General features: G+C 41.9%; 45 protein-coding genes and 1 pseudogene (2 of these 46 cut by a window edge). 21 read left to right on the forward strand and 25 right to left on the reverse strand.

Translation table 11 applies throughout. The features are described from left to right. The 6 genes from H0262_RS08135 to H0262_RS08160 form a co-directional block, all read right to left on the reverse strand. A protein-coding gene (locus tag H0262_RS08135; protein WP_181210391.1) for a BCCT family transporter crosses the window boundary here: on the reverse strand, nt 1-685 show its 5' portion. It extends 914 nt beyond the left edge of the window; only the first 685 of its 1,599 coding nucleotides appear in the window; it begins with the start codon at nt 683-685; the stop codon falls past the left edge of the window. 50 nt (nt 686-735) lie between these two features. Continuing rightward, nucleotides 736-1,851, reverse strand: coding sequence for a mandelate racemase/muconate lactonizing enzyme family protein (locus H0262_RS08140; RefSeq protein WP_181210392.1), 1,116 nt, complete (start codon nt 1,849-1,851; stop codon nt 736-738). Between the two features lie 70 nt (nt 1,852-1,921). Next, complete coding sequence (locus H0262_RS08145) at nt 1,922-3,070, reverse strand: mandelate racemase/muconate lactonizing enzyme family protein (RefSeq protein ID WP_181210393.1); 1,149 nt, start codon at nt 3,068-3,070, stop codon at nt 1,922-1,924. A gap of 65 nt (nt 3,071-3,135) precedes the next feature. Further along, on the reverse strand, nt 3,136-3,792 hold the full coding sequence (locus H0262_RS08150; RefSeq protein WP_181210394.1) for a GntR family transcriptional regulator: 657 nt from the start codon (nt 3,790-3,792) through the stop codon (nt 3,136-3,138). 288 nt (nt 3,793-4,080) lie between these two features. Then, entirely contained in the window at nt 4,081-5,133 is a 1,053-nt protein-coding gene (locus H0262_RS08155) for an enoyl-CoA hydratase/isomerase family protein (protein ID WP_181210395.1), read from the reverse strand. Nucleotides 5,134-5,319: 186 nt separating this feature from the next. Beyond that, nucleotides 5,320-6,111 (reverse strand): enoyl-CoA hydratase-related protein, encoded by a 792-nt coding sequence (locus H0262_RS08160; protein ID WP_181210396.1) that lies wholly within the window; start codon nt 6,109-6,111, stop codon nt 5,320-5,322. 631 nt (nt 6,112-6,742) lie between these two features. Between H0262_RS08160 and H0262_RS13240 the strand changes: the two genes are divergently transcribed. After that, nucleotides 6,743-7,360: a TetR/AcrR family transcriptional regulator gene (locus H0262_RS13240; protein ID WP_181210397.1), complete on the forward strand. Its 618-nt coding sequence runs from the start codon at nt 6,743-6,745 to the stop codon at nt 7,358-7,360. A gap of 113 nt (nt 7,361-7,473) precedes the next feature. Here the strand turns inward: H0262_RS13240 and H0262_RS08170 are convergent, their stop codons facing one another. The 5 genes from H0262_RS08170 to H0262_RS08190 form a co-directional block, all read right to left on the reverse strand. Further along, nucleotides 7,474-8,283 (reverse strand): enoyl-CoA hydratase/isomerase family protein, encoded by an 810-nt coding sequence (locus H0262_RS08170; protein ID WP_181210398.1) that lies wholly within the window; start codon nt 8,281-8,283, stop codon nt 7,474-7,476. A gap of 80 nt (nt 8,284-8,363) precedes the next feature. Further along, entirely contained in the window at nt 8,364-9,947 is a 1,584-nt protein-coding gene (locus H0262_RS08175) for a BCCT family transporter (RefSeq protein ID WP_181210399.1), read from the reverse strand. Between the two features lie 235 nt (nt 9,948-10,182). After that, on the reverse strand, nt 10,183-12,324 hold the full coding sequence (locus H0262_RS08180; protein ID WP_181210400.1) for an acetate--CoA ligase family protein: 2,142 nt from the start codon (nt 12,322-12,324) through the stop codon (nt 10,183-10,185). A gap of 330 nt (nt 12,325-12,654) precedes the next feature. After that, nucleotides 12,655-14,145, reverse strand: a complete 1,491-nt coding sequence (locus H0262_RS08185) for a CoA-acylating methylmalonate-semialdehyde dehydrogenase (protein ID WP_181210401.1) — start codon at nt 14,143-14,145, stop codon at nt 12,655-12,657. Nucleotides 14,146-14,204: 59 nt separating this feature from the next. Continuing rightward, complete coding sequence (locus H0262_RS08190; protein ID WP_181210402.1) at nt 14,205-15,392, reverse strand: iron-containing alcohol dehydrogenase; 1,188 nt, start codon at nt 15,390-15,392, stop codon at nt 14,205-14,207. 241 nt (nt 15,393-15,633) lie between these two features. On the opposite strand from H0262_RS08190, the gene H0262_RS08195 reads away from it, so the two are divergent. Both H0262_RS08195 and H0262_RS08200 read left to right on the forward strand, forming a co-directional pair. Continuing rightward, nucleotides 15,634-16,404, forward strand: a complete 771-nt coding sequence (locus H0262_RS08195) for an IclR family transcriptional regulator (RefSeq protein WP_181210403.1) — start codon at nt 15,634-15,636, stop codon at nt 16,402-16,404. A gap of 974 nt (nt 16,405-17,378) precedes the next feature. Next, nucleotides 17,379-17,525, forward strand: a complete 147-nt coding sequence (locus H0262_RS08200) for a hypothetical protein (RefSeq protein ID WP_181210404.1) — start codon at nt 17,379-17,381, stop codon at nt 17,523-17,525. A gap of 125 nt (nt 17,526-17,650) precedes the next feature. On the opposite strand, the gene H0262_RS08205 is transcribed toward H0262_RS08200, so the two are convergent. Next, nucleotides 17,651-18,820 (reverse strand): MFS transporter, encoded by a 1,170-nt coding sequence (locus H0262_RS08205; RefSeq protein ID WP_181210405.1) that lies wholly within the window; start codon nt 18,818-18,820, stop codon nt 17,651-17,653. A 226-nt stretch (nt 18,821-19,046) separates the two neighbouring features. Here H0262_RS08205 and H0262_RS08210 point away from each other — a divergent pair, with 226 nt between their 5' ends. Next, nucleotides 19,047-20,426, forward strand: a complete 1,380-nt coding sequence (locus H0262_RS08210) for a PLP-dependent aminotransferase family protein (protein WP_181210406.1) — start codon at nt 19,047-19,049, stop codon at nt 20,424-20,426. Between the two features lie 282 nt (nt 20,427-20,708). Here the strand turns inward: H0262_RS08210 and H0262_RS08215 are convergent, their stop codons facing one another. Further along, complete coding sequence (locus H0262_RS08215) at nt 20,709-21,308, reverse strand: DJ-1/PfpI family protein (RefSeq protein WP_133104372.1); 600 nt, start codon at nt 21,306-21,308, stop codon at nt 20,709-20,711. A gap of 578 nt (nt 21,309-21,886) precedes the next feature. Between H0262_RS08215 and H0262_RS08220 the strand changes: the two genes are divergently transcribed. Continuing rightward, nucleotides 21,887-22,579 (forward strand): thiopurine S-methyltransferase, encoded by a 693-nt coding sequence (locus H0262_RS08220; protein WP_181210407.1) that lies wholly within the window; start codon nt 21,887-21,889, stop codon nt 22,577-22,579. An 11-nt stretch (nt 22,580-22,590) separates the two neighbouring features. Here H0262_RS08220 and H0262_RS08225 read toward each other — a convergent pair whose 3' ends face one another. Then, nucleotides 22,591-23,919 (reverse strand): ATP-binding protein, encoded by a 1,329-nt coding sequence (locus tag H0262_RS08225; protein WP_181210408.1) that lies wholly within the window; start codon nt 23,917-23,919, stop codon nt 22,591-22,593. Between the two features lie 460 nt (nt 23,920-24,379). Between H0262_RS08225 and H0262_RS08230 the strand changes: the two genes are divergently transcribed. Continuing rightward, nucleotides 24,380-25,300 carry a glutaminase gene (locus H0262_RS08230; RefSeq protein WP_181210409.1) on the forward strand — a complete coding sequence of 307 codons (921 nt, stop codon included), beginning with the start codon at nt 24,380-24,382 and terminating at the stop codon, nt 25,298-25,300. Nucleotides 25,301-25,310: 10 nt separating this feature from the next. Here H0262_RS08230 and H0262_RS13160 read toward each other — a convergent pair whose 3' ends face one another. From H0262_RS13160 to H0262_RS08240, 3 genes are all read right to left on the reverse strand, one after another. Beyond that, a complete protein-coding gene (locus H0262_RS13160; RefSeq protein ID WP_259275435.1) occupies nt 25,311-25,439 on the reverse strand; it encodes a hypothetical protein in 129 nt (42 codons plus the stop codon). Nucleotides 25,440-25,879: 440 nt separating this feature from the next. After that, nucleotides 25,880-26,341 carry a DMT family transporter gene (locus H0262_RS08235; RefSeq protein ID WP_181210490.1) on the reverse strand — a complete coding sequence of 154 codons (462 nt, stop codon included), beginning with the start codon at nt 26,339-26,341 and terminating at the stop codon, nt 25,880-25,882. Nucleotides 26,342-26,349: 8 nt separating this feature from the next. Next, nucleotides 26,350-26,784 (reverse strand): DMT family transporter, encoded by a 435-nt coding sequence (locus H0262_RS08240; RefSeq protein ID WP_181210410.1) that lies wholly within the window; start codon nt 26,782-26,784, stop codon nt 26,350-26,352. Nucleotides 26,785-26,882: 98 nt separating this feature from the next. On the opposite strand from H0262_RS08240, the gene H0262_RS08245 reads away from it, so the two are divergent. Then, entirely contained in the window at nt 26,883-27,818 is a 936-nt protein-coding gene (locus tag H0262_RS08245) for a LysR family transcriptional regulator (protein ID WP_181210411.1), read from the forward strand. Nucleotides 27,819-28,165: 347 nt separating this feature from the next. On the opposite strand, the gene H0262_RS08250 is transcribed toward H0262_RS08245, so the two are convergent. Together H0262_RS08250 and H0262_RS08255 are read right to left on the reverse strand one after the other, a co-directional pair. Further along, entirely contained in the window at nt 28,166-28,381 is a 216-nt protein-coding gene (locus H0262_RS08250; protein WP_181210412.1) for a hypothetical protein, read from the reverse strand. 176 nt (nt 28,382-28,557) lie between these two features. Continuing rightward, nucleotides 28,558-29,697, reverse strand: a complete 1,140-nt coding sequence (locus tag H0262_RS08255; protein WP_181210413.1) for an alkene reductase — start codon at nt 29,695-29,697, stop codon at nt 28,558-28,560. A 173-nt stretch (nt 29,698-29,870) separates the two neighbouring features. Between H0262_RS08255 and H0262_RS08260 the strand changes: the two genes are divergently transcribed. Further along, nucleotides 29,871-30,755 (forward strand): LysR family transcriptional regulator, encoded by an 885-nt coding sequence (locus H0262_RS08260; protein ID WP_181210414.1) that lies wholly within the window; start codon nt 29,871-29,873, stop codon nt 30,753-30,755. Nucleotides 30,756-30,813: 58 nt separating this feature from the next. On the opposite strand, the gene cobA is transcribed toward H0262_RS08260, so the two are convergent. The 5 genes from cobA to H0262_RS08285 all read right to left on the reverse strand — a co-directional run bounded on the left by cobA (nt 30,814) and on the right by H0262_RS08285 (nt 40,288). Then, entirely contained in the window at nt 30,814-31,743 is a 930-nt protein-coding gene (gene cobA, locus H0262_RS08265; RefSeq protein ID WP_181210415.1) for a uroporphyrinogen-III C-methyltransferase, read from the reverse strand. A gap of 109 nt (nt 31,744-31,852) precedes the next feature. Further along, nucleotides 31,853-35,164 (reverse strand): nitrate reductase, encoded by a 3,312-nt coding sequence (locus tag H0262_RS08270; RefSeq protein ID WP_181210416.1) that lies wholly within the window; start codon nt 35,162-35,164, stop codon nt 31,853-31,855. Beyond that, nucleotides 35,161-36,591: an NAD(P)/FAD-dependent oxidoreductase gene (locus H0262_RS08275; protein ID WP_181210417.1), complete on the reverse strand. Its 1,431-nt coding sequence runs from the start codon at nt 36,589-36,591 to the stop codon at nt 35,161-35,163. The genes H0262_RS08270 and H0262_RS08275 overlap by 4 nt, the downstream gene beginning before the upstream one ends. A gap of 80 nt (nt 36,592-36,671) precedes the next feature. Further along, nucleotides 36,672-38,774, reverse strand: a complete 2,103-nt coding sequence (locus H0262_RS08280) for a bifunctional protein-serine/threonine kinase/phosphatase (RefSeq protein WP_181210418.1) — start codon at nt 38,772-38,774, stop codon at nt 36,672-36,674. Between the two features lie 2 nt (nt 38,775-38,776). Beyond that, nucleotides 38,777-40,288, reverse strand: a complete 1,512-nt coding sequence (locus H0262_RS08285; protein ID WP_181210419.1) for a NarK family nitrate/nitrite MFS transporter — start codon at nt 40,286-40,288, stop codon at nt 38,777-38,779. A 559-nt stretch (nt 40,289-40,847) separates the two neighbouring features. Between H0262_RS08285 and nirB the strand changes: the two genes are divergently transcribed. The 5 genes from nirB to H0262_RS08310 all read left to right on the forward strand — a co-directional run bounded on the left by nirB (nt 40,848) and on the right by H0262_RS08310 (nt 46,501). Beyond that, nucleotides 40,848-43,457 (forward strand): nitrite reductase large subunit NirB, encoded by a 2,610-nt coding sequence (nirB, locus tag H0262_RS08290; RefSeq protein ID WP_181210420.1) that lies wholly within the window; start codon nt 40,848-40,850, stop codon nt 43,455-43,457. Between the two features lie 45 nt (nt 43,458-43,502). Next, nucleotides 43,503-43,910 (forward strand): nitrite reductase small subunit NirD, encoded by a 408-nt coding sequence (gene nirD, locus H0262_RS08295; RefSeq protein WP_020443516.1) that lies wholly within the window; start codon nt 43,503-43,505, stop codon nt 43,908-43,910. 126 nt (nt 43,911-44,036) lie between these two features. Further along, the gene (locus tag H0262_RS08300) at nt 44,037-44,699 is read left to right on the forward strand and encodes a hypothetical protein (RefSeq protein WP_181210421.1); all 663 of its coding nucleotides are present in this window, start codon (nt 44,037-44,039) and stop codon (nt 44,697-44,699) included. A gap of 335 nt (nt 44,700-45,034) precedes the next feature. Then, complete coding sequence (locus H0262_RS08305; RefSeq protein WP_181210422.1) at nt 45,035-45,997, forward strand: acyltransferase; 963 nt, start codon at nt 45,035-45,037, stop codon at nt 45,995-45,997. 162 nt (nt 45,998-46,159) lie between these two features. After that, nucleotides 46,160-46,501, forward strand: coding sequence for a DUF3817 domain-containing protein (locus H0262_RS08310; RefSeq protein ID WP_181210423.1), 342 nt, complete (start codon nt 46,160-46,162; stop codon nt 46,499-46,501). 19 nt (nt 46,502-46,520) lie between these two features. Here the strand turns inward: H0262_RS08310 and H0262_RS08315 are convergent, their stop codons facing one another. Further along, the gene (locus tag H0262_RS08315) at nt 46,521-47,564 is read right to left on the reverse strand and encodes a hypothetical protein (protein WP_181210424.1); all 1,044 of its coding nucleotides are present in this window, start codon (nt 47,562-47,564) and stop codon (nt 46,521-46,523) included. Between the two features lie 225 nt (nt 47,565-47,789). On the opposite strand from H0262_RS08315, the gene H0262_RS08320 reads away from it, so the two are divergent. From H0262_RS08320 to prpF, 8 genes and pseudogenes are all read left to right on the forward strand, one after another. Then, nucleotides 47,790-48,815, forward strand: coding sequence for a LysR family transcriptional regulator (locus H0262_RS08320; protein ID WP_181210425.1), 1,026 nt, complete (start codon nt 47,790-47,792; stop codon nt 48,813-48,815). A gap of 346 nt (nt 48,816-49,161) precedes the next feature. Further along, on the forward strand, nt 49,162-50,448 hold the full coding sequence (locus H0262_RS08325) for an NRAMP family divalent metal transporter (RefSeq protein ID WP_181210426.1): 1,287 nt from the start codon (nt 49,162-49,164) through the stop codon (nt 50,446-50,448). A gap of 371 nt (nt 50,449-50,819) precedes the next feature. Further along, entirely contained in the window at nt 50,820-51,710 is an 891-nt protein-coding gene (prpB, locus tag H0262_RS08330) for a methylisocitrate lyase (protein ID WP_181210427.1), read from the forward strand. 115 nt (nt 51,711-51,825) lie between these two features. Continuing rightward, entirely contained in the window at nt 51,826-52,953 is a 1,128-nt protein-coding gene (gene prpC / locus H0262_RS08335) for a 2-methylcitrate synthase (protein WP_011513643.1), read from the forward strand. A gap of 249 nt (nt 52,954-53,202) precedes the next feature. Further along, on the forward strand, nt 53,203-55,836 hold the full coding sequence (gene acnD / locus H0262_RS08340; RefSeq protein WP_220432408.1) for a Fe/S-dependent 2-methylisocitrate dehydratase AcnD: 2,634 nt from the start codon (nt 53,203-53,205) through the stop codon (nt 55,834-55,836). 192 nt (nt 55,837-56,028) lie between these two features. Beyond that, nucleotides 56,029-56,277 (forward strand): annotated as a pseudogene (locus H0262_RS08345) (type II toxin-antitoxin system Phd/YefM family antitoxin); the annotation flags it as partial. A gap of 113 nt (nt 56,278-56,390) precedes the next feature. Then, nucleotides 56,391-56,651 carry a Txe/YoeB family addiction module toxin gene (locus H0262_RS08350; RefSeq protein WP_149491611.1) on the forward strand — a complete coding sequence of 87 codons (261 nt, stop codon included), beginning with the start codon at nt 56,391-56,393 and terminating at the stop codon, nt 56,649-56,651. Between the two features lie 80 nt (nt 56,652-56,731). Continuing rightward, nucleotides 56,732-57,671, forward strand: partial view of a 2-methylaconitate cis-trans isomerase PrpF gene (prpF, locus tag H0262_RS08355; protein WP_181210430.1) — the 5' portion only. It continues 302 nt past the right edge of the window; 940 of the gene's 1,242 nt are visible here — the first part of the coding sequence; it begins with the start codon at nt 56,732-56,734; the stop codon falls past the right edge of the window.

The raw sequence follows: 57,671 nt of genomic DNA on the forward strand, positions 1-57,671 counted from the left end.
ATACAATATTCATTGTAAATGTTGGCTCTATACCCAGTACATTGCTCAACACATTATTTACGAGCGGTACAGAAACACCTAAAGTAATACTTAAACCACCAAAGCAAATAAATATGAATATGACATCAATAATGCGGCCAAAAACACCATTTTGTTTAATTCCGGTAATAGAACTAACGATCGCACTTAAACTGAGACCGGTATTTTTTCTAACATATAAATGATAGCAGATGGGAAGTCCTACTAGGGCGTAAAGCGTCCATGCACTGACGCCCCAATGGAACATATTGTATGGTAATGACATCTCAAAAGCTTTTTGAGAATTTGCTTCAATACCAAGACCTGGCGTTTGAATGTAGTAAGCCCACTCTATAAATGCCCAGTAAACAGTTGCTGATCCAAGCCCACAAGCGATCATCATTGAGACCCACTTGAAATTTGAATACTCAGGCTGCTCATTACCTAAGCGAATTCTGCCATATTTACTGGTTGCAACAAAGGTAAGCAGCAAGACGCCTAGGAAAGTGAATAGCAGTACAACCGATCCAAACCATGTCGTCAGCTTTCCAAAAATAAGACTAGCAACAGTCTGTGATTGCTCTGGTTGAAGATACAAAGCGCCCACGACAATCACGACTAACGCGATACTTACTGATATTAATAATTTATCTACCTTTCTACTCATGACGACACCCAATTCCTTTTAGGTTTTTATTCATAACCCAGTTGATGGTTTTAAATTTTATATAGCTCTAATATTGTTTCATCGATTTCAACACCGAGTCCGATGGTATCTGGAACCTTCACATGCCCATCTTCTAACGGAATTACATTCTTAACCAATGACGTGAATAGTGGGCTAGAGCTCTGTGAATACTCAATCAAATCGCCATATTTTGTCGCCGCTAAAAACTGTACTGTAGCTGCCAACAGAATTCCTGTGCTAAACCCATGTGGAACCATTTTGACGCCATTCATTTCAGCGATATCATTGATAATGCGTAACTCACTTATGCCTCCACAACGGGTGATGTCAGGCTGGATAATATCCGGCTGAGCTTGTTTTATGAAATCATCAAACTCATAGCGTGTCGTTAGTGACTCTCCACCAGCAATCTTGGTCACAGCAAGTTTTGCTAACCTCAGATAACTCTTCATATCATCGGCTAATACAGGTTCCTCTATCCAATTTAGGTTAAACGACTTCAGCTTTTGGAACATACCTGCTGAATGACTATAACTTCCCCATTTAGAAGCTAAATCAATTTGCAACTCAAAATCATCGCCTAATTCTTCACGCACAGCTTTAACCAATGCATAATCGGTAACTGGATCATCGCCTAAGATTCCACCGCCAAATTTCAGACTGGTAAACCCTTTTTCTTTTAGTTTTCTAGCGATTACTTTATTATCGTCAATGTTTTCAACAGGTATAAAGGTTCCATATGCACGAATTTTTTCACGGTACTTGCCCCCTAATAATGTATGAATAGGGACTTGGTAATACTGAGAAGCGATGTCCCATAATGCAATATCAATCGCACTCATCGCATGAATACCTGCACCTCGTCTACCTAAGTAGTTAGAGGCCCAATACATTTTGTCCCAGAGCTTTTGAATTTCTAAAGGATTTTCACCCAACAATAACTCTCTTAATCCCGTACAATATAAGTTTGAGCTTGGCGCTTCGATGACTGCCTTTGCTACTAATGGAGACGTATCACTTTCACCAATCCCAATGAAACCTTTATCGGTAATTACTCGAACAATAAATGCATCTTCGCCCCACTCACAGACTTCATCTAGTGGTGGAACACGAAGTGTAATAACTTCTATATCTACAATTTTCACGTGTGAACATCCTTATTTATAAACTCTACTGAGGCATTGGATAGCATTGCTTTTTAATAAAAAAAACCATCTACTCTAAAGTGAACTCTGTCCACCCTGTCGAGTCTAGAGCTAATCTAAAGTGACTCGACTTTTCAATTAATGTCCAATCCATTTCAATACCTAATCCATTACCCTTTGGAGCATGTACATATCCATCTTGGTCAGTTCTAATCGTAGTAAATGTACCAAACTCTAATGGTTCTACGGGAACTGCTTGCTCAAAATATGTGCTGTTGTTATAAGCCAGCATCAGATGTAGGTTGGCAGCTTGCGATAAGGTATAGCCCCAAGACTGCAGCTCAACGGTCATGGAGTTGGCTTCTGCAATACCCATTATCTTTTGAGTCTGGGTGATGCCGCCAGCTAGCGTGGCATCGACACGGACACTTGACCAACCCTCATTTTGGATACCGTGTTTTATTTGATGTAAATGAAGTAAGGTATTGCCAGCCGCTAAAATTGGAATATCAACACGAGATTTTAGCTCTCTATAGCCGTCTAAGTCGGTGTCAGGTAACGGCGCTTCAAACCAAAGGTAATCATGCTTTTCTAGTATCTTTGCCGCTTTGAAGGCCTCTTCTCTGCTATAAGTACTCTCTACGTCCATCATAAACTTTAGACCAGAGTCCTTAAATGCATCATCAATCGCTGCTACCAAAGCCATATCTTTTTCAAATATGCACCACGTGTGGAATTTAATAATCTTATAACCTTGGTTTTTTAAGTCTTTAACGTGTTCAATATAATCTTGAATACTGGGTAAAAACGGCGTACTGGCATAAGATAAAATTTTGCTCTTAGCACCACCAAGCATTTGGTATAGTGGCAGGTTTGCGTACTTAGCCACTAAATCCCATAATGCAATATCTATCGGTGACAATGCTTGCGGCTTCATTTGCACACAGCGAATGGCCATTAAAGAGTAAAGCTCTTCTCTTTGCAGCGCCGACTTGCCGATCAGAAATGGCAGCAAATGACGGATAGACTCTGCCAAACTTTTATCGATACCGCCTTCTGTCCAAGAAATCGCAGCACCGAATCCTTCATAACCATCCGTTGTCCGTATTTTGACAATGGTATTGGTGATAACCAAATCAGAATAATGAGAAGAGGTTTTGTATTTGGCATCCGGTCCTGCGACGACAAACACATCTATTTTGTCAATTTCAAGTGTCATAAACATCCTTGTTTGCTTTACGGTTTAAACGGTTTTCTGAACGTACTTATCAAATGAGCTTACTGTTAATCTAGTAAATAAACGTCTGGAATATTTGTGTCTACGATATGACCTCTTAATGCAGCGACTGCTTCATCCAGAGAACTGCCATTTACTAAAATATTTACCAATTCCTCATGTTCTGTGAGCCATTTTTTCAACGTTCCAGATCGACTGTTTTGATATAAAAAATGAAGGCGGATTCTATTTACAATACTCTCCCAAATCCGAATGACATTCTCTAATCCAGATGACTGTACTATCAACCCATGCAGTTGAATATCCAGCTCAATGAAAGTTGATAAATCTTCATAAAAGATGGCTTTTCTCATATCTTCGAGAATGTTACTGAATTGTGATTTTGTATCCTCACCCCAAGTTGAAAACCCTTTTTTCAATGAAAAGGTCTCAATTTGAAGACGCATAGGAATCAAAATCTCAAGAACCTCTTCTTGTGAGATAGTCGTCACCTTCGTGTCTTTATAAGGCTCTGAAATAAGTAAGCCTTCTAACTCAAGTAACAGTACAGCCTCTCTTACAGAGGTGCGGCTAACGCCCAAGCTTTCAGAAACTTGAGTTTCAGTAATCTTTTCACCTTGTACCAACTTGCCTTCAAAAATCATCTTTTTAATTTCTTCTGCAATTTGATGCTTTAAAGAACTCTTGGAAAACTTACCAGACATGCTAAACCACCTATTTATCAATATTGTCTACTTGTATGATTGTCGACAATCTGTTTGAGTAAAATATACTAATTAGTCTTAGTTGTAAAGACCTTCCTAAAATATTGGATTTACTCAGCTCTAGATCGTGAGAAAGTACTGTAGATATCTTTAGATTTTATACATTAGAGATGTAATAAGACGCCTGAATACAACCGCAAGAAAATTGGGTGCTTGGAGATGAACTATTTCAGTTCTATTCCAAGCCCCCGATTTTTTGTTAAATATGATTTGAGTAGATGTTTTCTATCAATTTTTGACGGGTATTAAGAAGTATTTTTCTATGTCAGAGGAATCTAAATCCTCCAACTTGCTAGGAACCCAGTTAGGAGAGCCGTCTTTATCGACTAGAACTGCACGAACGCCTTCGTAGAAGTCTGCAGTGCCCATAAAGTGAATGGCCATATTCTTTTCCATTTCAAGACATTCATCAAGCGACTTGCCTATACCATTTATTAGTTGTTGCAACGTTACTTTAAGGGAGGTAGGTGATTTCGAAAGAAGGTTAAGTACTTCTTGAGCTGCCCACCCATCCCCTTTGAGGGCTTCACCATGAAGAGATTCTATTATTTCTTCTACAGTTTCATACTGAAAGTGACGATCTATCTCTTTTTGAAGATTTTTTAGCAGTGAAGTTTCTATTACACTTGTACTATTTGATTTAATTGCTGCATTTAGCTGTTGATGAATTAAGTCAGGTGACCATTTTCTTTCTAACCATTTTTCCTGAATAGCCTCCCATTCACTACTTTCCATATAATAATCGGCTGCACCAATATAGATAGTGTCATTAGCTTTGATGACACGTGCAGTCAAAGCAAGGTATCGACCTACATATCCAGGTAATTGATTTAAAAAAAAGCTTGCCCCAACATCTGGAAAAAACCCAATGTTCATTTCAGGCATTGCCCATTTTGTCCTTTCTGTAACAATTCGGTGAGAGGCCCCAACTGAGAGACCAACACCGCCTCCCATAACGATACCGTTCATATAGACCACAATAGGTTTAGCATAGTGATGTATAAGCGCATCTAGATGATATTCTGTTGCAAAAAAATCTTCTGCATAAGATACAACGTCTTCATCTTTCAAATCATAGAATTTGCGCATATCTCCTCCTGCGCATAAGCCTTTCTCCCCTTCCCCATGGATACAAACGAACATTATATTAGAGTCATTTCTCCATTTCTCTAAAGCTTCTGTCATTAATGCCACTACTTCAAGATTAATAGAATTTAAAACCTTAGGTCGGTTTATTTTTATCCAACCAATACCATTCTTCACTTCTGTCATAACTACCATTTATATTACCACCTTAATTATTTATTTTAGGATCTTAAAATTAAAAACCCTTTTATAATAGAAAGAACAGCTTAATACTATTCATATTCATCACAAAAGGGCTTTCATCAGTAATAATTAGTATCTAGTCGTTTATTATGCTTAAGCTTTTAGAGGATATTAGTTATATTTATCATTTTAGCTAACTCAGGCTTTAAATACTGGCTTACGTTTTTCAATAAAGGCATTAACACCTTCCATCATATCTTCAGTTGTGAATAATTGTGCCCATTGTTCTGACTCGATTTTCAACCCTTCCTCTAGTGTTGTCGCCATACCTTCATTAACAGCTGTGATGGTAGCTTTTATTGATTGTGAGCTTTTATTAAGAGCGATAGATTCTGCTAGTTTTTTAGTTTCGTTCATTAAGTCTACAAGGGGTACTGACTTATTGACCAAACCTATTTTTTCAGCTTCCTCTCCACTTAAGAACTGGCCAGTTAATATTAATTCTAATGCTTTTGCTTTATTAGTTATACGTGGAAGCCTTTGAGTGCCCCCAAATCCAGGTATCAAACCTAAGTTTAGCTCCGGTTGACCTAGTTTGGCTTCATTCGCTGCAATCCGTAGATGACAACTCATTGCCAACTCTAAGCCTCCACCTAGACAAGCACCATTAATGGCTGCAATGACCAGCTTTTTAGACGATTCAATAGTAGTCATAACTGCTTGTGCATTTTGAGACAGCATCTTGCCTTTTTCTTGATCATTAAAAGCTTCAGTAAACTCTTTTATATCCGCTCCTGCTACGAACATCTTCCCTTTACCTGTAATAACAATCGCCTTTACACTTTGATCTTTTTCGACATGCGCAAAACATTCAGATAGCCCTTTTATCGTCGAAGTGCCTAAGGTATTAGCTGGTGGACAATCAATAGTTATGTATCCAACCCCATTTTCTACACTTAGCTCAATATTTGTAAACTCTTTATTTTCCATTAGTCTATTTGCTCCATTTTGATGATTTTATATAGCACATTGCTAGTGGTTATTAATTGTAGATATGCTAATACCTGTAAAAATAGTAAGCATTCATTTATATTTGAACTCTAATAAATTAAAAAATTTAAACATCGTAATTAAGAATTTAGCTGACTTTATGAGTGTATTATCTTTATCTACGCTCGTCAATAAAAATCTGACCGGACAGAATAATTTTCTTATCTTTATCATAGCTAAGCAAGCAGGACTCATATTTCAGTCACTTATCTGCTGATTTGGATAGCTAAAGACGATTGATCACTGCGCTAATTGACGCAGATGTCTGTCTAACAATTTATGCATTTTTAATACATCATATATCGATAGCTTCAATATTAAATTAGATAGTAGTCATTGCTGAGGTTGACCAAGAATAATTTGCGCGCTGTTCCATGACAATCTCCAAATCTCTTTACTAATCATAAGATATTAATGCTATTATTTTAAGCAAAGTGCACTGTCGTCAATCATTGGATTGCAAGATATGAGCAGATTTTTTAGCAACGTACTCGATACCCTGTATCAACTAGAGTAGAGTATTCAGCTATTTGATAAGGTTATGCGAGTATAAAAATGGTAGGTAAATTTAGTGACTAAAAGAGCAGAAGAAAGAAGAAAGCAGGTGTTACTTGCAACGCTTAAAGCAATTAATGATAAAGGGTTTAGCGAAGTTACTCTTCAAGATATTGCAGATTACACTGACTTTAGTAAAGGTGTCATCAGTTATTACTTTAAAAACAAAGAAGATGTTTTTTATCATTTACTTGAATGGATGACCGATCGCATTTTCCAAAATGAGTATATTGCTATTCAAAAAGAAGACACGGCTATTGATATGATCCGTGCTTATGTTGACACTGTGTTTAAGAGCCCTAAGGATAACAAAGTGTTTTACAGTGTCTATCTCGAATTTTTGGCTCAAACAAAAAAAAATGAGAGCTTTCGTGAAGTAAACAATGCCTTTTATAAAAACTGTTGGTTCATAGGAAGCGAGATTATAGAAAAAGGCAAGTCAGAAGGCATATTTACCACTGTAAATGTTGAAAGCGGTAGTCATATGATTCGTGCTTTAATCGATGGATGTCTTTTACAGTGGTTGATGCGAGATGATGACACGTTACATAGCTACTATCGTGACAATTGCTTTGAAGCCATTATCACTTATTTAAGTAATAAAGAGGAAATCATAAAGACAACTAAACTATAATTTTTTCATTTTTCAAATGAGAAAAGACCTGCTATGACATTACTTACAGTCGTAGCAGGTCTTTTCTTATGAACAGAAACAATGATGTGGCACTACTGAGAAAGATGAAGTTACTATTTTCCCTTTAAAAAAGCACCTAAACCTTCCTCACGAATTATTCGACCTGCCTCTGCAAACTCTTGCTCTTGACTTAAAAAGAACATGGAGATTGCCGTTTCAATGTTGTAGTCAAGTGACTGCTTCAAGTTCATCATCTCATATGTCTTATTAATCGTCATTTTTGTTATTTTAAGTGCAGAAGGTGATATTTGTACCATTTTTTCTGCCATTTTTATCGCTTCTTCCATTAATTGATCTTGTGGAACAACTTTATTAAAAATTCCCAGGCGATGACCTTCTTCTGCATCAATGGAATCTCCTGTGTAAAGCAGCTCTTTTGTCTTTCTCAAACCCACAATCCATGGCATCATCAATGTAGCTGGAGCTGCACCAAACCGGATCTCTGGTTCTCCAATAATGGCCTTATCAGAGGCAATCGCTAGATCTACAGAGAAAACCCAATCTGCTGCTACTCCGTATGCATAACCATCTACTGCAGCAATAACAGGTTTTTTCAGATCCCATAATTTTAATCCTACTCGTAAAAAACTTTCTAACTGAGCACGATATACTTCTGATGGCTCATCCCCAATTGGAGATGGTAAGTCCATAGACTCTCTAAGATCACCCCCTGCAGAGAAATTACCTCCAGATCCTGTGAGTATGACTACTCTTACATTTGAGTCTTTTTCTGCTTGATCCAATGCTTCCCATATATCCACTGTCATTTGTTCTGTTACTGCATTTAATTTTTTAGGTCGATTTAAAGAAATCGTAGCTATATTGTTAGCAACTTCGTATAAGATTGTTTGATATTCTTTCATATTACTTATCCCTTAAAGCTTTAAGTTTAGGTTTTAACTCTATTTATTAGCGTCCAGAAAAAGTCCTTAAATCATCTGATCTAAGCAGCTGGTTTTTGCCGTTCTTCAAGTGAATCTACCTCAGCTAATTTAATAGGATCGTCCTGCAGATCCTGATTAAAGTGTTCGCCAGTTTTTAGCATCTTCATTAAGGCAACAACCAATAGCATTATCACAAATATAAAGGGTATAGCGGTCAAAATAGAAGCCGTTTGTAGGGTTTTAAGATCACCGCCCAATACCATCAAAGTACCTGGTAATATAAACAAGGTTAGTGCCCAGAACAGTCGATTCCATTTAGCAGGTTCTTCATTTAAGCCAAGTGTAGGGGTAGTTGACGAAGCCATCATGTAAGCAGCTGAGTCAAAGGTAGTCGCTAAGAATATTAAGGCTATAAAACTAAATACAATTACTACTACTGACCCCAGTGGGAGTGTTCCAATGACTTCCATGATTGTAGCAGGTGCCCCTATCTGCTCTAGTAATCCAGTAACAGACAACTCTTTTGTCAATTCTAGGTGCATAGCGTAATTTCCTAGGATTGAAAAATAAGCAGCACATCCTAAAGTACCCCATGCTATTCCACCCAAAATGACTTGCCGAATGGTTCTTCCTCTAGAGATCTTAGCGATAAACAAGCCCATAAATGGAGTATAAACAATCCACCACGCCCAATAAAATACAGTCCAACTCTCTACAAAACCTGAACCGCTCACTGGATCCGTATACAAATTCCAACGAACGAAATTAGTAAATAACAATCCAACACTATTTGTTCCCATCTTCAAAATAAATTCGGTCGGGCCGACTAATAGAACGTAAGTCAACAGTATGACCGAGCAAATAATTGCTAAGTCACTTAATAGCTTCAGTCCACGTTTCAATCCAGAATAAGCGCTCCAAGTAAACAGAGCCGTACAGAGTACTAATACAAATACAGTCATTGAAGTTGAAGATTCTATACCCGTAATCTTACTTATTCCTGCAGCGACCAATGGTGTGCCTAAGCCTAAAGAAGTACCAGCTGCACCCAAAATACCAAACATAAATATGATATCAATTACTTTGCCTAGTACACCATCTGAATGTTTTCCAATCACAATACGGCAAATCTCGCTCAACCTTAAGACCGGTACTTTTAGAATATAGTAAGAGTAGGCAATGGGTAGAGATGGTAGGACAAAGAATGCCCAAGCCGATGGTCCCCAATGAAAAATACCGTATGCCGCTGCTATTTCAGCAGCATCTGTTGATTTTGGTTCGATACCGTATGGTGGCGCTGTAAAATAATACGCCCACTCAATAGTACCCCAATATACCAACCCAGAAGCGACACCTGCACAGAAAACCATCGCCCCCCAACTAAAATTTGAAAACTCAGGCTTTTCGTCTTTTGTGCCGAACTTAATCTTTCCGTGTTCGCTAAAAAACAAATAGGTTAAAAATGCAAATCCGCCCATTCCAGCCCACAAAAACACCATTCCAAAATTTGAAGTCACAAAACTATTTGCTTGACTAACCAGCTCACCTCCTTTTTCTGGGTATAAAACCAAAGGCAGACAGATGGCAACAATCAAAACAAATGTAGAGATGAAGATGAACCAGTCAATTTTATTCTCTTTCAATTTAATTACTCCTTCCTTAGAGTTAACTATCCTTTAAATCCTTGAATTAATCTAATCAACAGATAAATTTCATATAGTGAATTCAGTATTAAAACGATACAGTAAGACTGAGATGAATTTTACGCAGCCTCTGTCAGCGTAGTCACAGCATGCCAGAAAAATTTATACCAGTACTGCGTTGGAATATAACGTATCTGTTTTATTTAGAATTGACTATATAATGTATAAACGCTTGCTACACCAGCTCACTACATTTTTTGACATCGGCCTCTTCGGCATCAGCCTCTTTGGCAGCTGTCGTTTTTACTGAGGCCAAGACATCAAGTGCTACCACTCCTTTTACCCGAACCGATAAAGGATTTATTTCGAATTCCACGATCTCTTCGTACTTCTCCATAGCGGTCTCACCCATCTGTACGATGGAAGCAGTGAGGGCTTCTAAGTCTAATGCTGGGTTGCCTCTATAACCTTCAATACTTTTCCAGAGCATAGGAATGCTTTTAACCATTTGCTCCGCCTTTTTGTGAGTGATCGGAGGAACCGCTAGCACCACTTCATTGAACAATTCAGTATAAATACCACCCAATCCAAATATCACCACCGGACCATAATTCATATCGGTTCTGTATGCCAGAATGGTTTCAAAGCCATCTGTAACCATCTCTTGAATCAAATAATAAGGAGAGTTTAAGTGTTCCATTTTCCCCCACGCTTTCTTCAGTTTAGCGGCACTCTTGATATTCAAGGCCACACCGCCAACATCGGTTTTATGGGCCAATCCTTGCGCTTTTAGCACTACTGGATAGCCAATTGACTCAGCATAATCCACTCCTTCTTGTAGAGATGTGACTACTTGTTCTCTTGGAGATACAAACCCACTCTCATCTAATAGCTTGCGTCCTTCATTATCATGAAGAAGCTTCAATCCTTTTTGTATGGATAAATCCTCTACCGAATATATCGGCGTATGATTGTTCTTTTCTAAAAACTCTTTATATTTAAACAGTGCTCGACAAGCCACTAGTGCATTGCGACTGCCTTGTATGACTGCAATACCAGCTTCATCTAAAATCGACTCTACCCTAGGATCAAACTCGGTTTGAATATGACTAAAATATAAAAATGGTTTATCAGAATTTCCCCGTAAACTGGCAAGGTCTTTGGCCGGTATACTGGTAAAGTCAAACTCATGATCGCCTTGACCAATAGGTGCATCGATGGCTACGGTTATGATTCCAATATCAGCATCCTTTACTATGCTGGATAGGCAGATATTTGATACTTCAGAAAAATCTTTACTGCTTTTTCCCCAAATATCTAAAGGATTGGACAGCCCACCCAACTCAGGTAATTTGCTTGCTATCTCATAATTGGTTACTGCAGAAAAATCCGGAAAATCGACACCATAGTCTTCAGCTAAATCGAGCAATATTCCGGCCTGTCCGCCTGATACTGTCAATGCAGCCACTGTATTAACAGTAGGTAAATACGGCTGTGAGAGTAACAGCGCAACTGCTACTGCCTGGTCAATGTCTTCAACGAAAAGCACCCCATGTCCTTCAAGAAACAACTTTTCAATTTCGTAGTCTCCCGCTAGTGCCCCTGAATGCGCATTTGCTACGGCTGCAGACTTTATAGTTCTACCGACCTTTATGGCTATTACTGGCTTTTTATTCTTACTGCATAAATCAAGGGCTCTTAGAAAACTCAAATGATTGCGGATCGCCTCGATATATAAAATAATTACAGACGTTTCAGGATCTTCTGCTAGTAAGTTCAAATAATCATGCATTTGCACGTCTGCTTCATTGCCAGTGGAATAGATTTTACTAATTCCTAGCTTGGACGCAATGAAGGCATCATTGACCGAGCCACTTTGCGAAATAATAGAAACCGGTCCCTTTTTGATAGGGCGCAATGGCCTATGTAACGTACCTATATATGGCGTGAATTGAGCATGCATATTAAGATAACCCATACAATTAGGCCCCACTATTCGCATACCTGAATCCGCAGCTCTTTCTAGAATAGCGTTCTGTATATTTTGGCCCTCAACCCCACTTTCTCCATAGCCTCCACCAGGTATGACCAGCACTTTGGCATTTATTTTACTTGCATTACTAGCCACTTGAATCATTAGTTGTGGATTTACTAGTCCAACCACAACATCGATTGTATCTTCAATTTCTAAAAGTGATTGATAGCATCGTACACCGTCGATATTTTCATATCTTGGATTCACCAGATAAATAGTTCCTGTAAAATCCATTTTGTCTAGGTTTTCCAAGAGTACACGAGTAGCAAAACGATAATTAGCACCAACTATGGCAATAGTTTGTGCTTTCTTTGCCAAAATTTTTAGATTTTCCTTTTTCATAGCTATGCCTCTCTCAATCATTTTTAAAAATCCGTTTTTATGTTTGAAATTACCAGTGTATATAGTTTGTATCTTTATCGTATACTCAATTATCTGACCAGTCAATATAATTTCTATTGAATAAGACCAAATAGTTATACATTAATTTCCCAACTTTTCATAACCCAATTATAGTTATTCCATGTTGGCTTCTTTAAAGGTAATACTCCTAAAAATAAGCGTATTTAGAAGTAAAAATTAAAATATGAACAGTACTTTGCCTCATGAGATGAGTAATGTAAATGTACTGCTCATATTTTTCGAACTATCATTGTCATCTATAATTTATAATCAAGTCGGCATAGAGAACTGTTTCTCTTCTCGCAATGCCGCGCTAGGCCAGCGCTGCGTAATGGTTTTGCGACGAGTAAAGAATCTCACGCCATCTGGTCCGTACATAGCTAGGTCACCAAATAGTGAGCGTTTCCAGCCGCCAAAGCTTTGTGATGCTACGGGTACTGGTAGTGGGATATTGACGCCAACCATGCCAACTTGGATGTTATCAATAAAATGACGCGCCGCTTCACCGTCTCGGGTATAAATACAAGTACCATTACCATATTCATGATCATTTATGAGCTGTACCGCCTCGGCCATGGTTTGCACACGCATAACCTGTAACACGGGACCGAAAATCTCTGCCTCGTAACTGTGCATCTCTTTAGTGACATGATCAATAAGAGTAGGACCCACGAAAAATCCTTGCTCGTAGCCTTCTGGCGAGGCATCAGAGCCATCGATGACCAGTTTAGCACCTTGATCGGCAGCACTTTTGATGTGCTCTAAAATCTTAGATTTGTGCGCACCTGTAATGACAGGGCCAAAGTCATTATTTTTATCTGAATGAATACCTAGTTTTAGCTCTCGAATAGCAGGTTGCAGTGCGGCAATCATCTTGTTAGCCGTTTCATCACCGACCGCCACTGCGACAGATAGCGCCATACAACGCTCTCCTGACGAGCCAAAAGCGGCGCCTAATAAAGAGGTGACCACATTGTCTAAGTCCGCATCTGGCATTACAATCGCATGATTTTTTGCACCGCCGAGCGCCTGACAGCGTTTGCCTTGTGCGGCTGCTGTTGTATAGATATATTCAGCGATAGGGGTCGATCCGACAAAGCTAACGGCTTTGACATCGGGATGATGTAAAATAGCATCAACAGCTTCTTTGCCACCATTCACGACATTGATGACACCATCCGGCAGCCCAGCTTGTTGTAAAAGCTGTGCGATAAAAAGTGTAGCACTTGGGTCACGCTCAGACGGTTTTAATATAAAGGTATTGCCGCAAACGATAGCCATAGGGAACATCCATAATGGCACCATCACAGGAAAGTTAAACGGAGTGATACCAGCAACTACTCCCAATGGATGAAATTCACTCCAAGAATCTATATCGGTACCGACATTGCGACTGTGCTCACCTTTGAGTAACTCAGGTGCGCCGCACGCGTATTCGACATTCTCAATACCACGCTGTAGCTCACCTGCGGCATCGTGAACGATTTTTCCATGCTCCTCGCCAATCAGTCTACATATCTCATCAGCATTTTGCTCTAAGAGCTCTTTGAATTTGAACATGACGCGAGCGCGTTTCAATGGCGGGGTTTTGCTCCACGCTGGAAAGGCAGCTTTAGCAGCAGCGACTGCTTCGCCGATGGTTTTTTCGCCACCTAAAGCCACTTGCTTGCTAACGTCACCTGTTGAAGGGTTGTAAATATCTTGAGTTTGACTGTCATTATTTGACATGCTGCCATTAATAAAATGTCCGATAATTTGCATAATGTTGTTCCCTTTGAACGTGTAAGTTATCAGTAGGTTAACGTTAAATGAAGACTGTTTTAGCTTAATGAGCGATCCATACTATTGTCATTCCATAGCAAGGTATAAAGCTGAATCATCTCTTCTAGGCTAGGTATTCGAGGATTATTATTGGGAGAGCCTGAGGCGAATGCCTGTTCACACATGGTATCGATTAGCTCGTCAAATTCAGCTCTTTGCACGCCAAATTCAGCTAATGTCGGTACCTGCAATTCTTTATTTAAGTTTTTTAAGTAATTAATCAAACTGACGTTCGCCTGATCATCGGTATCACTGTGATCAGATACGCCTAGTGCACGCGCGCAGTCAGCGTAACGATCGGGCGCACTAGCTACGCCAAATTCTGTAATGGTTGGCAGCAGCATGGCATTTGATAAGCCATGTGGTACGTGAAAAAAAGCACCGATTGGACGACTCATACCATGCACTAGCGCTACTGAGGAATTACAGAAAGCAATACCGGCTAAGGTAGAACCTAGCATCATTGCCTCACGTGCCGTCTCATCTTTACCATTATGGTAGGCTTTTTTTATGTTTGGCCCGATTAAGCGTAGGGCTGCAAGCGCCTGTTGGTCGCTATAAGCATTACGTTTGGGACTGATATACGCTTCAATAGCATGGGTCATGGCGTCGATGCCGGTATCTGCTGTCGTGCGAGGCGGTACGCTGATAGTTAAACTGTAATCAATAATCGCCGCTATAGGCATAAAACCCATACCAACACATAACAGCTTTTCGTTATTTGCTTCGTCGGTAATGATGGTAAAGCGGGTCACTTCTGACCCAGTGCCTGCAGTCGTCGGTATGGCAATAATAGGTAAACCGGCTTCGTTCACTTGACGTGGAAACTTATAATCGCGAATCGTCCCACCAAATTTCCCTAGGATCGAAATAGCTTTAGCACTATCGATAGGACTGCCGCCTCCTAAGGCAATAAGTCCATCATAATCTTGGGCTTTTACTTGACAAACACCTGCTTCGATAGAGCTTTCAGTAGGTTCTGGAACCGTATCTGAGAATACATCAGCAGTGATATTTACCTCTTTCAAAATGGCTTGCACATTATCCACATAACCTAGCTTGACCATCATATCGTCAGTAATGATAAGTGGCTTTTTGATACCTAAGCTATCTAGTATTGTCGGTAGACCTTGACAAGCATCACGACCAATTTCCATTATCCTTGGTAGCAGAATACTGTGTGACATAGTTACTCATCCTTGAATTAATGACTTCAGATATAAGCGTAGTAGTCCGCTCAATCGTCGTACGAACTATTCATAAAAGTGTATAGTATTTAAATAACGAATTCATATATCGATAAAAATGTTATCGATATATAAAAGGTAACAGAATATTTTTGTAATAGCAAGACGCAAAAAGACAAATTTTATCGTTATAATAAATGCATTTATTCGCTGAGAGTCAGCTAAAGGTTTAGAGTAAGCAATGAATAATACTAAAAAGAAGGGCTCAAGCGTTGAGCGTGTTTTACAGATAGTAGAGGTACTTGCCAGCTCGCAAAGACCAATGAGTGTCAGTGATTTGGCCGAAACATTGGATGTGCCAGTGCCGAGTATGTATCGGTTATTGGATCAGTTGCAGAACCTTGGATTCGTTCAATTAGATTTGCCAGGGAAAGTCACCTGCGGAAAACGCACTTATAAGCTTGCCATGAATTTATTGCAGAACAGTGATTTCAAGAATGAAAGATTAGCAATATTGAATGAGCTATCTGCGAAGATAGGAGAAACGGTAGGTATTGCGATTTTGCAAGATCTAGATGTGGTTTATATCGATCGTGTCATGTCAGATTGGCCATTGCAAATATTTTTACCTTCTGGTACTCATGTACCTGTCTGGGCCAGTGCCAGTGGTAAATTATTATTAGCACAGTTATCGGATGAGAAATGCAAGCGTATCGTTGAGAAAATGTCGATACATGCGCTAACGACCAATACGCAAACAGATAAAAAGCAACTGATGCAAACGATTACAACAACACGTGATACTCAGGTAGGGATAGATAATGAAGAATTTATTCCAGGTATGGTAGCCTGTGCGGTAATGATTCCAAATGGTGAGCAGCAAGCATTTGCCACTGTCTTTACTCACGGTCCCACAGTTAGAAAAACTTTAGAAGAATTGTTGAGCTACGTGCCTCTTATGCAAAAGGCAGCTAACGAGCTGTCAGTTGTTTTTAATCAAAACTATGAGTAAAGTTGTTAGTTATACAATAAACCTGCTACCCAATGATAACTACTTGTAGCAATCAACTAATTTAGGACACCCGATAAAAGCTTTCTTAGAGGATATCCAATATTCTATGTAACTCTCATTTAGATTAAACGCCTGCAGATGCAATTATTAAACATAATCATAAACCTATTTAAGGCAGACTCCCAGTTTCAAATGGACATCGATCACTGCTTTTTTTGTCAGTTAGATAATGTCTGCACGGCTAGACTTATCTACTTTGCAGACGCTGAAAACATTACTGTTGCCTGATATTTTTTGACAGATTCAGCCTTGAAATCTGCATTGTATATTCTGATTTTCTTAGTCATGATTAACTTCTGTTAATATTCTTATTTTACCAAATTTACTTATACGGTTTCTTTTGCATAGCTCATAGGTGTCTCAGTTGAGATTCCCAACAGTTTAAATAAAGGTTGTTGTACTCAGGCTATGTCACATATTAAGGTTCATGAACCATTTATTTTTCTATTAACTATAGGCTATTGTTTTTACTAGACAATCATCCTTTTTAAACTATGAACCTAAATTTAGGTAGCCATAAGTTAAATGAAGTCTATATGCTACTAAGTTTATGAGATTATGATCAAACAGTTAGTTATTAGTCAGTCTGATTGATAAACCATAATAGACATGTTATGGATACAGTGATTTTATTATTCATTCAAAGTTAACCTCTTTGATAAACTTGTTCTGCTCATCATTACTGTGCTTACTATCTTCACAATGCCTAATAAGCCCCTTGCATAGTCTCTCATTCCCAATTATCACCTCACAATCAAATAATGATTACTTTACATTGAGATTCTCAATCAAAAATAATTGTTTTTTTAATGTCATATCTATTACGGGCTTTATCAAGATGACCAAAAAATAAATAGTTACTGTTGCCTACTAATTTAAGCAAGTCTCATCGCTTTATGCGCTTGGATGAGCTCATGTTAACACCTGAAAAACTGGGCAATACTGCGGGACAAGATTTTATAGAACAGGCGTTTTTCGGTAATAATTGGACGAAAAATCGCTATGATATTACCAGACTGTTTCTTGCTATGAAAAAGCGGCTTATCATGGCAGTGAAATGAAAGCAGTCATTATCTGATTGTGCCTTATGTTCGGTTTATTGTGTGCTGTGTTTGATTGATCACAATGACAAGCATTTATTTATTTCCTATTAAAGAAAGTTTGTTTAGCTAAATCAAATCTTATATCAAGGTGCTGCAATAGTGGCGGACTCTGGTTTTAAAATAGACTGACTTGCGAACAATACAAACGTGCCCAGCAGTAAAAACAACCCAAAAGCGTAAAATGCAACAGTAGAACCATACTGATCTACCATCAAACCAGTAAAAATCACTGGCACGCTAAACCCCATGTAAGCCATTAAAAAATAGCCAGCACTAGCACGAGCTTGCTCAGAGCCAGCAGACCGTGTCACCCCTGACAACCCGCCTAAATAAACAAAGCCATAACAACTACTGCTCGCTAAAAAAGCTGCTAAAAGTATCGCTGGTAAATTGGCATGCAGCGCACCCCAAGCAAGCAACGCATAAGCAGGAAGTAAAATCAGAATACCCAATTTACATGATACTTGAGGATCAAGCTTTCGAGCGATAGGCTGAAACAATAATCCACAACTGATGGCAAGCATAGAGGATATTCCAGCATATTTAGCCATTCCATGCGTGGCCAATACTGATGGAATAATCGATAATACCAATCCGGTAGTCGCCCAACAAATCAAAATACCGCCGCCATACCAAATCACTTCACGATTAAAATAAGGCAGCTTGAGCATTGATCCACGAGTGTTCGAGCGCCCGTGCGCAGTCTCAGGTAATCGCCATACTAAAACTATTGATAAAAACGCGCCTATTAGCATGAGGAAAAAGCTAGCAGGTTGCTCTGTCTCATAAAATAACAAAGAAACTGTCGTTAGTGCAGGCCCAAGACCAAAACCTATAGTGGTACTTGCAGTTACCCAAGTGGTGGCACGCCCCGTATCGGAGGAGCCAATCAACTCAATCATATATGCGGTCGCTGTTGCTGCCATTAAGGCTGTGCCAACACCAAGCAACAATCGCGCTACTGCTAACGCTCGAGTATAAGGGTAGAACATCATCAGAGCAGTTGCCGCTATCGATAAAAATAAAGAGATTAAAATAGTCTTTTTTCGTCCAATCCTATCGGAGAGTCCACCAAAAGCTAATAATACCGGTATTACCCCCAACACATAAAAAGAGAATGCGACCGTGGTCGCTAAGACGCCGTATCCGTCATTTCTAGCGTAAATGGCATAAAGTGGTCCTTGTATGTTAACGCTTGTCGTTATCACGCATAGTGCAAATGCCAGATATTTATTATATTTTTGAGTAATCATATATAGCCGCTTTTCTGAAAAATATCAGTGATCTGATTGATGTTAACTATATTTAAAGAACTCTACTTTACAGCCAACATCACATCGTTTTAGGTTCAATGATTAAAACAAAAGCGCATTAGGTTATCTATATACAATCCCGTACAATTGGACAAAACTGTTTGGCATATAAAACCCATACAGCTCTTCTATCGAATTTATATATTCATGGGTTCATTTGAAAAATATGAAGCATCAATTAACACGAATTGAAATCGTCATGGCTGACGTTAAAGAAAAGATAGCAACCGTCGTCTATATGCCCGGAACACGCCTACCCTCCGTAAGGGCAGCAGCAAACAGTTACGGGTTTTCACCATCAACAGTGGTTGAAGCTTATGAGCGCTTGCAAACAGAAGGTATTATTTACTCGCGTCCTGGCGCAGGGTTCTATGTGGCAGAATCTATAGCGCCGCTCTCATTAAAAGAGTCAGGACACAATCTTGATCGCGCAATAGATCCACTCTGGGTGTCGCGGCAATCGCTTGAGCCATCCGATAATGTACTAAAGCCTGGCTGTGGTTGGCTGCCACCCGATTGGCTCTTTGTGGAGGGTATGCGCCGCGGTTTACGACATGCGGCAAGAGGTGATGCTACCGTTATCAGTGAGTATGCAACGCCGCTAGGATTGCCCGCGTTACGACAATTACTGACACGGCGTATGGCAGGACTGGGCATCGATGCGCAGCCTTCACAAGTAATGCTGACAGAGTCTGGCACGCAAGCGATAGATTTAATCCTTCGCTTTTTATTGACCGCAGGCGATACGGTAGTCGTCGATGACCCTTGTTATTTTAATTTTCGAGCGCTATTGCGTGCTCATAGAGTCAAAATCATTGGCGTGCCTTATACGCCGAATGGTCCAGATATAGATGCCTTTGCGAAAATTTTAGAAGAACACAAACCACGCCTATACATTACCAATGCCGCCATCCATAACCCTACTGGTGCAACCTTATCGCATGCTACGGCGTACCAAATATTGCAATTGGCTCAGGCATCTGGTTTATATATTATCGAAGATGATATTTTTGCTGATTTTGAAGTCAAACCTGCGCCACGGCTTGCGGCATTAGACGGCTTATCAAGCGTGTTTTATATTGGTAGTTTTTCTAAAACCTTATCGGCATCCTTGCGCTGCGGTTATATAGCCGCGCCAAATGAATGGATTGAGAGTTTGCTCGATTTAAAAATAGCAACTGGCTTTGGCGGCGGTCAGCTGGCAGCAGCAGTTGTGTTATCGGCGCTAACGGACAGCGGTTATCGCAAACATATGAGCACGATGCATATGCGTCTTGCAAGCGCACGTTCTCAAGCGCTGCCACGCTTGGAAAAATTGGGAATTGTGCCGTGGTTACTACCACAAGCAGGGATGTTCCTTTGGTGCCGCTTGCCAGATAATAATAGTGCAACCGAACTGGCTAATCGTTGTTTGTCACAAGGTGTAGTCTTAGCCCCAGGCAATGCTTTTAGTCAATCAAAAAATGCTGAGAACTTTATGCGTTTTAATGTGGCACAAATGAGTAGTTCAAAAGTATTTGAGGTATTGGCTCAAGCGTTGGTATAGCCAACAATACTTAGAAGTTTTTATATATTTAATAAATTACCCAATATGGTTGCTAACCATGCGTTATTGTATCCAATATATTGGTGGCCACACTCTATTATCTCAGCAGGTGATTGGACAGATTCAGGATAGTTATTAAGTTCATTTTAGATTCCATCACGCCCATTCGTTACCATCTTGACCATACTCTCTCGGGTCACTTCAAAGTGACACTGCCAGCCGATAATGAAAGATCCAAGCTCTTTATGCCGCGGTGTTTGTTAGCCAAATTTATTAACGCTTTTAACCTATATCAAACTCCATACGTCTTGCAGTTGTTTGCATAGTTTGACTATCTAGTAACTTCTTCACACAGTACAGGCTGGCATGAATACCGGCACTTATTCCTGCTGATGTTACCAACTTAGTAGTCTCGTCACTGGCATCGACAAAACGGGTATTAGCGATGACTTCAATATTAGGATAGGATGCTAAATTGTCCAAATCCATCCAATGAGTGGTTGCAGACTTGCCAGCCAGCAATCCAGCTTTTGCTAATAGCAAGGCACCGGTGCAGACTGATAGCGTTAACTCGGTAATTTTTGCTTGAGAGATAATCCAATCAATAACCACTGGATTATTTATTTCGATCTTTTCAGCACCATAACCGCCTGGAATAACCAAAACATCGATAGTGGGATGATTGTCGAAGCTATAATCCGGTATAACAGTTAAACCATTTCTAGCAGATATTGGCGCTTGCTGCTCGGCAATGGTAATGACATCAAAATGCTTATCACTGCTATCGTTTTCAGCCAATGAAAACACTTCGAAAGGTCCTGCGAAATCTAATACTTCGACTTCGTTAAAAAGTAATATACCAACGGTTCGTATCGATGTCATGGTGTGTCCTTGAGTTAATATTATTAAATTAAATATCGCTCATTTATACCCTTATAATCAAGCTTAATCTTCATTTACCTTTTTAACCAACGTCGCCATCGCATCCGCCTTTGACGTTCCTAGCTGTTTCAGTCCTGAGACAACCCCTACTCTATTTTCAGCAGATTTGTTTTGGCTCAACTTAAACTGTGCTTAAATATTTAAGCAAACACAAATGATTGAATACTTATCTACTCTGATGCACACGTTTGATAATAAAAAATTGGTACTTGATAGACAGACGCCCGCAGCGTTGAATAAATTAGCCATTACCTGCCAGCAAAACCGCTAAAGCAAAGGCAGACATTGATAAGATTAAGGATAGGCTCATAGCAATTACTCAGTCAAAAAATCGAGTTTGCTTGAGAACTATTATGAAATATTGAAGAAAATTACTTAAGAAATACCCTATCAGTAAATGGCGCACTAGTTGACATTCATATCTATTTTATCAAAGTGGATACATCTTGAGACAGCTTAGAGGTGTCCATAGTAAAATAACAAGGCAGACTCAGTCTAATACAATAAAGGTTGATTTTATGACTCCTGAATTTTGGAAAAATGCATGGCAAAAGAGCCAAACTAATTTTACTCAGCAAAAACCAAATCCCATGCTAATACATCATTTCAAAGAACTCAATACACCTAAAAATGGTCGCGTTTTTGTGCCCTTATGCGGTAAGAGCGTGGATATGCTATGGTTTACAAGTCAGGGTTTTGATGTCATTGGTGTTGAGCTGTCAGAGATAGCAGTCACACAGTTTTTTGCCGAAAACGATTTGCAAGCGACAATATCACTACATCCAACTACTCCTAATCTCACTTGTTATCAAACTGAACACGAAGGACAAACTCTCAAAATTTGGGTGGGTGATATCTTTGATTTCAGTCCCATTGATATTGGAATAATAGATGCTGTCTATGATCGTGGTGCATTAGTAGCTTTTCCAGATATTAAGCCTGATAATCTACGTACACGCTATACACAGAAAATTATGGAGCTTGGTAATAAAGCAAGCCAACTTCTCTTATCTTTTGCTTATGATGGCGAAAAGCAGCGTAGCGATAATCATAAAAACTTACCACCTTTCCTAGTGACACGATCTCAACTTGAACAATATTATACTGAGTACTATGAGATAAACTTAATAGCCCAAGAAAAAGTAGACTATGTTTCTACCGCAGGTGATTCAGGATATCGTCTTGTCTATACATTAATATCTAAAAAATAATATTCTATAAATCAATGTCTAACATCCACCACAAGCCTTGTTTGGGCAAGATGATCAAGATATTGATCTATGATTTGGGTATTTTCTCTATCCAAATGTGCATCCCATTCATCAAGCATGACAATCGTACTTTGGTCGTCTTCTCTAATTTCTTGAATTTGTTTGATGAGTTGCTGTCCTGTTGAACCCTTATGGGCTTTATCTGTTTTGTAATTGAAATACAAATTATGCTTGGCAGGTAAATAGTAAGCCTGCTCTTGGTAGTGCTCTTTAAGCTTAAGCAACATACAAGATTTGCCAACGCCATTATTACCAACCAACGTTACTCTACCTTGTTTGGGTAATTGTGTTAAATCAAAAATATCCCCTGTTTGCTGCACACGTATTTGGTCTGCTTGAATGTAGTTATCTAAATTGACAGACGTAGGTTGTAAGACCTCTAAAATACCATCTAGCATCGTTTTGATAACACCAATACTGGTATGGTAACCAATCAAGGCATAGCACATTTGCAATAGCTGAATTTGTCTTGGCAGCGTGGCAATTAGTACCGCCATCGTCGCAGCATCGTGCCAATTTTTATTAAAAATAAAGGCCGTGACTACAAAGACAGGCAGCATAAGTATGATCATGCCTACGCTTGAATTGATGTGCTGGATTGAGGTGGATTTAACGCTATTATGCTTTGCTATCGCAAAGCTTTTTTGAACAACATTATTATAGAGCGTGTAATTATGCTTATTAAAAATAACGACGTTATCCCAACTGTCAAAAAGTTTGGTGGTTAAACTCAGCCGTGATTGCTGGTCTGTTTTGGCAGCCATTTTTAGGGTGTGTCGTCTGAAATGCACAAACATGGAGGCAAAAATAATACCTACTGCATAACCAAGCAGTAACGTACCATCTAAAAACCAAGCAATGACCAACACGTTAAATAAGACATTGAGTACCAAAGCTGAAATATCAAAAATACTATCAATGACTGTATCAAGAGTATAGTTGCTCTCTTGGGCGAGTGTTGTCGTTGCCGTACTCTGTAACTCATCGCTGGATAACAAATGTGTCTTGCCTAAAAAGACAGTATGAAAATTATCATTGTACAGTTTATGAGCGTCGTACTTAGCGCGCTCCCTATTGATGACACAAAAATATGCAGGCAAATAAACTGCTACTAAAGAGACGGCAAATAACAGCATATACAAAATTGAGATACTATCCTCGGTTAAGCTTTGTGCAAGGCGAGCAATAAAGTATGTTGATGACGCCACAATAATTTGCTGAATCAGCAAAAATAGCAATGCCATACGCAGATGCTGGTTTGAGATAATTTTATAGATCAAATTTATTTACATCCTTTAAGGTCTAAACACAGTAATTGAGCAAGTAACGACTTCTTATTGGTGTCAACTCTGCTGACATATAATATTCTTACTATCTTTTAGAGGTATAGTACTATCTATGAGATTGGCGAAATATATCAACTGTATCAATAGAGTTAATAATCTCTTGGTAATTATTTACTACATTAAATGTAGACATGGATTTATCTAGTACCTCTTTGGAGGGTGAAAATAAGCATCCCTGAACTGATAATACGGAGCAACCCCACTCATTATTTATGCAAAAAAACTGAAATGACTGTGAGATTATGCTCACGGTCACAATAATCTCCGAGAATCTGAGTGCAATTCAGTTCAATAGAACTTAATTAAAATATAATATTTACATCCTTATCACCTTTTATTCAGTTAAAATCACTATTATTCAACAACGCAGTAGAAATACGGTTACCCAACTCATATGCAACAGATTCTTAATGATATTGCCGCAGAGATGGCCCTTGAAACCGAGCGTGGAAAAGTGGCAGATTATATCCCGCAACTGGCGCATGTCGATCCGAACCAGTTTGGTATTGCCGTAGCGACACCTGATGGGCAGGTATATGTAGCAGGGGATGCGAGCACCCTATTCTCGATTCAAAGTATCTCCAAAGTATTTACCTTAACCATCGGTCTTGGCAAGTTAGGTGATGCGATTTGGACCCATGTTGGTCGTGAGCCATCTGGCGATCCCTTTAACTCGATCACGGTATTGGAGTTTGAATCGGGTCGACCGCGTAATCCATTTATCAATGCTGGTGCGATTGCCGTGGTGGATGCCATTATGATGGGACATGAGCCGAAAGAAACCTTGGGTGAAATTCTGCGGTTTGTACACTTTATTGCCGATGATGATTCGATCCGTTTTGACCATAAAGTGGCAGCGTCTGAAATGGATCACAGAGATCGAAATGCCGCCTTAGCCCACTTTATGAAGTCCTTTGGTCATATAAAGCACGATGTAGATAAGGTGCTCGGTGTTTATTTTCATCAATGCGCGATTGCAATGAGTTGTGAGCAGTTAGCCCGTGCGGGTCTTTTCTTAGTGTCTAATGGTGTTAATCAACACACAGGGATACGAGTGATTAATGCACAGCAGTCTCGACGGATAAACTCTTTAATGATGATGTGCGGTCATTACGATGGCGCTGGTGAATTTGCCTACCGTGTCGGGCTACCGGGTAAAAGTGGTGTTGGTGGCGGTATTTTGACGATAGCGCCGGGTAAAGGCTCAATCGCAGTCTGGTCACCAGGGCTTGATCACGTAGGAAATTCCAAACTTGGGTCAAAGGCATTAGAGCTGCTGGTACAGAAAACGGGCTGGTCAGTTTTTTCGAATTGAAAGCGATCACTTAATGCTTTTTTAATTGATTATCAATCCAGCGAATAACGTTGCTTTTTCGAATGGTATTACATCCTGATAGTAGCGATGCCATTTTAGGGATCGGTAAACGGATACTCTGATCCACGTTTGCGTCCATGATACCCCCTTAGGATATATTTATATCGTCTTTTGTGTCTTCCGAACGTGTATAGAACATCCTTTTTTCTATACATTCTGACTTGGTATTTATAAAGTTCCTATTCTTCTAGACTTAATTGAGCCGTATCTAAAAGAGAGGCTCAGAAATATTTAAGATAGGTTGCCTAGGGAGCGTTTGAATCCATGAACCAGTGCCTTCAGGCTTGGATTTTTTACCAGTATTTTTAGCTAAATGTAAGCACTAGCATTAACAAAATCTAATTAATTTGAATACCATAATGATCTGCGATTAGTTCAACGGTACGCTATACAAGCATCGAACTGCTAGTGTTAGATATGAACTTAATGACTATAAAATCAACAGCATGGGTCATTATGATTGAGCTGTCTGATTAAACCCTCCCATATTAGTTTCTACAATTTCTTCAGCATAGCTCACTAATGAGCCTCTTTAGGCTCAGACTTGCTGCTAGCATAAATAAAATAAAGCGCAATTGCCAAACAAACCAAAGCACCCATGCGACTGACTGAAAGGCTAATCGCCTCATTACCAAGTAAACCAAAATTATCAATTAATACACTCATACTCAGCTGACCAAAAATAACCGCTACCGTTGCTACAGCAGTCCCAATACGCTGGACCGCAACCACCATAATGACAATGTAAGGCACACCGCATAAGGCACCAAGCAGTTGCCATTTAGGGACATCCATTAAAGTGACGTCATGACTGGGCTCAAAAAAGAAAATGAGCAAGGCAGTTACTACTGCACCCACAGAAAAGGTTAAAAAGGCACTTTTAAATACGCCAACATTGCCGCCAAGGCGACCATTTAATGCTGCCTGGATACTTAAAGCCGCACCGCCAATTATTGCTAATAAAATCATTAAAATAAGCATCATTTAGGTTATCCTTTTGCCATAAAAACAAGTGCGGCAATAATGAAAAATAAAGCGATAATTCGTTTGCTGTCTATTTTTCGTTCCATGGTTTCGAATAAACCATAATGATCTATGATTAAACTCTGAAATACTTGCCCAGCCAATATCCCAATCATCGTCAGCGCAATGCCAATAACAGGCGTCACCACGGTTAATACCACAACATAAACAGGCCCTAAAATACCACCAACCAGTAGTAAAGGCGGCTGTGAGAAAAAGGAAGGACTATCCCGCGGACTAAAAAACAACATCAAAAAGAATGTCAGAGCAGCGCCAACACCAAAAATACTCAATGTCGCCCACAGCTCGCCTACCTGACTCCCTAAAGGCCCAAGTAATCCTGCTTCAACAGACAACCCCATGCCGCCTAACACAACAATGAGTATCAATAAAATTTGCATGAAAAAATCCTTAATGAGCAATACGCTGCAGCTTACAGCAATGTATACCCATTAAAAAACGCTATAATACGAAAATGACCTTTGCATAAGTTGCACAAATGAATACAGTAGATACCATCAACATACAAACACTATTATTTTTTATAGAGGTTTTTGACGCTCAGAGTTTTTCTGTAGTGGCTCGAAAAGAAGGCGTCTCGGCTTCTAAAGTGTCACGTATTATCAAGCAGTTAGAGGACTCACTGGGACAGCAGCTTTTTTACCGTAATACACGCGCTGTTACTCCTACTGAGGCAGGTCGCGTATTTATGCGCTATGCAAAATCCATGACCGAGAGCATGAGTGCAGCACAGCAGGAACTTCAAGACAGGACATTAGAACCGGGTGGTTTAATTAGAATCAACGCTCCCGTATTTTTTGGACAACGACATATCGCACCTTGGCTGCCACAGCTTAGTGCTCAGTATCCTAAATTACAGATAGATTTGAGTTTAACGGATGACTTTATTGATCCGCATCACTATGCAACAGACGTTATTTTTAGAATTGGCACCTTAAATGATTCTGCCTTTCATGCGCGTATTTTTGGCGAGCAAACCTATCATCTTGCCGCCTCTCCATCGTACATAAGCACGCATGGTAAATTGCAAGTACCAGCAGATCTGACACATCATAAATGTCTACTGTATAAAGGCTCAACAGGACCCAATCGTTGGCTTTTTAAAACAAAAAGTGAAGATTGGACGCCATTCTTAGCACCCGCTTTATTGATGTCCAATAATGCAGAATCTTTATTGGTATCTGCACTCAAAGGTATGGGAATTGTGCTTTTTCCAGATTGGCTCATCGGTGAGTATTTAAAGAGCGGTGAGCTTATCAAGCTACTACCTGATTATAATGCAGCCGTTAAAACCACACCTCAACATGTCGCAGCTATTTACCCTCATACTCGTCATGTCTCTCTAAATGTTAGAACATTAATTGATTATTTTGCCAAGGTTTATGGTCACCCTCTTTATTGGGAACTCAATTAAAAAACAAGAATTTAAAGCAATAAGTATCCATGCACCTTATGAGGAAAAGGTGCAATAGGAATATGTAATTGTACCCATTCAGGAGCGTTCCTAACTCAGGTTATTCATTTCTGCTCTCATGCACACTCTATAATAAAGGAGAATTGTTGTACTCAGTCTAAGTCAGATATTAAGGTTTATGAACCATTTATTTTCCTCCTTATTATAGAGTGCTGTTTTTAATATCCGGCTGAAATCCAACCAACTCAATTATCTGGTTTATAAACTTACCCGTGCCATCAATCATTTATCATCTCAATCAATACTCTTAAAAACCCATATCTAAACTAGGCAAAGAGCAACGCTTGTTATCTTCTTAGACGCTCAATGACCCAGCCTGCTAGTGGGAAGGACACCAGCTGTGTCAACGGAACGAGTATGATCGTTTCAATTAATACCACCACTGGCAGGCTTAATTCTTGAGTCACAGGCTTCAATAACGTTAATACAATTAGGAGTGTTGGATAGAGTCCGACATATCCTACTAATATGCGTATCAGTCTGTCTTTAGTATTCTGATTCATTGCCTACTACCTATTGATAAAATGATAAAATGATAAAAAAATCTTTACGTGATAAAAACAATAATTTTCGCGTGATGATTGACTGTTTGTGAATATCCAACAAGTCTCAAATTTATAAATAAAAATAAGGCCATTAATATTAATGGCCTTATCTCATTCAATGCTCAGCTGCTTTGCTATTCCTGATAGCGAGGATAATCACTGTAGCCAATGGCAGTGCCACCATACATCGTGGCAGGATCTGCCTCATTGAGTGGCCAATCATTGGCTATGCGTTCAGGTAAATCGGGATTAGCAATAAAAGGACGACCAAAAGCAAATAAATCCCCATAACCTTTAGATAGTATATCGACCGACTTCTGCACAGTATACTTACCCGCATAAATAATACGTCCTGAAAACTCAGATCTGACGGCTTGGTAAAAAGGCTCTGGCAAATCAGGCGCATTATCCCAATCAGCCTCTGCAATGGATAAGTAAGCAATGCCCGCCTGCTCAAGCACCTTAATCGCTTCAATATAGGTATGATGTGGGTCCGCTTCTACCAGCCCTAGATACACACGAGTCTCATCCGTGCTGGCAAATAAAGGCGCAAAACGTACGCCTAAACGATCAGCACCAACCACCTCACTAACGGCAGCGACCACTTCTTTTAAAAAACGCAGACGATTGGTCAACGAACCACCATATTGATCATCACGTGTATTGCTATGCTCAGAGATGAACTGGTTCACCAAATAGCCATTGGCACAGTGTAGCTCTACCCCATCAAAACCTGCTTCTAGTGCGTTGCGCGCGGCTGCCGCATACATAGCGACCAGCTCACCCACTTCATCGGTACTGAGTGCGCGTGGCTCACTTGGATCGGCCAATGCGCCTGTACCTGGGCCTGTTTCAATAAATACTTTTACGTTGTCAGCAGCAATCGCTGATGGGCCTACAGGCTGAGCACCATTAGGCTGTAAGCTGGTGTGCGACACACGGCCTACATGCCAAAGCTGAGCAAAAATAATACTGCCTTTAGCGTGTACTGCCTGCGTGACTTTTTTCCAGCCTTCAACTTGGGCTGGTGAATGAATCCCGGGCGTCCATGCATAACCTTGGCCTCGTGGCTCAATCTGTGTACCTTCAGTCACCATAAAACCTGCTGTCGCACGCTGTGCATAGTAGCTGGCCATTAAGTCATTAGGAATATTGTCAGGCTGCGTGCTACGAGAGCGTGTCAATGGCGGCATTACGATACGGTTTTTGAGCGTATAAGGCCCAAGTTGTACAGAGGAAAATAGTGTATTTGTATTTAGAATGGTTTGTGTCATAAATGTCTCTTTTAAAGCAGCTGATGGCTTATTATTGAATGTATTTAGTCTGTTTTGATGCTTAATAACCAATCTAATGATTACTTAAGCAATGTTGGTCAGCATAGAGTTTTATGGGTACAATTAGAAACAAGCCTTTCTTGTTTATGGTACAATTATTAATGGTGAGTGTTATGAATGGTATGAACCGGCTAGATATCAAGCAGCTTAGGGTATTGCAGGCGCTGCTTGATCTACAAAACCTCTCGCAAGTTGCGCGCAAAATGGGACTGACACAACAAGCGATTAGCGAGCAGTTGCGTAAGCTACGGGATTTGTTTGATGATCGTTTGTTTATTCGTCAAGGCAATAGCATGGTGGCAACACCAAAAGCACTAGCGATGCAGCAACCGATTGACGAGATATTAAAGCAGTTGGAAGTATTGTTAGAGCCAGAAGTGTTTACGCCGCAAACCTACAAAGGCGTCTTTACGATTAGTGCAACCGACTATGCGACGCAGGCATTATTGCCGCAGTTGTTTAGTATCACACGCCGTGAAGCGCCTAATTTAAGGCTGATAGTGAGAGATTTTGCCTCAGACAATATCAATCAGCTTATTGCGGCAGGCGAACTTGATTTGCTGATTACTTTTCCAGAGTTTATCCCTGATAATTTATCGTATGTGACGCTATTTGAAGAGCAGCATTTATGTGTGACGGGTTATAAAAATACCTTTGTAACAGAGATATTCACACTGGCTCAAGTTGCCGCACACCCGCAGCTGGTGGTATCGCCTTCGCGGGCCAATTTGCGCGGATCGCATGATCAATGGTTTGCAGAAAAAGCGCTTAAACGCCATATTGTGATGTCAGTACCTAGCTTTTCAGCAGTGCCAGATATCCTACATACCACCGATATGATTGCCTTTTATCCTGCGCGACTACTACCAAATAATAAAGTTAAAGAGATTAAAATCGAAGCATTACCGCCTACCTTTAAGGTAATCGCAGCATGGCATCCACGTACCAGTGACAGTGGTATACATCGCTGGTTAATTGAGCAATTACGAAATTTATAGTTAAAAGATTAGCCTGTCTTAAAGTCATCTTATTGAGCATTTAGGCTAACCCTATATTTTATGCAACACTCTCAAAAGTAGGTATAAGATGTTTATCGGTGATGGATTGCTTAATATTGCAGACTGCACGCTTACCAAATGCACCAAGGTTGTAGTCTGCAAATTCATGATATAGCGTCACCACATCGCCCATAATCAGTAATGCGGGCGTTGGCAATTTCGCTTCAGCTTGCTGCTTAGCGATACTACCAAGCGTACCGATGAGCAGTTGCTGAGTGGGCAAGCTGGCATGGCTAATCACCGCAAAAGGCGTCGCGCTATCTCGTCCCGCTGCTATCAACCCTTCGGTCAATTCATCTAGCTGATGCAGTCCCATATAAAAAACGACGGTTTGGGTGCTATCTAAATGCTCGTCATAGTTATTATTTGGCGCTCCTGATTTCTTATATGCCGTTACAAACTTCACTGCCTGCGCATGGTCGCGATGCGTCAATGGAATACCTGCACTGTTAGCAGCGGCACTGGCGGCAGTAATGCCAGGGATAGATTCAAAAAAGATACCATGGCGCACCACTTCTTGAAGCTCCTCGCCGCCTCGCCCAAAGATAAAAGGGTCGCCGCCTTTGAGTCTTACAACTGTTTTACCTGCCAGCGCGTGCTTGACCAACAGCTCATTGATGCCTTCTTGCGGCAGCGCATGATTGGCTCGGCGTTTACCGACGAATATCTTCTCTGCTGTCGGCTCGCACATATCTAAGATATCCTCTGAGACTAGGCTATCGTAAAGCACCACATCAGCGCGCTGCATGATTCGCAAAGCTTTTAGTGTGAGCAGCTCAGGATCACCAGAGCCTGCACCGACTAAATGCACAGTGCCTACTTTTGCAGCTGCTATATTTAGTGGCATGTTTAGGGCATTGACGACACACTTTTTATTAGATAAATCGTTTGGAGGTAGTGTTGCGATAAAGGCAGATGAATCCGTCATGACGGTGACTCCTAATGATGCTGTTAGTGCAATATACGGTGCAAGCCCTATGCCATATTGATCAATTGGTTGTATTTCATAAGGCGGTTATAAAGAAGTTATAAGACAGCTATGATGCATACTCCTCAATAAGCGCATTGATTTGACCCACACACGAGCCGCAATTGGTACCAGCACGGCACGCTTTGCCCACTGATTGTGCGCTATGGCACTGTTGCTTGGTGATTGCATTGATAATGATGTTTTCTCCGACTGCCATGCAAGAGCACACCAACGGACCTGGATCGATATAGCCGGTAGCTGGACGACCTGCCAGCAGCCATTTATAGCGCTGCTGTACTGGTATGGCAGCGGTACTGGCAAAGCAGCTGTCAAGCCAATGTGTACTAGGCAAATACATCACTTTCGGTGCAAAATAAATAGCTAATATCAGCTGATCACTAGGTACGGCGGAGTCTGAATCACTTGGCAATATATGATTTAATGCTTTGTTCCTCACCTCCGACTGAGTCGAGATAAAGCGTAGTTGCTTCTCTGGTTTACTCAAGGTGAAAGCGCTATTAACCGTCAGAGTATCTTCGGCATTGCCAGTCAACCACTTGTCTGATACAGACTTTTGATAGTCATCGATAAACTGCTGCCAAAATTTAGGGTCAAGCAACTGCCTAGCTGTGCGCTCGGCTGGGCTGGCAAGAGTAATGAGCACACTATTGGCTTGCCTGCTGATACTCCATGTCAGCGCTGGTAGTGAGAGAGACGAACCTGCACCATTTAACTCAAAGTTTGTAGACGCTGTTTGCGACTCACCCGCTATTGCTTCCTTCTTAAAATGAGCAGTCATCGCACGCAAGTGCACTAATATGGTGTCCTGCAAATCAGGATGCACCATAATCTTGCCAAGTGTCTGCATAGGCACGGCGCTCATGCGAATCGCTGAGTTTTTTAGCTCAGGCTGCCCTGAATGTGGATCGACCACAGTCGGGATGAGTGTCCCTACCCGTGCAAAGCTAGCAAAGGCGTTACTCCAGTGCATAGGCATAAAAGCATCGCCAACACGCATACTATCGCTGATGACGATTTGCGCTAAAACTTTTTGCTCTAACACTTCAATATCTGTATTTGAATCAACAGCCGCCTTATTATGTGGCTGACGCTGTTTTTTCTGCTGCTTGTGTGGTAGGTTTTGCTCATAGCGAGGATGTAGCTGCACATAGTCGCCCTTTTCAACACCGAGTTGTTTGGCTTCATTAGGATGGATAGTCAGTGTCGGCACAGATTCATGTTGATTGAGCTGTGGCGCCAGTCCTGTGCGTGTCATGGTATGCCACTGATCACGCAATCTACCGGTAATAAGACGTAGATGCACGGTTGATGAGTGACCGTTATGTGGCTTATCGCTCTTATTATCCTTTTCTCTATTATCGCTCGCTATATTATCGCTTTCTGTATTGTCATTAGCTTTCGGTCTTGAGCGACGCTGATGCCTATTAGGTAAGCTGGCGCTATCCGAGGGTGTAATAGCGATAAAGTTTGAGTGCGCCATCGTGATTCGCTGGTCGCCCCATTGAAAGGGGGTCATTACCTCATAGTCAGCACGGTTTAGGATTGGCATTGGTAGGTCTTTAGCCAAATTCAGATAGCGCGGTTGATTGTTTTTCGATTCTGATTGATTAGGGTCGTTCTTAAAAGCAGTGAGCGCCACGTGCTCATTAAATATTTCACTAGGATGGTCATAATCAAACCCTGATAGCCCCATACGCCTCGCCACTTGCGAGAGTATCCACCAGTCAGGTTTGGCAAGACCGAGTGCAGGCTTTAAAGCACGTTGGCGTGAGATGCGCCGCTCAGAGTTGGTGACTGTGCCTGACTTTTCACCCCAACCTTGGGCTGGCAATACAATATCTGCGCACTTCACCGTATCGCTGTCTACCGAGCAGTCAGAGACAATGACCAAGTCACAAGCCGCTAATGCACGGCGAAATTTATCCGCGTCAGGTAAGCTCACGACCGGATTGGTTGCCATAATCCAAATGGCTTTGATCCGCCCATCTAAGATAGCATCAGCAGCATCACAAGCTTGGATTCCCACCTCTGGCGCAATAGGCTGAGGTGCCTGCCAAAAGTCGGCGACCAATTGCCGATGAATGCTATTGTCCAAGTCCAGATGCACCGCCAGCAAATTAGCCAGCGCCCCGACTTCCCGGCCACCCATGGCGTTTGGCTGACCAGTGAGTGAAAAAGGACTGGCACCCGGTTTGCCCACTCGTCCCGTAAGCAGATGGGTGTTGATAATGGCATTCACTTTGTCAGTGCCACTCTTTGACTGGTTAACACCCATACTAAAGGCAGTCACTGTTTTGTCATGAGCTGCGACTAGCTGATAAAATTCAAGGATACTGTCGATACTGACTTGGCAAGCTTGAGCAACTTTTTCAATGCTCCAGACGTTGGCTGCCGCTAAAGCATCATCAACACCATGACCATGCTCGATATAACCTGTATCAGAGAAGCTGTGTTCGCTAAGATAATGTAATAAACCATTGTATAAATGCGTATCGGTGCCCGCGGCTATTGGTAAGTGCAAATCGGCGAACTCACAGGAATCGGTACGACGTGGGTCAATGACAATCAGTTTTTTATTGGGATTGGCTTTTTTGGCGGCCAAAAAACGGCCAAACAAGATAGGGTGACACCATGCCATGTTTGAGCCAACCAGCACTAATAAATCGCAGGACTCTAAATCCTCATAATTACCGGGAACTAAATCAGCGCCAAAGGCACGTTTATGACCTGCTACTGCGGAAGACATACATAGGCGTGAGTTGGAGTCAATATTATTATTACCGATAAAGCCTTTGATAAACTTATTGGCGACGTAGTAATCCTCAGTGAGTAGCTGTCCTGAGACATAAAACATAATACTGTCGCGACCATGCTTGGCGATCGTGTCGTTTAAGCGCGTGGCAATATCATCTAAGACGTTATTCCAATCGGTAGGCTTTATAAGTGGTTCATCAGATATGTCGATAGCATTAAAATCATTACCTAATTGCGTGGGTCGATGTTCTTTCATTACCGCTTGCTTGTTTTGATAATAAGGCTCAGTTAAGCGTCGCTCGCTGCCTAAGGTTTGTGCCAGCGCACTGCCTTTTGAGCATAACTTACCAAAATTTGCCGGATGCTCAGGATCTCCTTTTACGCTCACTACCCCTGTCGCATCGACACTGGCTAAGACGCCACACCCTACCCCGCAGTAAGGACAAGTGGTGCGTATGGTGGACGTCATTTCTTCAGTATAAGTAGCAATAAGAGCCGTTTTTGAAGGATTGAATATGTCATCAGATTTGCGATCAGATCGACGTATACGACTTTCTAATTCTTGACTAGCATTCGGTTTATTACTCAAGATCACTTCACTCATGACGCCGCTCCTACTATGTCTGCTGCGCTTAATAAATCCAGATCGCTATCGTTATCCATGTCTCCGTTAGCCTCACTATCTGTCGTTATTTTCTCCAAATCACAGTAAGCCTCGCCAAATATTAAATCCGCTTTTATAGGCGCGATATCACTATTGTTGTTGATCAGCTGGCTATAGAAACTGCCCTCATTGACCTCACCGTAGAGTACAGCGCCGATCAGTTTATTGTTTCTAAGATAGAGGCAATGATAGTGATTTATACTGGTTTGCTGATAAGTAATGGTTTCGATAGCCGCCGCTTCCTCCTCAACAAAGTCGACTTGCCCTGCTGAAAAGGCACTGATGCCAGATACTTTTAGCTTTAATGACAGCGGTGTACTGCGAAAAGGCTGCCAGTTCTCTTTAGAGCCTAAGCTGTCGCCCGATAGTCGAGTGTCTTTTAGCACAGAGACTAAGGTATCCACTTGCTGATTAACAGGTGCCACCATACCGAATAGCTCACCATCCAACTCTACGCATTCGCCAACTGCGTAGACATGCGGACAACTGGTGTGCATGCAATCATCCACAATGATGCCGCGATTGACCTCAAGACCGCAGTCTATCGCCAGTGCTATATTAGGCATCACCCCGACTGCCATCACAATAAAATCTGCCGGCAAGGTACACCCATCCTTCAGTGATAAGCCCTTTACCTCATGCTGGTCATTGACCGCAATACAATCAGTAATAGCAGAGACCTCCACACCTACGCCCCGACGAGCCAGCTCAGCTTGCAACAGCTGGGCAGCAGGTAAATCAAGCTGCCTGTTAAGAACATAGCTATCTACATGAATGACCGTCATATCTGCCCCTTGAGAAGCCAGCGCGCAGGCGGCCTCTAGCCCTAGCACCCCGCCACCAATTACTAGACCTTTTTTCCCTTGGCGCGCGTATTCAATTAAAGCATTTACATCGGCTACCTCTCGGAACACATGCACGCCTGCCGCATCATGATTGGGAAAAGGGATGACTCGAGCGCTCGAACCTGTAGCGATAACCAGCTTGGCATACACCAGCGTCTGTCCATTATCAAGCTTAATAGACTGTTGCTTGGTGTCCACAGCGGTAACTGCAATCCCTGCTAAGACAACAATACCCAACTGTTCATAATCTGATTGCTGGTATAAATAAGTATCCTCAAAGGCGCTATCTCCTGCCAGCACTGGTGATAGCATAATGCGGTTGTAGCCGACCTCTGGCTCTTTGCTGATAAGGGTAATCGGTAATGGTCTTTGGTTATTTGGCGACTTACTTTGCTGCTGGGCACGTGCCAGCTCAATGGCAAAACGGCTGCCTGCCATACCAGCACCAATAATGACAATACCCGCATTTGAATGAGCATAAGACATTGTCTGTATTGTTAATTTTGATCTATCTGATGACATGAGCAAAAAATCCCTTAGCCGCAACGCGCAGCATTAATTAAATGGCGTGTCAGAGTGTCTTTTGTGCTTAAAGCCTGCGCTTATAAGAAATAAGCCAACAGCGAAAAAATGAGCACAAACTGAATAAAGCAAATGCTATGCCATACCAGTAATGGGTTGCGTATGATGAGCGGCTCAGGGTCGCTAATATAATTATGATTCTCAGGGTTAAAATCTTGTAAGAACTCGCCAATCGCTTGATAGCGAGCTTGGGTATTAGCAAGCAGCGCACGCATTAGCGCTTGCTGGCTGGCAGCAGGTACGCGGTACTGACGTAATAATTGAGTAGGTAGCGTTAAGGTATGATTTGCCTGATGTGAATGCATCAACGCTTGTGAGCTAAATGGCAGCTCGCCTGTTAGCAGCTCATAGCCAATCACCGCTATGGAAAATAAATCAGAATGCACACCTTTTGGTGCATCGGTGTAATATTCTGGTGCAGCGTAGTGCAAATCACCGTTCGGTGGTCGCGTACTGTCTTTAAGTATGGAAGAGCTGGCTGAACCAAAATCTATCAATTTGACCGCGCCTGATGTGGTCAATAGGATGTTTTCCGGCTTGATATCTTGATGCAATAGATAGTTTCGATGCATCACCCGAACCGCCATGCCTATTTTGGTTAACAAATCATAGGTCTGCCACACATCACAAGGCGCATGACGATCTATAAAATCTCTTAGGCTTTCGCCTTCAATATATTCTGTGAGATGGTATAGATATGCACTGCTGGCTGGTATGGGGTAATAGCGTAGCAACCCTGAAGCACTAAGCGCTGAGCTTGCGTCTAGATAGGGTTTTATACTGCTGATGCCTGTAAGGCTGCTGTCGCTAGATAGGTTATTAGGATCTGCTTGATTATAGGCAGGCTCGCCCGCCCGCCTATGCTTAGATAAGCTCAAACCAATTTTACGCTCCTTTAAAAATTCGCGCAGATAATGACCATCGGTAATAGCACTAAGGCTTGGTGACTTTAGTGCAAATAGATGATGGTTTTCATCCTCTACTAGATATACTTCGCTACGAGCAGTACGGGCTATAATATGCTTGACGATAAAACCATCAATCCGTGCCCCAACTTCTAAGCCCGTTAATAACTGATACCGATGGATGTCGTGAGGCATCGGATCATGCAGGCTAGCATTTTTATTATTACTATTGTTCTTAGTATGAGCGCTATTGGCTGTCTTTTTCTTATGGAGCGCTTGCGCATTCATACCGAGTATCACCATACTTAAATTGTCATGACTGCCCTCGTTAAACGCCTGCTCGCATATGCTTTGGCTGATGCTAAGACTATTCACTGCCCCGTCATTCGAGCTGTTATCCGTCGTATCTATCGTTTGACTCGGCTGACACAGCGCCTTTACTGCTGAACATAGCTCAAACTGGAGCTCAGACGCTGCAATAGACTCATACACGCCATCTGTCATCAGTGCTAAGCATTCATTTTGATGCAAGTTAAATACTGACTGCTGGAGCTCGACCATCGTATCCGCGCCAATAGCGGCAGATAGCGCGCCTTTATCTTGCCCATGGTGAATGCGGTGGTCTTTACTGAGCACTTTTATACTCTCTAAACCGACACGGTAAATACGCGAGTCGCCTGTATGAAACAGATGGATACGGTCGCCGATACATAGCAGGCCTGATAAGGTGGATAATAGTGGTGGCACGCGCTCATAGACTTGCGGGAAATAGAGGGCGTCATTGGCTTTATTGACCGCCTCCTTAATCAAAATGGCAACTTGATTGTCATCAAAGTCTATGTTTGCTGATTGCGATTGGTTCTCTACCAATACCATCTCTTCAATTGCTTCATTTTTAAGTGCCCCGTTTTTAAGTGCTAAGGTAAGATGGTGCGTGACAGTATTGACCACCAATTGGCTGGCTTGTTTGGGGAACTGACAGGCACTGACACCATCAGCCATTAAAACCAATAAAGGCGCGTGAGGACACTGAACACCGCCGTTGATGGTTGCTGTAAACTGTCCATACGGCAAGCATGTTGTTATCAGCAAGCTGTCTTGATTTTCGGATTTGCGCCCTTGCATGGTATAAAAATCAAGCAACCATAGTGCATTATCCGCACTATAGTGACTTGTTTTGTCAGTGGTCTTAAAGTCTTGTGTGCCGCCCTTTTTCATACTTAGCTCACTTTAATTTGGGCAAAGCTGCCATCAGGCATCTCTTCGATGATAACGCCTTCAGGTTCTTTTAAAAAGAACAGCGCAAAGAAGCCAACGACGGCAGTCGCGGCGATTACCATGAAGAATACTTGATAAGAGACCAGACTCAATACAGTTAAATAAACAACCGAGCCAACATTTCCATAAGCACCGGTCATGCCAGCAAATTGTCCGGTCATGCTACGCTTGATCAGTGGAATAACCGCAAATACAGCACCTTCACCCGCTTGTACAAAGAAAGAGCAAAACATCGTGATGAATAATGCCAAGGCAATTGGCCATGTTGAATCCACGATACCCATTAATAAATAACCAACAGCCAAACCTGCGGTCAAAATCAGCAGCGTTATTTTGCGACCAAACTTATCGCTGAGCCAGCCGCCGCCCGGTCGCGACATCAAGTTCATAAACGCATAGCTAGATGCCAACACCCCTGCCATCACAATTGATAGATTAAATGTCTCTTGATAGAAAAGCGGCAACATAGACACTACGGCAAGCTCTGAGCCAAAGGTCGCAAAGTATAAAATATTTAAGATACCGACTTGCTTAAAATCATATTGATGCGCTTTTGGCACAGGAGTCGTAAACACCTCTTTATTAAAGCGATAACTACTCACAAACTCATAAATATATAAAACGACTAAGCTGATGTAGACGATATTGACACTCGCCTGACTAAGTAAGCTGACACCAGCGGGTGATAGCTTCCATCCCAAAAGCGCTAACGCCAAATACATCGGCAGCTTAAACGCCATCATCAGCCAAAAGTCGCCTGTTGAGGTCACCATCATGGCACCAGATTTTTTGGGTTTAAAATACGTCGCACCCTTAGGCGTATCACGCACCATCTTATAAAAAATCACACTATAGAGCATCATCACCACCCCGGAGGTGGCCGTCGCATAACGCCATCCTTCATCACCACCAACTATAGCAGCAGCAATAATAGCTACTGTTGGCAACAGCAACGCAGCAGCAGCAGAACCAAAATTACCCCAACCGCCATAAATACCTTCAGCAGTACCCAACTCGCTTGCAGGGAACCAATCACTCATTAGACGAATGCCTACCACAAACCCTGCACCCACAAAGCCCAAGAAAAAACGGGACAATGCCAGCGTGTTGTAATCTTGCGCAAAGGCAAAGGTAAAACAAGGAATAGCGCCTATAGCCAAAATAGCGGTATAGACGAGGCGCGGACCAAAACGATCGGTCAACATACCAATAATGACTCGAGCTGGAATAGTCAAAGCGACGTTTAATATCAACAAGGTTTTGACTTGGTCCTTGGTCAAACTCAAAGTCTCACCGATGGCAGATAAGAATGGTGCGTGGTTAAACCATACAAAAAAGGTCAGAAAAAAAGCCATCCATCCAAGATGGAGTATCTGGTTTTTACCAGTAAAAGAGAGAATATTGAGCTTGTTTTTATTTGGTGCAGCAGGGCTCGGTGATGGCGATGACGACATAAGCGGTTTCCTTAAATAGTAAAATTCAGGGCTAACATGGAAAGCCGTAAGAACACGTTATGTTGAACGAACTGACCAGTTAGAGCATTTAAGGGGGTGCAATGGCTGTGCCAGCTGCCGCTATCAGCTTCGTTATACAGATAAAACCTCGGCTTTGATAAAAGCGTTCATGCTTTGCTATAGGTGACTTCCAAGCAACTATTACAAGGTCATTCATAATTTAATAGCCATATATAAACGCTAATTTTATCGAGATGAATGAAAAACCCTGACTGCCATAAATACAATCAAATTGGTGCATGGTTTTATCTATTTTGGTGCATCCATTTTTTGTATCCTCACTTTTAATGAGAAAAGACTTTTTTATTTATCATTGCTATTTATATCCTCACACATACCACGCCGCCTAGGAAATACACTGTCATCGTCAGGTTTTTCGTCTGTAGTGATGAGACTCTCGCTTAAAGATATAGCGCTATATAACGGTGCTTGGCACAGTTATTGAAGATGTAATTACTGTAAGCACTATTTAGACAAACCCATGACTAAGGATAATTACATGAGTAGCACTATAGTGAGTAAGGCAGGTAAAGCTAAGTTGGTGGTGATTGGTAACGGTATGGTTGGACATCATTTTATTGAGCGAGCCATAGAAAAAGGGTTACATGAGCAGTTTGAGATTCATGTGTTTGCTGAAGAAGACCGTCCCGCTTACGATCGGGTATATTTATCGAGCTACTTTGAACATAAAGATGTTAGTAAGCTCAACTTGGTTGATTTAAGCGCCTATGCATCTGCCCAGATTCAATTGCATCTGAACCAGCGTATTGTAGATATTGACACCACCAATCAATACATCATCACTGAAGCTGGCGAGCGGATTGAATATGGTGAGCTGGTGCTGGCGACAGGCTCCTATCCATTTGTACCGCCGATTCCAGGGCGTGAGCATGCACACTGTCATGTATATCGCACCATTGCTGATTTGGATGACATTCTTACCATCGCTGAGCAACCAAAAGTAAAGAAAGGCGTGGTTGTGGGCGGAGGACTACTCGGGCTTGAAGCAGCAAAAGCACTGGTCACCTTAGGACTAGAGACTTACGTGGTAGAATTTGCCCCGCAGTTGATGGGCGTACAGCTTGATGCGGCTGGCGGCGATATTTTAAAGCGAAAAATTGAGGCGCTTGGCGTCAAAGTATTGACTGGTAAGAATACCCAAGCCATTATTGATAATAGCGACGCGATACATACAAACCTGAGCACCTTTAATGAGAATCCGTGCCAGCTGACCATGCAATTCACCGATGATACCTCGCTTGACACCGATATGATCGTCTTTAGTGCCGGTATTCGTCCGCAAGATGGCATTATCAAAAACAATCCTGAGTGCGGTATTGAAATAGGTGCACGAGGTGGTATTTTAATTGACGAAAAATGCCGCACCAATGCCGCGCATGTCTACGCTATCGGCGAATGCGCGGTGTGGGATAACCAAATATTTGGCTTAGTAGCACCAGGCTACAGCATGGCGAGTATTTGCGCGGCGCAAATTTCAGGAGATCATTCGCAAACCTTTACGGGCGCTGATATGAGCACCAAGCTCAAACTCATGGGCGTGGATGTGGGTAGTATTGGCGACGCCCATGGCAAAAGCGCAGACAGTTTGAGCTATTTGTACCAAAATCCTGCGACAGGTATCTATAAGAAACTGATCACAACGTCTGATAATAAGCGCTTGCTTGGCGCGGTATTGGTTGGTGATACCGAAGACTATAACAATCTATTACAGCTATATCTCAACAATATCGACTTGCCTGCCCATCCTGAAAGCCTGATTTTACCTAACGTTGAAAAACCAACGATGGGTATAGAAAATTTACCAGATAGCGCCACGATTTGCTCATGCTACAACGTCACCAAAGGGGCTATTTGCGCGGCGGTTGAGAACGGTGCTTACTCCATTGCAGAAGTGAAATCCTGTACCAGTGCAGGTACAGGCTGTGGTGGCTGTGCGCCTATGGTGAAAGACACTTTAAGCTATCAGTTAACGACCCTTGGGTTTGAGGTCAATAATGATTTATGTGAGCACTTTGCCTATACCCGTCAAGAGCTCTATAGCTTGATTCGTGTCCATGGTATTAGAACCTTTGATGCTCTGTTGGATGAGCATGGTAATGGTCATGGCTGTGAGATTTGCAAACCTACGGTCGCCTCCATCTTGGCCTCATGCTGGAATGATTATGTGCTCAAGCCTGAACTGACACCGCTGCAAGACAGCAATGACTATTATCTAGGCAATATCCAAAAAGATGGCACCTATTCTGTCGTACCTCGTGTGCCGGGTGGTGAAATCACCGCTGATAAGCTGATCATCCTCGGACAAGTTGCCAAAGAATTTAATCTGTATACCAAAATCACAGGTGGTCAACGCGTGGATCTATTTGGCGCACGTCTAGACCAACTCCCTGATATCTGGACACAGTTGGTGCAAGCTGGCTTTGAGACCGGTCATGCTTATGGTAAGTCGTTGCGTACTGTTAAATCGTGTGTGGGTAATAACTGGTGTCGCTATGGTGTCGATGACAGTGTCGGCTTAGCCCTAAGATTAGAAGATCGTTATAAAGGGGTGCGTTCACCGCACAAGATAAAAATGGGCGTGTCCGGATGTACGCGTGAGTGTGCGGAGGCACAAAGCAAGGACTTTGGCATTATCGCCACCGAAAATGGTTGGAATTTATTTGTCTGTGGTAATGGCGGTATGACCCCGCGTCATGGCGAGCTGTTTGCCACCGATCTTGATAGCGACACGGTCATCAAATACATCGATCGCATTATTATGTTTTATATCAAAACAGCAGATAAACTCCAGCGTACCTCAAAATGGCGCGAGAGCTTAGATGGCGGATTGGAATATTTACAAGCGGTCATTATTGAAGACAGTTTAGGCATCGCTGATGAGCTAGAGGCGCAGATGCAACTGCTGATCGACAACTATGTGTGTGAGTGGAAAGCCACCATAACCGATAGCGAAAAGCTCAAACGTTTCCGTCACTTCGTCAATAGCGAGCAAGGGGATGACAATGTGGTCTTTGTCACCGAGCGCGAGCAGATCCGCCCTGCGACCGATAGTGAAAAAGCTAAAATCTTAGTGACCGAGCTGGCTTAATCAATGTCTAACACTTTCCGATCATATACGAATAAGGATCACCCAATGAACCAGTATACCGTTTGCAGATTAGAAGACATACTCCCTGAGACTGGTGTTTGCGCACTGATAGAGGGTAAACAAGTGGCAATTTTTCGCACTAAGGACGCTAAGCTTTTTGCGCTTGATAACTATGACCCCTTTAGTCAAGCCAATGTATTATCTAGAGGGTTAATTGGAGGCACTACCGTGACCAACGATGCTGGCATTGATGAAGCGGTACTGTATGTGGCCTCACCTATTTATAAGCAGAGATTTAACCTTGCCACCGGTCAATGCTTGGATGATACAAGTGTCACGCTTGCTACTTACCATGTTGAGCTTGATACCAGTCTTGAAAGTAATAATGTGGTGATAAAATATGATCAGTTAGAAGCGTCATCTACAACACTATTAGAAATGGAAGTTGTTTAAGGCGTAGCCGTCTTTTTAGCAAATTGAAACATGTAATTTACATTAAGATACTGAATAAAAAATTGTACTGGCATAATATTGGCGGTAAATATATTTCACTTAATGCCATTAAAAGGATCATAAATCATGTCTGACAAGTCTACTAATAACGATAACATTAAAAATGCCTTAGAGTCTCTTGAGAGTGCAGCGACAACGCCTTCAAATGATGCGGTAACAGGCGTAGAAGTAGTAAAAGGTGATACTGTCGTTTATGAAGACGGTGATTTTGAAGATTACAATGCTGACAAAGACTATGAGGTTGATGAAGAAACTAAGTCTGGCAAGGATGATGAGTCCAATAAAGACGATCAAGATGACAATTCTGCCAAAGAAGATAAGCACAGTACGACGATAGCGAACATCTATCAATGGGCTTCTAAGCTCAAAGATGACTTTATTTCTGACAAAAAAGAAGCGAAATCTGACGAAGAGGATAAGTCTGATTCTGAAAATGAAGACAAGCATGAGGACAAGCATAGTGCGACGATAGCTAATATCTATCAATGGGCTGCTAAGCTTAAAGAGGATTTTACGTCTGAAGCTTCTAATATGACGCTCGACGTTTCTGAAAAAGCGGTTGCTATTATGCTTAACAGACTTTTAGATGCCAAAACTGCCGAGTTAGAAGCTTTTGATAAGAAAGTGGCAGACTCTGAAGGATCGGTAGACAATGCAGAAGAAGAGCGTAGTAAGATTGCTGTGAAAAAAGACAAATACCAAGGTATGATTGACCAGCTACAAGGCTGATTGGTACTTTGAGTAATTGGTACTTTGATTGATTGGTCTTATTGATCCAGTGTTAAGTATTTAGCACTGGATTTTTTATTGTTTTTGGCTTGTCGTAAGCTCAAGAGTGTTCGTGTCGATCATCGACTGTAAACCCTCTAAATATTAACGGTACATTATAAACCTAGTTTGATATAAAAATAAATCAAATACGATTGACGTCTATCGGGTATATCCACGACTAACGGTGAAATGTAACGCCAAACCAATTACGTAAACACGCCTATCGATTTCTGCTAGTATTATGCCAATACGTTACTAACCACTTATAATATGTAAGGTTAAGAGGATTTAACATGCGATTCAAATCATTCGTTCAAAAACTACATGAACGCAATCCTAAACTTGGCAAAATCGCTTCGCTGACCACAGCAACAGGCGTTATTACTTTTAATAGTATGTTGGCAGGTCCCCCTGTATGGATTATGGGTGCAGCCAAAGCTGTTACTGGTGCAGCGATTGCTGATAAAGCGGTCATTGATGTGACCAACTATTGGATTAACAGCAATAACGCGATGATCGATAACATTCTGCCGGATAAAGACTGGCGTATCAGCCTACCTGACGATATCCATACCGAAGGCAAGTATTTATTGGTAAGTAATCACCAATCATGGGTTGATACCAGTATCGTGCAATATATTAGTGAAAAGCGTTTGCCATTGACGCGATTTTTTACCAAGTTTGAGCTGATATATATTCCAGTTATTGGTCAAGCTTTCTATTTTCTCGATTTTCCAATGATGCGTCGACACTCTAAAGAGGCGATTGCGAAAAATCCTGCCTTAAAAGGCAAAGATATCGAAGAAGCAAAACGTGCTTGTGCATTGCTGAAAGACAAGCCTTTTACACTGTTAAATTATCTAGAAGGCACACGTTTTACCACCGTAAAACGGGATAAGCAGCAGTCGCCTTATACGCATTTGCTTAAACCAAGAGCGGGCGGTTTGTCACTAGCGATTAGTGCGCTTGGCGAAGACATCGATGGTATTTTAGATATGACCATCGTCTATCCTGATGGTGTGCCGACATATGGCGACTTATGGAAAGGCAATATCAAGCGTCTGGGCGTCGATGTCAGACATATTAAGATGCCTGATGACTTATTTGCCAGTGTTCAAAATGGCGGCTATGAGACTGATGAGGCGATAAAAGCAGAAATGTTTGATTGGGTTGAGCAAGTTTGGCAGCAAAAAGACCAGCTCATTACTAAGATGCTTTCTGAATTTGAAAGTAAGCCCCCTGCCCTTGATGCTTAGCTTGCAAGCTTTTTAACTTAATCTGTTTTATTTGCACATATATTGACCGTTCTATTGGTTTTTTCACTAAAGGCAATAATAGTAACCTACGGCTGCTATTATTGGTTACCTCGTTAAACGACCATGCCTTATATGTCGATGACAAAAGGAAAATACAGTGTCATGTTTGAAACCGCCTCTAATCTTACAACAGAACAAAATACAGCATTAAAAATGCTTACGACGATAGGTTATTTAGAAGGCACCTCGTTTTTACTGTTGCTCTGCATCGCTATGCCACTAAAGTACATAATGGACATTCCAGAAGGGGTGAAATATATCGGTATGGCTCACGGTGGCTTATTCATCGCCTATATTGTTGTACTCATGGGCACAGCCGTCAAGATAAAAATGCCTATATGGGCGATCCCTGCCGGCGTGCTTGGCTCGTTCTTACCCTTTGGTCCGTTCATATTTGACCATTGGTTAAAAAAAAGCCTAAAGAAAAGCAAGAAAGTTATTTAAGACAAGAGTTTTTATGACGCTAATCATTGGTTTCACGATATAGCGTGTTTTGTGACTCTTCTCTAAAATCTTCGTATGTGATGGCAGGCTTGGATGTTGACGTACTAGCAGCTGCCTCATTATTATTCATTGCGTTCGTTTCAGGCTTGGGGTTTGATGATTTGGCAGGGTCAGAGTCACTGGGCACTTCAATGACAGCAGGTGGCGTATTAGCCTCTACCACAACATTTTTCTCAGTGGTGTTCATTTCAGTGTCAGTAGCTGTTTGTTTGGTGACCGGGCTTGTCTGAGTCACGTTTTCATTAATAGGCGTGCCAGCTTCATTTAACGCTGTAGACGTAGTGCCGGCAGACAAGAAACCAGTCGCAATTAACGTGAATACAGCACCAGAAATCATGAGTGAACCAAGCACCATACCGATAATGAGCGGCTTTTTACTACTCTTCTGCGTTTGTATTGATTTTACCGCTTTCTTTTTTTTCGATTTTTTGATGGGCAAAGTTGTTAAAGGTGCAGGGCTGATAGGTTCATCAATATAAGCGCTATCATTTACCTCAGTATCTTCATCTTTAACTGTAGAAGCTGCGTTATCAGTCGCCTCTGTTGTCATTAAAGGGTGTATAACCTTCTCATCTTCATCAGAGAAGTCTAAGCTTACCGATGTGCTCGCGTTATCAGATATCTGTAACCCTGCTGTATTTTCCACATTATCTTGCTCTTGGCTGCCAAATAACTCTAGTTCTGCTGCACTTAGTGGCTCATAGGATGACAGCTTGTCAGCGTTTTTAAGCGGTTGTAATATGTGCGGCTGAACAGGACTGTCCAGTAGACTTGCCCTAAGACCGGCATCAGTCTCATCATAAGCATCAGTATTGGTGACAGTTGGCTCGCTCTCATTTTCTGTATTCTCGATAGTACTTTCAATAGTCTCTGCGCTTTCAACACGAGTGATATAACGCTCATAAATATTATGTTTACGATTACGCAGTCGTGGCTTCGTATTAGCGATTTTTGCTAAGTTTGCCTCTAAATCGGCGCTTTGCTTGTCTTTTTTGTCGCTCATGAAGTGATACCAAACCAGTTTATGCCACGAAACCGTAGATGACTGCTAGAATGAAGGGTAAAAATTATTAGTTTGCTAAAGTGTAACGCTATCGTTAATAAACAATATAGAGTGTCAACTCGTATGCTTCAAGCATAATTTTCTAGTTTTGCTGTTATTGATATAAAATACAGTAGTATCCGCTTCATCAATCGACATGATATGACAGATAAATGAGCATAAAACATGGATTTAAAGCAGCTCAATGCGTTTATTGCCGTTGCCGAGCTTAGGAGCTTTAGTGCAGCCGCTACCAAAATCGGACTGTCACAGCCGAGTTTAAGCCGTTTGCTCAAGCAACTTGAGACAGATATGGGCGTGATGTTGGTTGATCGTTATCACAGACCGCTACACTTAACAGAAGCTGGCACGTTCTTTTACGATAAAATCAGTACCATACTGACAGAAGTCGATACGGTTGTTGGTATGACCCAGCGCTTATCTGCCCCTAGCAGCGCATTAAATATCGGTTTTGTGCCCTCTATATTGTATGGGTTGCTACCTGAGATTATCGCCAGACTGAAGCAGTCCAATCCTGAGATTGACGTCAACCTAAAGGACATCAGCTCCTATCAGCAAATGGATGCGCTCAAATCTGGTGACATCGATATTGGTTTTGGACGCTTTGCCCATCAAGACCCATGGATACAGCAAATACTGTTACGCCACGAGCGCTATGTCGTTGCCCTCCCCAAAGCCCATCCGCTTGCCAATGTGCGCGAGCAACGCTTGATCGATTTGGCCAATAACCGCCTGATTCTCTATCATCAAACCCACTTGCCTGTATCTACAATGCCAGAAACGGTATCAAGCACAGGGACTCCTAAAACCTTGGGTCAGAATAAGAAAAATAATACGAGCCATCATCAAGCCTCTACTGTTGAGCAGATAACAGAGCCTTTACTATATTTATTTGCACAGTACGGCATCTCTCCATTTATGACCACCACCGTCAGTGACTTGCAAGTGGCACTCGGGTTAGTAGCGGCGGGCGAAGGCATCACCTTAGTACCTGCCAGTTTAAAGACAGTGCGTACGGAGCAGATCAGCTATCAGCGTCTCATCCACGAAAACGTCACCTCACCTATTTATCTGCATACACTTAAGGATTTTGTGCATCCTCATATTCCTGACTTATTGCGTGCGACTTATCATGTCTATGAGCAGCGCGGCATTACTTACCGCCGGCTAAAATTTGAATCTCAGCGCTAAATTATCAGATATTGAGTCATAATTGTGGTATAAAGAAGCCCGAAAAAATAGCCATTGATAAATCTTGATATTTATATTTAATTATGCTAACTATCAGGAATGGCTATGCAAAAAATAAGTAATAATTATATGAATAATCATTCTACTAAACCGGATTGGTGTGCTAAAGTCGATACAAGACAAATCGTTTTAAGAAACAGTACTCATAAACAGTACTCATAAACAGTACTCATAAACAGTACTCATAAACAGTACTAATGAATAGTATTAAGCGATGCGCTCATGATCATTGGCAAACTGACACAGGTAAGTGATGATTTGCCGTTTTAACCATTTCGAGGTAAGCATGACCACACAACCACTCAATAACCCAAGCGCCACAGGCGATACTCTCCCTGCGCAGCAAGAAGGCTTTAGCTGGCGAATCTTTGGTCCCGGTATTTTGATGGCGACTGCTGCTATTGGCGGCTCGCATCTGATTTCATCGACACAGGCTGGCGCGTTATATGGCTGGCAGCTGGCGATTATGATTATATTAGCCAACGTCTTTAAGTATCCGTTCTTCCGCTTTGCCACCGATTATGTATACGACACTGGCGAGAGCTTAATCGCAGGCTATGCCAAACGCTCAAAAGCCTATCTCTGGATTTATTTTATCCTATCTATTTTATCAGCGGTGATTAGTACGGGGGCTGTGACATTGCTTGCGGCAGTGATATTGGGCTTTATGCTGCCCGCATCTGTAGGACTATCAAGTATTGCCTTAGCTGTCATTATCGTTGCTATATGTTGGTTTTTTCTGATTGCTGGTCATTACAAACTGCTTGACGGCGTGACTAAGTGGATTATGATTGCGCTCGTATCCGCAACCGTGTTAGCGGTAATGATTGCTGCTGGTAAACCGACTGTTATGGTGGCGGATTTTGTCCCTGCCTCTCCTTGGAACTTGGCGACTTTAGGATTTATTGTTGCACTCATGGGTTGGATGCCAGCACCACTTGAGTTCGCTGCCATCACCTCAATGTGGACATCAGCGAAAAGAAAAGCTGACAATACCACTCATCGTCAGGGGTTACTGGATTTTAATGTAGGTTTCTTAGTCTCTGCTATTTTAGCCTTGTTCTTTTTAGCGTTGGGCGTTTTCGTACAATACGGCTCAGGTCAAGAGATTCAAACCGCAGGTGTCGCTTATATTGATCAGCTTATCAATATGTATACAGCCACTATCGGTGAATGGTCAAGACTACTGGTCGCCTTTGTCGCCTTTATGTGTATGTTTGGCACGACGATTACTTGTGCAGACGGTTATGGTCGCGCTAATGCCGAATGCTGGCGCTTACTAAAAGGTGAAGACGAGATTAACAAAAAGCAAATCGCTTTTTGGACCACCTATGCTATCGGTGGCGGTCTTTTGATTATTAGCTTCTTTGCAGGACAATTAGGCGCTATGCTGAAGTTTGCGATGATATCTGCCTTTATATCCGCGCCTATCTTTGGTTGGTTAAACTACTCGCTCGTGAAAAACCATAAAAAGCTATCAGCTGGTATGAACGCCTATTCGATTGCAGGGCTTGTATTCTTAGGTGGCTTTACCTTGTTATTCCTAGCTAGCCTTGCAGGTATTATTGGTTAAAAATAAAGGTTAGCCATCTAGCTGATAATAGACTCGATAGAGTAAAAGCCCTTTTAGCCAGACTAAGAGGGCTTTTTTGTAGACAAAAATGAAATGCTTATAGATATAATTGTAACTAGATGTAAATATTTAATTAGGAGAAATACAGCGTTTGATACGTTATGAATACTAATAGATATAAACCTCTATTTATTGGATAGCATTATCCATTAATTAAATAGTATTAATATATTTAATTTGTTAATTTAACTTATATTAACAGTTGAATGAAAATCCCGCTTTGCAGTCCTGGATAATTGGTTATAATCAAGCACAACGATTGAATCGCGAATGACAACGACAAGATCCTCCCTCCACGTAAGGACCACGACATGACCCTATCAGCTGGCGCTCGCTTTCGCAGTGCACTGAAACAAAAAAATGATAATAATCAACCGCTACAGATTGCTGGCGCGATTAACGCTTATACAGCAATGATGGCAACTCAAGTTGGTCATCAAGCCTTGTATCTCTCTGGTGCTGGCGTGGCCAATGCCTCATTTGGCTTGCCAGACTTGGGTATGACTAGCCTTGATAACGTCTTAGAAGATGCGCGCCGTATTACCGATGCGGTTGATACGCCATTATTGGTTGATATTGACACCGGTTTTGGTGGTGCATTTAATATTGCTCAAACCATTCGTAAAATGGAAAAAGCCGGTGTGGCGGCGGTTCATATCGAAGACCAAGTGGCGCAAAAGCGTTGTGGTCATCGTCCAAATAAAGAAATTGTTAGTATCTCAGAAATGGTTGATCGCCTAAAAGCGGCACTTGATGCCAAGACGGACAAAGATTTTGTGGTGATGGCACGTACCGACGCCCTATCTGTCGAAGGTCTTGATGCAGCGGTTGAGCGCGCGGTTGCTTTTCAAGAAGCTGGTGCTGATATGATTTTTGCGGAAGCACTAACGGATATTGAGATGTACCGTAAGTTTACCGATGTGCTTGATATTCCAGTCCTAGCTAATATGACCGAATTTGGTCAAACCGATCTATATACCACCGAGCAGTTATATGCGGTAGGTGTTGATATGGTGCTTTATCCGTTGTCAGCCTTCCGTGCGATGAACAAAGCGGCATTAAACGTATATCAGCATCTATTGACTGATGGCACACAAGACAAAGTTGTTGACACGATGCAAACCCGTATGGAGCTGTATGACTTCTTAAACTATCATGAGTTTGAACAAACCCTAGACAAACTGTTTGCAGATAATAAGTAGTCTTAGTGGTTAAAAGCGTTGGTTTTTCTATCAATGAACATACCAGCGCATTATCTAATATTTGCAGTACCTTTATATTTTATCCAACACAAGCTACCAACAAAAGGAATTTATCATGGCAGCACAGAAAGAACTTTCAGGCGCAGGTTTACGTGGTCAAGTAGCAGGTAAGACGGCTCTATCTACCGTTGGTAAATCAGGATCAGGTCTGACTTATCGTGGTTATGATGTCTCAGAATTGGCAGACAAGTGCATCTTTGAAGAAGTCGCTTATATGTTGCTATACGGCAACTTGCCTACCCAAAGCGAGCTTGATGCTTATCAAACTAAATTGAAAGGTTTACGTGGCTTACCACAAGCATTAAAAGATGTGCTTGAGCGTATTCCTGCAGATGCCCATCCGATGGACGTATTACGTACCGGTTGCTCGATGCTTGGTAACCTTGAGATGGAAACTGACTTCTCACAAGAGAACGATAAAACCGACCGTATGCTGGCGGTTTTCCCATCAATCATCAATTACTGGTATCGCTTTACCCACGACAATGTGCGCATCGAAACTGAAACCGACGATGATACGATTGGCGGTCATTTCTTACATCTGCTTAAAGGTGAAAAACCAAACGAGCTACATACTAAGGTAATGAACGTATCACTGATTCTTTATGCTGAGCATGAGTTTAATGCTTCGACCTTTACCGCGCGCGTCTGTGCCTCTACCCTATCTGATATCCATTCTTGTATCACTGGCGCGATTGGCTCATTACGCGGTCATTTGCATGGCGGCGCCAACGAAGCTGCGATGGATATGATTGAAGGATTTACCTCTCCTGATCAAGCAGAGTCTGAGATGATGGCAATGCTGGCGCGTAAAGATAAGATTATGGGCTTTGGTCATGCTATCTATAGCGAATCAGATCCGCGTAATGTTGTGATTAAGGGTTGGGCTGAAAAACTGGCAGCAGATGTTGGTGATGAAGTGCTATATCCAGTATCAGTACGCTGTGAAGAAGTGATGTGGCGCGAGAAAAAACTCTTCTGTAATGCTGACTTTTTCCATGCGTCTGCCTATCACTTTATGGGTATTCCAACCAAACTGTTCACGCCAATCTTTGTTTGCTCGCGTCTAACAGGCTGGGCCGCACACGTGTTTGAGCAACGTGCTAACAACCGTATCATTCGCCCAAGTGCGGAATATACTGGCGAAGAGCTGCGCCCAGTACCAGAGATGAGCGCGCGTTAATCCATAAGTATTTACTATCTCGCATAAATACTTATGCGAGATAGCCGGCTTAACTGCTAAACATATACAACAATTTAGTAGTTAAACCTTTTCTTAATAACCTCACTGTCTTTTTAACCATGTTTTTTTAGCAAAGCCCTCTTCTAACGTCTCATTTCACTGATGATTTTGCTAAAAGAATGACTATTTTTTGAATTTAAACCACCCAACAGCTAAAGGTGACTTATGGACAACGCCCTTGTACAACCGATGAATGAACCCTTTAAAAAGCCATTACCTGACACAGATTTGTATTACTTTGATACCCGTGAAGCAATCGAAAATATCGAAGCTGGCGCGTATAACAAGCTACCGTTCTGCTCAAAAGTATTGTGTGAAAACTTGGTACGCCGCTGCCCACCAGAAGATTTAACCGCAGCGCTTAAGCAGCATATCGAGGGCAAGCAAGACCTAGATTTTCCTTGGTACCCTGCCCGCGTCGTTTGTCATGACATCTTAGGTCAGACCGCGTTTGTTGACTTGGCAGGTCTCCGTGATGCCATCGCTGAGCAAGGCGGTGACCCATCTAAAGTGAATCCGATTGTTCCAACACAATTAATTGTTGACCATTCATTGGCCGTTGAGCATGCAGGTTTTGAAGAAAACGCCTTTGAGAAAAACCGCGCTATCGAAGAGCGCCGTAACGATGACCGTTTCCACTTTATCAACTGGTGTCAGTATGCCTTTGATAACGTGAACGTCGTACCGCCTGGTAACGGCATCATGCATCAAATTAACCTAGAGAAAATGTCGCCGGTTGTGCAAGTAGTAAAGAATAAAGCCGGTGAACAAGTGGCGTTTGCCGATACCTTGGTCGGTACCGATAGTCATACGCCGATGGTTGATGCCTTAGGCGTTATCTCAATCGGTGTTGGCGGGCTTGAAGCGGAAAGCGTCATGCTTGGTAACCCGTCTTATATGCGTCTCCCTGATTATGTAGGTGTTAAGCTAACTGGTAAATTACAAAGAGGCATTACTGGTACCGATTTGGTATTGGCTATGACCGAGTTCTTGCGTGATGCAGGCGTGGTATCTACATATATTGAATTCTTCGGTGAAGGGGCACGCCAATTAAGCGTCGGTGACCGTGCTTCTATCTCAAACATGACCCCAGAATATGGCGCAACCGCAGCGATGTTCTATATCGATGAGCAAACCATTGACTACCTACGCTTAACAGGTCGTAGTGAAGCACAAATTAAACTGGTTGAGCAATATGCCAAGCAGACCGGTCTATGGGCTGACGGCATGGAAAATGCGGAATATGCACGTGTGCTTGAGTTTGATCTATCATCAGTAGTCCGTAATATGGCAGGCCCTTCACGTCCGCATGCTCGTGTGTCAACCACAGATTTGGTTGCGAAAGGAATTGCTCATGGCGAGGGTGATAAATTACCTGAACCAAAAGATGGCTTAATGCCAGATGGTGCCGTGATTATCGCCGCAATTACCAGCTGTACCAATACTTCTAACCCGCGCAATATGGTTGCTGCTGGCCTCGTTGCGCGTAATGCTAATAAGAAAGGCTTATTACGTAAGCCTTGGGTAAAATCGTCTTTAGCACCAGGTTCAAAAACGGTCAAAATGTACCTAGAAGAAGCGGGTCTGATGCCTGAGCTACAAGAAATCGGCTTTGACGTGGTTGGCTTTGCTTGTACCACTTGTAATGGTATGAGTGGCGCGCTTGATCCTGATATCGAAAAAGAAATCATCGATAACGATCTGTTCACCACTGCGGTATTATCGGGTAACCGTAACTTTGATGGTCGTATCCACCCGTATGCCAAGCAAGCGTTCTTAGCGTCACCGCCACTGGTTATCGCTTATGCTATCGCCGGTAATATCCGTTTTGATATTGAAAAAGACTCATTGGGTAAAGACCAACATGGCAATGACGTTTATCTAAAAGACATATGGTTTGATGATGACGAAGTCGATGCCATCGTTGCCAAAGCCGTGAAGCCTGAGCAGTTCAATGCCGTGTATATCCCGATGTTTGATGAAGCCAAAAAAGATACGGGTAAAGCGCTCAGTCCACTATATAACTGGCGTGATCAGACCACTTATATTCGTCGTCCACCCTATTGGGAAGGCAAAATGGCAGCGATGAATAAGCTAAAAGGTATGCGTCCGCTAGCGGTATTAGGTGACAATATTACCACTGACCATTTATCACCGTCTAATGCGATTTTGGGCGACTCAGCAGCTGGCGAGTACCTTGATACTATGGGTCTGCCAAGCGAGGACTATAACTCTTATGCAACCCATCGCGGTGACCATTTAACGGCTCAGCGTGCGACATTTGCTAACCCTAAGCTGTTGAATGAAATGGTACGTGATGAGCAAGGTGAAGTAATACAAGGTTCGCTTGCTAGGGTTGAGCCACAAGGACAAGTCATGCGCATGTGGGAAGCAATCGAAACCTATATGAACCGTGAACAGCCGCTGATCATTATCGCAGGTGACGGCTATGGTCAAGGCTCAAGCCGTGATTGGGCTGCCAAAGGTGTGCGTTTAGCAGGTGTTGAAGTCGTCGTTGCTGAAGATTTTGAGCGTATCCATCGTCAAAACTTGGTTGGTATGGGCGCACTACCTTTGCAGTTTGAAAAAGGTACGACTCGGAACACCCTAAATATAGATGGTACGGAAGTCTTTGATGTCACAGGCGAAGTTTCTGCTGGCGGCATGATGACGCTGGTGATTAACCGTGCTGATGGTAGCACGACTGAAACCCCTATCATTTGCCGTTTAGATACCGCTGATGAGGTTAAAATGTATAACGCAGGCGGGATGCTACAGCGCTTTGCCAAAGAGTTTATCGATGGCACGTTAGATATCGCGTAAGTGTCATGAGTGTGAAATAATCAAAGAGCCGATGTTGTATAACCTTATATGACATCGGCTTTTATTTGCTTTTGCATTCTACACACTGAGCCTTCTTACTTATACCTAAGTATTAGATAGTAGCTAAATATTGAGTTTACTTAATTAATGGCGTAATATGTACTATATATTGTACAAGTTATGGAGTATGTTGTGAGAGTCATTAGTTTTTCAGAAGCCAGAAAGCACTTAAAGTCCGTTCTAGATACGGTAAACGATGATGCCAACGCCACTATCGTGACCCGTCGTGACGCTGATGATGCGGTTGTAATGTCGCTTGATTATTACAATAGTCTGATGGAAACCGTCTATCTATTAAAATCTCCTGCCAATGCGGCGCACTTAGCGGAATCTATTACCCAATATAAAGCTGGCAAGACTGTTACGCGTGAGCTCATTGATACGGCAGAAGGCAGTGATAAAAGTAATGGTAGCAGCGATAACAATGAGCATACGGATAGCGACGTTGAGAATGCTTGAGCTCAAAGGCTTTAATAAACGTAAAAGGTCTGATAATGAGTGAGCAACTAGCATGGACAGATGCTGCGTGGAAGGACTATTTGTACTGGCAGACACAAGACAAAAAAACACTCAAACGTGTCAATAAGCTCATCACCGAATGTAAGCGTAATCCGTTTGAAGGCATTGGTAAGCCTGAGCCCCTAAAAGAGAATCTATCCGGATTTTGGTCAAGACGCATCGATGATGCCAATCGGTTGGTATATGCCGTCGATGATAATTACCTCACGATTATTTCTTGTCGCTATCATTATTAACAAGCGCTCTTAGTCGTTCGGGTTTACTTGCTGATGGCACCATACCCAATCTTATAACAATGTAAAAAGGACTTAATACAGTGACCCAAACCAATTCTAAATCAAAACCAAAATTCGCCCCACAAATCTCAGTTCCGGCTACCTACATGCGCGGTGGCACGTCAAAAGGCACGTTTTTTAAACTGTCTGATTTACCTGAGCGTTGCCAAGTTGCTGGTGAATCACGTGATAAGTTTTTGCTACGTGTCATCGGTAGCCCAGATCCTTATGGCAAGCAAATCGATGGCTTAGGTAATGGCAGCTCCAGCACGTCAAAAACGGTCATTTTATCGGCCTCTGACAAATCAGATCACGACGTGAACTATCTGTTTGGACAAGTCAATATCGCCAAGCCAATGATTGATTGGGCGGGAAACTGTGGCAACTTAACCGCTTCAGTTGGCGCTTGTGCGATTAATATGGGTCTGATCGATGCTGATAAGATCGCCAATAGTGCGAATACTGGCATCTGTGAAGTGCATATTTGGCAAGAGAATATCAGTAAAACCATTATCGCTCACGTGCCTGTGTATCAAGATGAGCAAGGCAAGGTACAAGTGCAAGAAACCGGTGACTTTGAATTAGACGGTGTGACCTTCCCAGCCGCTGAAGTCAAAATTGAGTTCATCGATCCAGTTGATTCATCTAGTGACATGTTCCCGACAAACAATCTAATCGATGACTTCGATGTATCTGGTTGTGGCTTAACTACCGACAGCGTCAAAGCCACTTTTATCAGCGCAGGCATCCCAACTATCTTTCTGAAAGCAGTAGATTTAGGCTTTACGGGTACTGAGTTGCAAGGCAATATCAACAGCGACGGTGAGCTACTTGCCAAGCTTGAGACTATCCGCGCCAAAGGCGGTGTGGCAATGGGTTTATTCAAAGAAGTCAGTGAGGCTCAAGCTAGTCAGCATATTCCAAAAATCGCTTGGGTAGCTCCTGCGCAAAGTTATAGCGCATCAAGTGGCAAAGCCGTTA

The organism is Psychrobacter sp. D2, from assembly GCF_013608135.1.
In the GTDB taxonomy this organism is placed as follows: Bacteria; Pseudomonadota; Gammaproteobacteria; order Pseudomonadales; family Moraxellaceae; genus Psychrobacter; species Psychrobacter cryohalolentis.

Coding starts and splice junctions, on each gene's coding strand:
- H0262_RS08145 (WP_181210393.1), bottom strand. CDS start 3,070: ATGACACTTGAAATTGACAAAATAGATGTGTTTGTCGTCGCAGGACCG.
- H0262_RS08150 (WP_181210394.1), bottom strand. CDS start 3,792: ATGTCTGGTAAGTTTTCCAAGAGTTCTTTAAAGCATCAAATTGCAGAA.
- H0262_RS08155 (WP_181210395.1), bottom strand. CDS start 5,133: ATGGTAGTTATGACAGAAGTGAAGAATGGTATTGGTTGGATAAAAATA.
- H0262_RS08160 (WP_181210396.1), bottom strand. CDS start 6,111: ATGGAAAATAAAGAGTTTACAAATATTGAGCTAAGTGTAGAAAATGGG.
- H0262_RS08170 (WP_181210398.1), bottom strand. CDS start 8,283: ATGAAAGAATATCAAACAATCTTATACGAAGTTGCTAACAATATAGCT.
- H0262_RS08180 (WP_181210400.1), bottom strand. CDS start 12,324: ATGAAAAAGGAAAATCTAAAAATTTTGGCAAAGAAAGCACAAACTATT.
- H0262_RS08185 (WP_181210401.1), bottom strand. CDS start 14,145: ATGCAAATTATCGGACATTTTATTAATGGCAGCATGTCAAATAATGAC.
- H0262_RS08190 (WP_181210402.1), bottom strand. CDS start 15,392: ATGTCACACAGTATTCTGCTACCAAGGATAATGGAAATTGGTCGTGAT.
- H0262_RS08195 (WP_181210403.1), top strand. CDS start 15,634: ATGAATAATACTAAAAAGAAGGGCTCAAGCGTTGAGCGTGTTTTACAG.
- H0262_RS08200 (WP_181210404.1), top strand. CDS start 17,379: ATGTTAACACCTGAAAAACTGGGCAATACTGCGGGACAAGATTTTATA.
- H0262_RS08205 (WP_181210405.1), bottom strand. CDS start 18,820: ATGATTACTCAAAAATATAATAAATATCTGGCATTTGCACTATGCGTG.
- H0262_RS08210 (WP_181210406.1), top strand. CDS start 19,047: ATGAAGCATCAATTAACACGAATTGAAATCGTCATGGCTGACGTTAAA.
- H0262_RS08215 (WP_133104372.1), bottom strand. CDS start 21,308: ATGACATCGATACGAACCGTTGGTATATTACTTTTTAACGAAGTCGAA.
- H0262_RS08220 (WP_181210407.1), top strand. CDS start 21,887: ATGACTCCTGAATTTTGGAAAAATGCATGGCAAAAGAGCCAAACTAAT.
- H0262_RS08230 (WP_181210409.1), top strand. CDS start 24,380: ATGCAACAGATTCTTAATGATATTGCCGCAGAGATGGCCCTTGAAACC.
- H0262_RS13160 (WP_259275435.1), bottom strand. CDS start 25,439: ATGGACGCAAACGTGGATCAGAGTATCCGTTTACCGATCCCTAAAATG.
- H0262_RS08235 (WP_181210490.1), bottom strand. CDS start 26,341: ATGCTTATTTTAATGATTTTATTAGCAATAATTGGCGGTGCGGCTTTA.
- H0262_RS08240 (WP_181210410.1), bottom strand. CDS start 26,784: ATGCAAATTTTATTGATACTCATTGTTGTGTTAGGCGGCATGGGGTTG.
- H0262_RS08245 (WP_181210411.1), top strand. CDS start 26,883: ATGAATACAGTAGATACCATCAACATACAAACACTATTATTTTTTATA.
- H0262_RS08250 (WP_181210412.1), bottom strand. CDS start 28,381: ATGAATCAGAATACTAAAGACAGACTGATACGCATATTAGTAGGATAT.
- H0262_RS08255 (WP_181210413.1), bottom strand. CDS start 29,697: ATGACACAAACCATTCTAAATACAAATACACTATTTTCCTCTGTACAA.
- H0262_RS08260 (WP_181210414.1), top strand. CDS start 29,871: ATGAATGGTATGAACCGGCTAGATATCAAGCAGCTTAGGGTATTGCAG.
- cobA (WP_181210415.1), bottom strand. CDS start 31,743: ATGACGGATTCATCTGCCTTTATCGCAACACTACCTCCAAACGATTTA.
- H0262_RS08270 (WP_181210416.1), bottom strand. CDS start 35,164: ATGAGTGAAGTGATCTTGAGTAATAAACCGAATGCTAGTCAAGAATTA.
- H0262_RS08275 (WP_181210417.1), bottom strand. CDS start 36,591: ATGTCATCAGATAGATCAAAATTAACAATACAGACAATGTCTTATGCT.
- H0262_RS08280 (WP_181210418.1), bottom strand. CDS start 38,774: ATGAAAAAGGGCGGCACACAAGACTTTAAGACCACTGACAAAACAAGT.
- H0262_RS08285 (WP_181210419.1), bottom strand. CDS start 40,288: ATGTCGTCATCGCCATCACCGAGCCCTGCTGCACCAAATAAAAACAAG.
- nirB (WP_181210420.1), top strand. CDS start 40,848: ATGAGTAGCACTATAGTGAGTAAGGCAGGTAAAGCTAAGTTGGTGGTG.
- nirD (WP_020443516.1), top strand. CDS start 43,503: ATGAACCAGTATACCGTTTGCAGATTAGAAGACATACTCCCTGAGACT.
- H0262_RS08300 (WP_181210421.1), top strand. CDS start 44,037: ATGTCTGACAAGTCTACTAATAACGATAACATTAAAAATGCCTTAGAG.
- H0262_RS08305 (WP_181210422.1), top strand. CDS start 45,035: ATGCGATTCAAATCATTCGTTCAAAAACTACATGAACGCAATCCTAAA.
- H0262_RS08310 (WP_181210423.1), top strand. CDS start 46,160: ATGTTTGAAACCGCCTCTAATCTTACAACAGAACAAAATACAGCATTA.
- H0262_RS08315 (WP_181210424.1), bottom strand. CDS start 47,564: ATGAGCGACAAAAAAGACAAGCAAAGCGCCGATTTAGAGGCAAACTTA.
- H0262_RS08320 (WP_181210425.1), top strand. CDS start 47,790: ATGGATTTAAAGCAGCTCAATGCGTTTATTGCCGTTGCCGAGCTTAGG.
- H0262_RS08325 (WP_181210426.1), top strand. CDS start 49,162: ATGACCACACAACCACTCAATAACCCAAGCGCCACAGGCGATACTCTC.
- prpB (WP_181210427.1), top strand. CDS start 50,820: ATGACCCTATCAGCTGGCGCTCGCTTTCGCAGTGCACTGAAACAAAAA.
- prpC (WP_011513643.1), top strand. CDS start 51,826: ATGGCAGCACAGAAAGAACTTTCAGGCGCAGGTTTACGTGGTCAAGTA.
- acnD (WP_220432408.1), top strand. CDS start 53,203: ATGAATGAACCCTTTAAAAAGCCATTACCTGACACAGATTTGTATTAC.
- H0262_RS08350 (WP_149491611.1), top strand. CDS start 56,391: ATGAGTGAGCAACTAGCATGGACAGATGCTGCGTGGAAGGACTATTTG.